The sequence below is a fragment of the Rhodococcus huquni genome (genome assembly GCF_055231055.1).
Genome location: NZ_JBUYWE010000001.1, coordinates 344,324 through 401,095 on the forward strand (window position 1 = coordinate 344,324; position 56,772 = coordinate 401,095).

The following is a 56,772-nucleotide window of genomic DNA, read 5'->3' on the forward strand; positions in this document are numbered from 1 at the left end:
GCGCACTGGTATGCGGCCAGGCCGAGCGCCGCTGTTCCCGCGTCGGCGAACAGAACGTCCTTCAGGTACAGCGCGGACCAGTTCGCGACGCCGAAATCGACCGCGTAGAACAGGGCCATCGCGGCCCCGAGCGCGAGGAGCAGTTGGACGGGGACGATCGGGCCGGTCTGTGCGGCGCGGGAAGTGGTGGGCGCCGCTGCGCCGGGTGGGGCCGAGCGAAGGAAGCTGTTCGCGGCGCCGACGAGTCCGGCAGCCACGATCAGTCCTGCGCACGCCTGTGTGAGTGTCACCGAGACGCCCAGTGCTGCGGTTGCGGCAACGAACAGTGCTCCGACGATGGCTCCGGCACTCCACGCGGCGTGAAACGACGAGAGGATGAACCGCCCGTAGAGGTGCTGCAACTCCACTGCCTGCATGTTCGCGGCGGCGTCGATGATCCCGAGTCCGGCGCCGTAGACGGCAAGAAGGGTCAGGAACACCCATGTCGACTGTGCGACACCGATTGCAGCGCCGGCGACCGAGATGACCGTGAGCCCGATGACCAGGGAGTATCGGCTAGACGTCCGTCGTGCGAGCAGTTCGGCGAGAACGCTGCCGACGCCGGCGATCGCCGACACGGTCACCACCGCAATCACCACGATGCTGTCCGGGAGACCGAAGCGATCCTTGTACTGGGGGAGTTGGGTGAGGATGGCGGCGAGCAAGAACCCCTGCATCGCGAATGCACACGCAACCGCGATGCGTGCCGAGCGGAGTGGGATCGCGTCGCTCATGTGCCCCTGCGTTTTCTCGTTGGTCTTCGGTTGTCGGTCCGAACAGCTCTCGCCGGCGGAAGTTTGTCAGGGACATCCCCGCTCGTCTATAGTTCAACGCTATGTCGCGCATTCTCGTAGTTCGCCGCCGTAGCGGGGTCTGATTCGGACCGACCCCTCGCTGCGGGTCGAGCTATGAGTTGGTCCTCCCTTCGTTCGGAAGACCAGATCGATGAACAGTACGACTCTCGCGCACAACACATCCCGTGAAGCATTTCCTCGTCACGATTTTCCCCGGATACCCGCGTGCCTTCGTAGCATTGCAGCCGGTATGTCGTGGACCGACTTCTGTGCGGCGTACGCACCACAGTCCGGTCCGATCAGGCTCGGGGCATTCACGTTCGAGCGGGTGGGCCTCGGCCGCTTCGACTTTCGGGCCACGCTGGCGATCGACAACACGATCTCGCAGTACGCGACCACGGCAACCGGGCCGGTGTCGGCGATGACCCACATGCTGGCTGACGCCGGCGTCAATCTCGAGATACGTGCCTTCCACCAGTTCCAAGAGGACGACCGCGCATACACCTTCGCGCTCGTCGAACGGCGCGGCCGGTCGTGGTGGGCGATGGGCATCGGTGCGGACGGCACGGAATCGGCGTGCCGGGCGATGATCGCCGGGGCCAATCGCTCTTTCGCCTGAACATTCCGGAGAACTACGACACCCAGACACGGCGAAGGCGCCCCGGTTCGAGCCGGGGCGCCTTCGCCGTACTGATGGTGATGCAGTTGGTGCGCGATACTGGGATTGAACCAGTGACCTCTTCCGTGTCAGGGAAGCGCTCTCCCGCTGAGCTAATCGCGCGAGAGGGAGACGAGTCTCCCGAAAAAATGGAGCGGACGACGGGATTCGAACCCGCGACCCCAACCTTGGCAAGGTTGTGCGCTACCAGCTGCGCCACGTCCGCATGCGAAGAACCCTGCTCCGGAACGAACCGGCCTCGGGAACTTCATTGTCTAGATGTCCAACTTGGTGCGCGATACTGGGATTGAACCAGTGACCTCTTCCGTGTCAGGGAAGCGCTCTCCCGCTGAGCTAATCGCGCGAGGTGGAGACGGGAATCGAACCCGTGTGCACGGCTTTGCAGGCCGTTGCCTCACCACTCGGCCACTCCACCGCGAAGGTTGAGTCCAACCTCTCGAGCGGACGACGGGATTCGAACCCGCGACCCCAACCTTGGCAAGGTTGTGCGCTACCAGCTGCGCCACGTCCGCATGCACCGTTCAACCGGAGTCAATTGCTCTCCGTGGTGCGGTTGAGAACACTAGCCGACCATCGTTGATAGTTACAAATCAGCTGGTCAGTGCCCACTGGAGTGAACAGCATGTGAACGCTCCTGCGTACGGACACGTGGTGTGGGCGGCCACCGTCGAATGCCACGGAGGTGATTCGTATTCGGTCCGGGCGTCGTGTTAGTGTTCCAAATCGTTCGAGCGAGTCTTCATGTTCATCGCTCGGTCGGTCCCGTGGCTCAGTGGAAGAGCGTCCCGTTCACACCGGGAAGGTCGCTGGTTCGATCCCAGCCGGGACCACGTAGATCCCCTCGTCCTCTCGGACGAGGGGATTTTTCGTCCGGCAGGGCTCCGGATCGGGCCGATGAATCGAGCGAAGGCCGAGGTATCGGTACTCTGAGGGCGGTAGCTGCCCACGCGCGACCGAAACAGGTGGATCCCCTGAGTACCGACGAGATTCGTTCCGAAGACTCCCGAGCGGGCAAATCCGACGATTCCGAGACGAGCCGGTTGGGTCAACTGGCCGATCGCTGGCGAGAGAAGCGCGAGAAGATCGCGCAGAACCGGACGTTGGATCTCACGTATCGCATCGCGGTAGGCGTCGTCGGAACACTCGTCCTCGCTGCCGGGATCGTGGCCATTCCCTACCCCGGGCCCGGCTGGTTGATCGTCTTCGCCGGCCTCGGCATTCTCGCCTCCGAATTCGAATGGGCGCACCGGGTCCTTCGTTGGGTGCGTAAACGCTACGACGCGTTCATGGACTGGTTCGGGAAGCAGAACCTGTTTGTTCGTGGCCTAGGGGTGGTCTTCACCTGCGCCGTCGTGATCGCCACACTGTGGCTCCTCGGCGCACTCGGTCTGGTGGCGTCCTGGGTGGGCCTCGACTGGGAGTGGCTCCAGAGTCCGCTCTGAGTACGCCCCGGCACTGCCGATAGCATGGTGAGGAACCATGTCTTGCGTCGTACGGAACACCTGTGCCCGCACGACAGTCTGTAGGTAGTACTTCGTCTCACCTAGGAGAACATCGCCGTGACCACGCCCGTACCCGAAGCCCCAGTCGCTCTCCTCAGGGTGCCAGCAGGGACGACGGCCGGAACTGCGGTCCGCGAGGCCGGCTACCCGTCGAAGGGTCCCGATGTAGTGGTGGTCGTGCGGGACGGCGAAGGTCACCTTCGTGACCTGTCCTGGACCCCCGAGACGGACGAGGACGTCGAACCGGTCGCTGCGAATACCGACGACGGGCGAAACGTGATCAGGCACTCGGCGGCCCACGTGCTCGCGCAAGCGGTACAGCAGGAGTTCCCGGACGCGAAGCTCGGCATCGGCCCGCCGATCAAGGACGGCTTCTACTACGACTTCTCGGTCGACCGTCCGTTCACTCCCGAGGATCTCGCGACCCTCGAAAAGCGTATGAAGAAGATCATCAAGGGTTCGCAGCGCTTTTCGCGTCGAGTCGTCGATTCGATCGAGGATGCGCGTACCGAACTGGCGAACGAGCCGTTCAAGCTCGAGCTGATCGACGACAAGTCCGGTATCGACGATCCCGAGGTCATGGAGGTGGGCGGCAAAGAGCTCACCATCTACGACAACCTGGATCCGCGAACCGGCGAGAAAGTGTGGGGGGACCTGTGCCGGGGACCGCACATTCCCACGACCAAGCACATTCCCGCGTTCAAGCTGACCCGCAGTTCCGCCGCCTACTGGCGCGGCGATCAGAACAACGCAGATCTCCAGCGTGTCTACGGAACCGCCTGGGAGTCGACCGAGGCGCAGGACGAGTACCTGGAGCTGCTCGCCGAGGCCGAGCGCCGCGACCACCGCAAGCTGGGTGCCGAGCTCGATCTGTTCAGCTTCCCCGACGAACTGGGCTCCGGTCTGCCGGTGTTCCATCCCAAGGGCGGCATCATCCGCACCGAGATGGAGAACTACTCGCGCTCGCGTCACGTCGAAGAGGGATACGAGTTCGTCAACACCCCGCACATCACCAAGGGGCATCTCTACGAGGTGTCGGGCCACCTCGACTGGTACCGCGACGGCATGTTCCCGGCCATGCACATCGACGAGGAACTGGACGAGGACGGCAACGTCCGCAAGCCCGGCCAGGACTACTACCTCAAGCCCATGAACTGCCCCATGCACAACCTGATCTTCAGGTCGCGTGGGCGGTCGTACCGGGAACTGCCGCTGCGTTTGTTCGAGTTCGGTTCCGTGTACCGGTACGAGAAGTCCGGTGTGGTCCACGGTCTCACCCGCGTGCGCGGAATGACTCAGGACGACGCCCACATCTACTGCACCCGCGATCAGATGCGCGACGAGCTCGCGACGACGCTCGAGTTCGTGCTTGCCCTGCTGAAGGACTACGGGCTCGACGACTTCTACCTCGAACTGTCGACGAAGAACCCGGACAAGTTCGTCGGCGACGACGATGTGTGGGAAGAAGCGACCAACACCCTGGCCGAGGTCGCTGCGGAGTCGGGTCTGAATCTGGTCCCCGACCCCGGCGGCGCCGCGTTCTACGGCCCCAAGATTTCGGTCCAGGTCCAGGATGCGCTCGGGCGGACCTGGCAGATGTCGACCATTCAGCTCGACTTCAACCTGCCGGAACGTTTCGATCTGCAGTACACGGCGTCCGATGGAACGAAGCAGCGCCCGGTGATGATTCACCGCGCGTTGTTCGGCTCGATCGAGCGCTTCTTCGGTGTCCTCACCGAGCACTACGCGGGCGCGTTTCCGGCGTGGCTGGCCCCGGTTCAGGTGGTCGGCATTCCGGTGGCCGAGGCGTTCGAGGACCATCTTTTCGACGTCGTGAAGAAGCTGAAGTCCGCAGGTGTGCGGGCGGAAGTGGACGCGAGCGACGACCGGATGCAGAAGAAGATTCGCAACCACACCACTCAGAAGGTGCCGTTCATGCTGCTCGCCGGTGAGCGTGATGTGGAAGCCGGAGCGGTCAGCTTCCGATTCCGCGACGGCACCCAGGTCAACGGCGTTCCGGTCGAGCGGGCAGTTCAGATCGTGACCGACTGGATCGCCCGTCGGGAAAACACGTCGCCGACCGCGGAGTCAGTCCAGGCGGGGGAGGCCTGAAGACAATGACCGACCGCGACAATGCGCCGGAGCCGCTCGTGGATCGCGGCCCCGGTGATCCGGACCATCTGCAGAGAATCTGGTCTCCGCACCGAATGTCCTACATCGCCGAGGCCCCGCGGACCGAGGGGGCGACGGGCGAGCCGTTCATCGACATCCCCAAGATGTCCGACGAGGACGGTCTCGTGGTGGCACGTGGCGAGCACGTATTCGCGGTGCTGAACCTGTATCCGTACAACCCCGGCCACCTGATGGTCGTGCCTTATCGAAAGGTCGCGGCGCTCGAGGATCTGACGGCGGGGGAGAGCGCCGAACTGATGGCCTTCACTCAACAGTCGTTGCGGGTCATCAAGGGCGTGTCGAATCCCGACGGATTCAACGTGGGGCTCAACCTCGGCGCGGCCGCCGGCGGATCACTGTCCGAGCATCTGCACCAGCATGTCGTCCCGAGATGGGGCGGCGACGCCAACTTCATCACCATCCTCGGTGGCGTGAAGGTGATGCCCCAACTGTTGCGTGAAACTCGAAGCTTGCTCGCGAAGGCGTGGCATGAGTGAGGCCGTGGTGGGGATGTCGTGGCACCATTCACTGGTGATCGCTGACATGAATCGGGTTTCCACGAGGCCGAAGGGGGACGGCCGGTGTTGAGCTTCTTCGGCAGGGATGCAGTGTCGAAAGTGACGCTGCCGATGGGAAAGGCCCTCGTGAAGACGGGTCTGACTCCGGACTCGGTGACGGTGATCGGCACCGTGGCGAGTATTGCCGGCGCGGTGACCTTGTTCCCGTCGGGCCATCTGCTCATCGGAGCGCTCGTCATCTGGCTCTTCGTGATGTTCGACATGCTCGACGGCGCAATGGCGCGGGCACGTGGTGGTGGAACGCGATTCGGAGCCGTACTCGACGCAACTTGTGATCGTCTGGCGGACGGCGCGATCTTCGCAGGCCTGGGCTGGTGGGCCGTGTACCACGAAGAGAGCAAGCCGCTCTTCGTTGCGACGATGATCTGTCTGGTTGCCTCGCAGGTCATCTCGTACGCAAAGGCGCGCGCCGAGGCGAGCGGATTGTCGGCGGACGGCGGCCTGATCGAGCGCCCGGATCGTCTGATCATCGTGCTCGCCGGCGCCGGTTTCACCGGTATGGGATTGCCCTGGGCGATTCATATCGCGATGTGGTTGCTGGCAGCCGGCAGCATCGTCACCGTCTTCCAGCGAGTCTTCGCAGTGCGGTCTTCGCCGGGCGCGCGGGATCTGCTCCCGCTCACCTCGCCGCGCGACGACGGTGAGGCGAACACGCAGTGAGCATTTCGGCCCGGGCCACCGATCTGGGGTATGCCGCCGGGTGGCGTGTGGTCAGAGCACTGCCGGACGGTGTGGCCAAGGTGCTGTTCGACCGCGGTGCCGATTTCGCCGCTCGTGACGGCGGACCGGATCAGTTGCGCCGCAACCTTGCCCGAGTGCTGGGCGTGCCTCCTGCCGAGGTGCCCGACGATCTGATGCGTCAGTCGATGCGTTCGTATGCCCGGTATTGGCGTGAGGCGTTCCGCTTGCCGTCCATGGACCTCGTCGAGACGGCACGAAGCCTCGACGATCTGATCGAGGGAAGAGAGCACGTCGAGAAGGCGTTGGGCGAGGGACGTGGAGCGGTTGTCGCGCTCCCGCACAGCGGGAACTGGGACATGGCAGGCGTGTGGTGTGCCCAGGAGTGGGGCGGCTTCGCCACCGTCGCCGAACGTTTGAAGCCGGAATCGCTGTACCAGCGCTTCGTCGAATACCGCGAAGGCCTCGGCTTCGAGATATTTCCGTTGAGCGGCGGTGAGCAGCCGCCGTTCGTCGAGCTGTCTCGGCGCCTACACGAGAACAAGGTGGTGTGCCTCCTCGGTGAGCGAGATCTCGCGAGCAAGGGGGTTCCGGTGACTTTCTTCGGCGAGCAGACCCGGATGCCTGCCGGTCCCGCGAAGCTGGCAATCGAAACCGGCGCAGCCCTGCTGCCGACCCACTGCTGGTTCACCGACGGCGGGTGGGGATTCCGCGTCGGCCCCGCACTCGACACCGAGGGTGGTGTGTCGGCGACGACCCAACGTCTGGCGGATCGGTTCCAAGCGAACATCGCGGAGCACCCCGCGGATTGGCACATGCTCCAACCGCTGTGGCGTTCCGATCTGTCCGAGGCGCGAATCTCCCGCATGGAGGGCTCGTGAACATCGGCATGGTCTGTCCGTACTCGTTCGATGTACCGGGCGGCGTGCAGGCCCATGTGGTGGACCTCGCAGAGGTGCTGATCGAGCGCGGACACAAGGTGAGCGTTCTCGCACCGGCGTCCGAGGGGATCGAACTCCCGGACTTCGTGGTGTCGGCGGGCAAGGCACTGGCCATCCCGTACAACGGGTCGGTCGCACGCTTGAGCTTCGGTCCGGCGGCCAGTGCCCGAGTGCGACGCTGGATCTCGGACAACGATTTCGACGTGCTCCACATTCACGAGCCCAATGCGCCGAGTCTGTCGATGCTGGCCTTGCGTGTGGCTCAGGGGCCGATCGTGGCAACGTTCCACACTTCGACGACGAAATCGTTGGTGCTCAGCACATTCCAGAGTGTTCTGCAGCCGTACCTCGAGAAGATTCGTGGACGAATCGCGGTCTCCGAGCTTGCTCGCAGGTGGCAGATGGAATCGTTGGGGTCGGACGCCGTGGAGATTCCGAACGGCGTCGACGTCGGTGCGTTCGCGCATGCGCAGCGGCTGGACGGCTATCCGCGTTCGGGCCCCACGATCCTTTTCCTCGGCAGGTACGACGAACCACGCAAAGGTATGGCGGTGCTCATGGGCGCATTGCCGAAGGTCGTGGAGAAGCACCCGGATCTCGAGGTCTTGGTGGTGGGCAGAGGCGACGAACAGCGGCTTCGACGCGAAGCGGGTCCGCTCGCTCGGCACTTCCGGTTCCTCGGGCAGGTCACCGACGGGCAGAAGGCGTCGGCGCTACGCAGCGCCGACGTGTATTGCGCCCCGAACCTGGGCGGCGAAAGCTTCGGAATCGTGCTCGTCGAGGCGATGGCGGCGGGCACCGCGGTGGTGGCCAGCGAGCTGGACGCATTCAGGCGGGTATTGCGCGACGGTGAGGCCGGAGTCCTGGTGCCGGTAGGAGACTCCGCGGCATACGGCGACGCCGTGCTGCGGGTGCTCGACGACGACGCGTACCGGCAGCGGCTCGTGACCGCGGGAACCGGCGTGGTGGCCGAGTACGACTGGCCGGTGGTCGCGGAGCAGATTCTGCGGGTGTACGAGACCGTGACGGTGGGCGCACCTGGTGTGACCGAGGTGGGCTCGTGACTTTCTCGGCACTCACGATCTTCGTCATGGCGCTCGTGGCGGCTTTCGTCTTCATTCTGGGTCTGTGGGCGTACAGCACCGCCAACCGGCTCGACCGATTGCACGTGCGTTCGGATCTTTCCTGGCACGCACTCGACGCCGCACTCGCGAGGCGGGCCGTCGTGGTTCGCGCGATCGCAGCAGGTCTCGGATCGCAGGGTTCACGTCGCCTGGTGAACCTGGCCGACCACGCCGAGCGTGCCGAGCGCGGTGAGCGCGAGGTCGCCGAGAACGCGGTGTCCGGAGCGCTGGCCACCATCGACGTCGAACTCGTCCGTCCACAGTTGGTGGCCGAACTCGCCGACGCGGAGGCACGTGTTCTGATCGCGCGGCGGTTCCACAACGACGCTGTCCGCGACACTCTGGCGTTGCGCACCAGACGACCGGTTCGCTGGCTCCATCTCGGTGGCACAGCGCCGCTGCCGACGTACTTCGAGATCACGGAACGGACCACTGCGGCGGCTCTGTCGGAGGGTCTCACTCTGGACACCACACGAACGTCTGCTCGCGTAGTGATGCTCGACGACGAAGGCAGGGTTCTGCTGCTTCGAGGTCACGACCCTGCGGACCCCGAGACGTTCTACTGGTTCACGGTCGGTGGGGGAGTCGAGAAGGGAGAGAACCTGCGCTCGGCAGCGGTCCGTGAGATCCGCGAGGAGACGGGTCTGTCCGTCGATACCACCCAATTGCGTGGGCCGATGTGGCGACGGGTTGCCACATTCTCGTGGGACAGCCGGATGATTCGTTCGGAAGAGTTGTTCTTCGCTGTCGGCACCGGTGCATTCGAACCGAACTACGATGGCTTCACCGAACTCGAACGGCGTACCGTGACCGGCCATCGCTGGTGCTCCAGCGGCGATATCGCAGATTTGGTCGAGTCGGGCGAGGCCGTCTATCCGCTGGATCTCCCAGGTCTGCTCACCGAAGCTCAATCGATTGCACAGCAGGCCGGCGCACCAGAGGTGCGGTCGATTCGGTGACAGCGGGCCAGCAAAACCGGACTGGATACGGCGCCGGTACTGCTGTCGTCATAGAATCGACCACTGCGGCGTTCGCCGGAAGGCTACGTTCGCGCATTCTAGAAGTCATATTTCAGCCACTACCCAGGAGTTCGCTGTGAGCACCCCCGAGACCACCCCTACCACCGGTACTGCACGCGTCAAGCGGGGCATGGCCGAGATGCTCAAGGGCGGGGTCATCATGGACGTCGTCACTCCGGACCAGGCGAAGATCGCCGAGGACGCGGGCGCGGTGGCGGTCATGGCACTCGAGCGCGTTCCCGCCGACATCCGCGCCCAGGGCGGCGTATCGCGTATGAGCGACCCGGACATGATCGACGGCATCATCTCCGCGGTCAGCATCCCGGTGATGGCCAAGGCGCGCATCGGTCATTTCGTCGAGGCGCAGATTCTCCAGAGTCTCGGTGTCGACTACATCGACGAGTCGGAGGTTCTCACTCCCGCCGATTACGCCAACCACATCGACAAGTGGAAGTTCACCGTTCCGTTCGTGTGCGGCGCCACCAACCTCGGTGAGGCGCTCCGTCGTATCACCGAAGGTGCGGCGATGATCCGTTCGAAGGGTGAGGCCGGTACCGGAGACGTCTCCAACGCCACCACCCACATGCGCACCATCGGCGGCGAGATCCGTCGGCTGACGTCGTTGAGCGAGGACGAGCTGTACGTCGCGGCCAAGGAACTGCAGGCGCCGTACGACCTCGTGGTCGAGGTGGCGAAGGCCGGCAAGCTTCCCGTCACGATGTTCACCGCGGGCGGCATCGCGACGCCCGCAGACGCGGCGATGATGATGCAGCTCGGCGCCGAGGGCGTGTTCGTCGGTTCCGGCATCTTCAAGTCCGGTAACCCGGCAGAGCGCGCAGCGGCCATCGTGAAGGCCACCACCTTCTTCGACGACCCGGACGTGCTCGCGAAGGTCTCGCGCGGACTGGGTGAAGCGATGGTCGGTATCAACGTCGACGACATCCCGGTGCCGCATCGCCTCGCAGAGCGCGGCTGGTAATCGCTGAACTACCAAGCGAAACAGGGCTCACGCTGCAGAAATCGGCAGCGTGAGCCCGCGCTCAGCGGTCGCGTGTGTCCGGGCCTGCGGAGTGGAAGGCATCGAGCACCGCCTTGGGTCGTGACAGGGCGATCTCCCGAAACCAGTTGCGTACGGTGAGGTAGACGCCGGCGTCCGAATCCGCTTCTGCGCCGACTGCGTCGATGCCCTCCGTGCGGCACAGCGCAACCGCGCGACGCAGATGGAAGTCCTGCGTTACCAGGACGGCTCCTTCGATCTCGAAGACAGATTTCGCCCGTGCGCAGGTCTGGTAGGTCGTCACTCCGAAGCGGTCGTCGGTGATCGCGCCGGCGTCGACTCCGCGTTCGACCAGGTAGTCGCGCATGGCCGATACCTCGTCGCCCTTCGTCGAGCCCGCGTGGCCCGACAGGAGCACGCGCTGGGCTCGGTTCTCTCGCAGGATCGTGAACGTCGTCTCGAGTCGTTCCTGCAGATATACCGATGGCTTGCCGTCGCGCACACGATCGCCGAGCACGATCACCCATTGCCGAGCTGCGTCCGGCGTGATGTGGGACCTGCTCTCCCAGTGCACCCAGCCACTGGAAAATGTAACGATGATGGCGATTGCAATCGCGCCGATCCGGATCAGGCGACGCGACAATGTCAACATCAGATGGAGCTTACTGGTGGTACCGAGGCTCTGAATTCGCCGAGAGGGGCGTGCTATGGCATCGATCGAGGAGATCCTCGAACTGGAGCGTCTCGAGAGGGACATCTACCGCGGGATCGCGTCCGAGACGACGCTGCCACGCACTTTCGGCGGTCAGGTCGCTGGGCAGGCGCTGGTCTCGGCCGTCCGCACGGTGGACCCGCAGTTCGCGGTCCACTCTCTCCACGGCTACTTCCTGCGTCCGGGTAATCCGGAGCAGCCGATCGTGTATCTCGTCGATCGTGTGCGCGACGGACGCTCGTTCGTGACGAGGCGGGTCAGCGCGGTTCAGGACGGCCGGTCGATCTTCACGATGTCGGCGTCGTTCCATGTCGGCGACCACGGCATCGAACACGAGGACACGATGCCGAGCGTGCCCGACCCGGAATCACTTCCGCACGCCAGGGATTCCGACGACGAGGAAACTGCGTGGTTGGCACGGGAATGGTCGGACTGGGATCTGCGGCTGGTCGACGATTCGAAGGTCGACCGCAGAGCGGGTGTCGCTGCGCAGCAGCAGGTGTGGTTTCGGTCGAGCAGGAAGCTGCCCGACGATCCGCTCTTTCACGTCTGTGCGCTTGCCTACATGAGCGACATGACCCTTTTGGGGTCGGCTCGAACAATTCATCGTGATGTACCGATGCAGAGTGCCTCGCTCGATCACGCTCTCTGGTTCCTGCGGCCGTTCCGGGCCGACGAGTGGTTGTTGTACGACCAGGCGTCGCCGTCAGCAGGCTTCGGCCGTGCATTCACGCAGGGCCGCATCTTCGATCGCCGCGGAAATCTCGTAGCGGCTGTGGTGCAAGAGGGGCTCGCGAGGCAGTTGCGGGACGACTGATGTCCAGATCGTGTCTTCGGCCTGGTGAATAGTGGCAATCCGACACCCGATAACCTGGGGTGACACTTAGGAGGCGCGGATGGCGCGTATCGAGGACATTCTCGAACTCGAACCGTTGGAGAGAGACATCTTCAGAGGTGCGGTTCACCCGACCATCCTGCAGCGGACGTTCGGTGGACAGGTTGCGGGTCAATCGCTGGTATCGGCGGTGCGCACCGTCGACGACGAGTTCCGGGTGCATTCGCTACACGGATACTTCCTGCGTCCGGGCAATCCGAAGGAGCCGACGGTGTTCCTGGTGGACCGAATCCGGGACGGCCGGTCCTTCTGTACCCGCAGGGTGACCGGGGTTCAGAACGGAGAGGCCATCTTCACGATGTCGGCCTCGTTCCATCACTCCGACGAGGGAATCGAGCACCAGGACGCGATGCCGAAGGTTCCGGCACCGGAGGATCTCCCGGACACGGCGGATTCGGCAGAGGTCGCGTCGATGAAGTTGTACCAGGAGTGGAAGGAGTGGGACGTCCGGATCGTGCCCGACGACGACACCCGGAAGATTCCGGGAATCGCGGCGCGGCAACAAGTGTGGTTCCGCTATCGCAACGCTCTGCCGGACGATCAGGTCTTCCACATCTGCACGCTCGCCTACATGAGCGACATGACTCTTCTCGGCGCATCGAAGGTGCCTCATCGTGATGTGGTCACGCAGACGGCCTCCTTGGATCACGCCATGTGGTTCCTCAGGCCGTTCCGGGCGGACGAATGGTTGCTCTACGACCAGACGTCACCTTCGGCGGGGTTCGGCCGTGCGCTGACGCAGGGTCGAATCTTCGACAGCGCAGGAAATCTGGTTGCCGCCGTGGTTCAGGAAGGACTGACGCGAATACCGCGCGAGTCGGCCAAGACCGGGATCGAGACAGGAACTTTCGCATGACACGTCCCCTCGTCGGAGTTCTCGCACTGCAGGGTGATGTGCGTGAACATATTGCGGCACTGAGTGATGCCGGTGCGGATGCGATCGGTGTTCGCCGGCCGGAAGAGCTCGACAAGGTGGATGGAATCGTCCTCCCCGGCGGTGAGTCGACCACGATGAGCAAGTTGCTCGAGATCTTCGAGCTGCTCGACCCCCTCCGGGAGAGACTGAGAGAGGGACTCCCCGCATACGGGTCGTGTGCGGGCATGATTCTGTTGGCGAGCGAAGTGCTCGACACCAGGCCCGACGCGAAGCATCTGAACGCGATCGACATGACCGTGCGCCGCAATGCATTCGGGCGACAGGTGGATTCATTCGAATCCGATCTGGATTTCTCCGGCATCGACGGTGACCCTGTGCGAGCGGTGTTCATCAGGGCGCCCTGGGTGGAGCGGGTGGGCGACGACGTGGAGGTGCTCGCACGTGTGCCGAGCACCGCTGGCGATGCGGCCGATCGTATCGTCGCGGTACGCCAGGGTTCGGTGGTCGCGACTTCCTTCCACCCCGAGGTGACCGGTGATCGCCGCGTCCACGATCTGTTCGTCGACGTCGTGCGTGGACGAGTCTGATCGCCTGGATCAGGCAGCGGCGACCAGCGAGTTCAACAGCGCCGCACCGTCCTCGGCGTCGTCGACCGTGACTGCGAACGGTCGCCCGTTCTTCTTCGTCAGGACGATTCCTTCGCCGCCGCGAACCACGACTGCGGTGCCACGCGGAGTGAAGCGATATCCCCAGCCGCCCCACTGAAGCGGAACGATGGTCGTTGCTGTTGCAGCTTCGATGGTGTCGAGGGGCACGCGCTTCCAACGCAGTCCCCACGAGGACAGGCTGACTCCGCGTCGATCGACGTGCACGGTGACCGACGAGAAGGCCCCGGCCACGATCACGAGCACCGCGAAGAGGAGCGCTATCCACCACTGGCCCATCAGTAGTGAGGCGAGGGCCCCGATGGTCATGCCGATCGCGAGAGCCACTGCCCATCGGCCTCGCACGCGCTGGGTCCAGGACGCACGTTCGGTGGGGGAGAGCGGTGTGTCGAGGGTCGGGTTGCTCCCGGACGGAATGGTCGGAGCAGCAGGTGCGAGTGCGAACGCGAGCAGCGCCCACGCGACTCCCAGCAGAGGGACCGCGATCCAGAATCCGATTCGTGAGTCCTGTGGGCTGTCCGCATCGAGGGTGAGGGACACGCTCATGATCCAGACGGATGCGGCGGTCCAGGACATCAGTGCGGTCGCGGGCAACCACAGGCGGTCGTCGGCGCTCCTGCGCAGTGCCACGACTGCCGCAGCGACCGTGGACGCCAGTGCGACTGCGAGCGCGAACCAGAGATAGGTGGTCGTATCGCCGAAACGGTCCGGAGTGGTCCCCGACCAGTGCACCGCGATCACCGGCGGGAGTTCGCCCGCCCACACCGCGACGGCGCCGAGCAGTACGAACAGGGGTAGCGCGGTCAGCGCGGCCGACGCAGTACGTCTCTGCGTGGATGTATTCCGGGGTGTGGACGTCATGATCTTGCGGCCTCCTCGACCAGGCGAATCATCTGTTCTGTGCCGAGGCCCCACGACCTGGCCTCCCGTACGAACTTCTTCGCTGCCTGCTCGAGCGCGGTTCGTGACGGCGTGGTGTCCGTGCGGACGATGGCCCCGCGTCCGCGGCGCAGTTCGATCAGCCCCTCGTCGCGGAGGGTGGCGTAGGCCCGGAGCACCGTATGGAGGTTCACGTCGATCGAGTCCGCCAAAGCGCGGGCGGAGGGCAGACGATCGCCCGGCTGCACGTCGCCGCGTAGGAATGCTCCTCGTACGTTGGCGGCGATCTGCTCGCCGAGGGGAGTGCTCGACCCGTGATCCACACGCATCAACATGTTTGTATTGTATGCAAACAATCAAACAAATGGCCAATAGTCCGCCTACAGAAATGGTGGCGGTAGCGTCGGGTGACCACGACGTGCAGGTAACATCGGCAAAGCTGTCAATGCGCATACCGGCGTGTCGAATGCAGCGTGAAAGGGGTTCGAAACGCATGAGCGGCCACTCCAAATGGGCCACCACCAAGCACAAGAAGGCAGCGATCGACGCCAAGCGTGGCAAGGCGTTCGCGAAGCTGGTCAAGAACATCGAGGTGGCGGCTCGTACCGGCGGTGGCGACCCGGCGGGCAATCCCACTTTGTACGACGCCATTCAGAAGGCGAAGAAGACGTCGGTTCCCAACGACAACATCGAGCGTGCCCGCAAGCGCGGTGCAGGCGAGGAAGCCGGCGGCGCCGACTGGCAGACCATCATGTACGAGGGCTACGGCCCCAGCGGGGTGGCGGTTCTGATCGAGTGCCTGACGGACAATCGCAACCGCGCGGCCGGCGAAGTCCGCACCGCGATGACTCGCAACGGCGGCAACATGGCCGATCCCGGCTCGGTGGCGTACCTGTTCACCCGCAAGGGTGTCGTCACCCTGGAGAAGGGTGAGCAGTCCGAGGACGATGTGCTCAGTGCGGTCCTCGACGCCGGCGCCGAAGAGGTCACCGACCTCGGTGAGGCTTTCGAGATCGTCAGTGAGCCCGGCGACCTCGTCGCAGTGCGTACTGCCCTGCAGGAGTCCGGTATCGACTACGACTCCGCCGACGCGGATTTCCGTGCATCTGTCGAGGTTCCGCTCGATGCCGACGGTGCTCGCAAGGTGTTCAAGCTCGTGGATGCCCTCGAGGATTCGGACGACGTGCAGAACGTGTACACGAACATCGACCTGTCGGACGACGTGCTCGCCGAGTTGGACGAAGACTGACGTACCGCGAAGATTCCTGAGGCGCCGAAGCGTCCGAAGCGAGAGGGTGGACCGGTTGCCGGTTCACCCTCTCGCTCGCATCTGTGCCGTTGGATTCCGTGTCGTGTCGGTTCGTCTCATCTTCACGGCACACCGCTAGGCTGTCGAACAGCTGTTCGGTATCGAGAGGGGTTCGTGTGCGGGTGTTGGGAGTTGATCCCGGACTCACGAGGTGCGGTCTGGGTGTGGTCGACGGCGGCACCGGCCGCGCGGTCAAGCCGGTGGCCGTCGACGTCGTTCGGACGCCGCCCGATCTCGATCTCGCGCTGAGGCTGTTGAAGGTGTCGGAAGCGGCAGAGTCCTGGCTCGATCGCTACCGTCCGGAAGTCGTGGCGGTCGAGCGGGTGTTCTCGCAACACAACGTCCGAACCGCGATGGGGACCGCGCAGGCGGGTGGCGTGGTGGCGCTTGCGGCGGCCCGGCGCGGAATTCCCGTTCGATTTCACACCCCCAGCGAGGTCAAGGCCGCCGTCACCGGAAGCGGAACAGCAGACAAGTCGCAGGTCACCGCGATGGTGACCCGCATCCTCGCCTTGGCTGAAGCTCCCAAGCCTGCCGATGCCGCCGACGCGCTCGCGCTTGCGATCTGTCATTGTTGGCGCGCACCGATGATCGAGCGGATGGAACGCGCAGAAGCGGCGGCCGCCGAACAGAAGCGTCGGTATCAGGCCCGACTGGCCCAGGCCAGCACTCGAGTGAAGAAGGCAGGTACCCGATGATCGCGTCCGTCCGAGGCGAAGTTCTCGACATCGCGCTCGATCACGTGGTCATCGAGGCGTCGGGGGTCGGGTACCGAATCAACGCCACGCCGACCACTCTCGGGTCGCTGAAGCGGGGCACCGATGCCCGACTCGTGACGGCGATGATCGTGCGCGAGGATTCGATGACGCTCTACGGCTTCGGGGACGCCGAATCCAAGGAGCTGTTCGGCCTTCTGCAGACGGTCTCCGGGGTCGGCCCTCGCCTCGCGATGGCTACTCTGGCCGTTCTCGATCCCGATGCGCTGCGCGGTGCACTCGCCGAGGGGAACGTATCGGCGCTCACCCGTGTGCCGGGGATCGGCAAGCGGGGAGCGGAGCGAATGGTCGTGGAGCTCAGAGACAAAGTCGACGCGGTGGCGACCACGGCGGGGCCCACCCCCACACCGGGCGCCGCACCCGGATCGGTCCGCGAACAGATCATCGAAGCCCTGGTCGGTCTCGGGTTCACCCTGAAACAGGCCGAACCGGCAACCGACGCCGTGCTCGCTGCCGAGCCCGAGGCCGATACCTCGGGTGCCCTGCGGTCGGCACTCTCGTACCTCGGGCGTTCGCGATGACGCCGGATCACGAAGAATCGTTCGACGACGAATCGCAAGTCTCGGCCGAGCTGGTCACCGGCGACGGCGACGTGGAGGGGAGTCTTCGACCCAAGTCGCTCGGTGACTTCATCGGACAGCCCCGAGTGCGGGAACAGCTGCAGCTCGTGCTGTCGGGCGCCAAGCAGCGCGGTGGCACCCCCGACCACATCTTGTTGTCCGGCCCGCCCGGCCTCGGCAAGACCAGCATGGCAATGATCATCGCGGCCGAACTCGGTACGTCCCTTCGGCTGACGTCGGGGCCTGCGTTGGAGCGAGCGGGTGACCTGGCGGCCATGCTCAGCAACCTCGTAGAGGGGGACGTGCTCTTCATCGACGAGATTCACCGGATCGCGCGCCCTGCAGAGGAGATGCTGTATCTCGCGATGGAGGACTTCAGAGTCGACGTAGTGGTCGGGAAAGGGCCGGGTGCCACGTCGATCCCCCTGGAGGTCGCTCCGTTCACTCTGGTCGGCGCAACCACCCGTTCCGGGGCGCTCACGGGTCCATTGCGTGACAGATTCGGCTTCACGGCGCACATGGACTTCTACGAGCCGGCGGAACTCCAACAGATCCTGCTGCGCTCCGCCGGCATTCTCGGGATCGAACTGGGCGACGAGGCCGGTTCGGAGATCGCCGGCCGCTCACGTGGCACACCGCGTATCGCGAACCGATTGCTCCGCCGCGTCCGTGACTACGCGGAGGTTCGTGAGGACGGTGTGGTGACCCGCGACATCGCGCGCGCCGCCCTGAGCGTGTACGACGTCGACGATCTCGGGCTCGATCGTTTGGACCGGGCGGTGCTCAGCGCTCTGGTTCGTAGTTTCGGTGGCGGTCCGGTCGGTGTGTCGACATTGGCCGTGGCCGTCGGCGAGGAACCAGCGACCGTCGAGGAAGTGTGTGAGCCCTTCCTGGTTCGCGCCGGATTGGTGGCGCGGACGCCGCGAGGTCGAGTGGCGACGGCAGCAGCGTGGTCACAGCTGGGTCTGACACCGCCTCCGGATGCCACTGCCAGCGGAATCGAGGTCCGTGTGAACGAGCCGCAGTCACCGTTGTTCTGAGGGATGGCACACTGGTGTACTGCGTCGGTCCATCCGGGATCAGCGCCGAGCCGAACCCTGCAACTCTCCCGAGGTTGACTTTCAGATGGATTTTCTCTTTCCGCTCCTGATCCTTGCACTGCTGGTGCCCATGTTCCTGGGTATGCGCCGACAGAAGAAGGCCATGGCCGCGGCCACTGCACTGCAGGACTCGCTGCAGGTCGGAGACCGGATTCTGACCACCGCAGGTCTGCACGGAACGGTGGCGGGCCTCACCGACACCACCATGGATCTCGAGATCGCGCCGGGCGTCGTGACCACTTGGTCACGGGCCGTTGTGCGTGAGCAGATCGTCGACGAGGACAACGCCGACGAGGATCGAGCCGGCGACACTGCGAGCGGCGAGCGCGCCGACTACACGGAAACGTCGATCGTCGAGGAGACCGGGTCGTCGGTTGTGGAGCACGGTGCGGAAGGCTCGCGCTCGACCAAGGAATGATCCACGTACGTTCGGACACGCGTTCGGCGTGATCGACCGCGCCTAGCGGCAACACGCTGCCTGCCGGTGGACGTACCAGCAATTACCTTCGAATCGTCAGTACCGAGGAGACATAGAGATCGTGGCACCTTCCACCGGATCGGTGCATCCCGCCCGGTACCTCACCGTTTTCGCGGTGCTGGTCGCGGCGTTGTATGCCCTGGTGTTCTTCACTGGAGACAAGTCCCCGACGCCGAAACTCGGCATCGACCTGCAAGGTGGAACGCGAGTCACACTGACCGCGCGCACACCGGACGGCAGTGCGCCCTCACAGGACAGTCTTCGTCAGGCTCAGGAAATTATCGAGACGCGTGTGAACGGTCTCGGTGTGTCGGGTTCCGAGGTCGTCATCGACGGCGACAACCTCGTGATCACGGTGCCCGGCGACGACAGTGCGCAGGCACGGTCGCTCGGTCAGACCGCCCGGCTGTACGTCCGGCCCGTGGTGACCACCCAACCGGTCGGCGGCGGCGCACCGGCACCCGGACAGGCCCCGGCCGGCGGATCGCCCGCGCCGGCAGCTCCGGCGGAGCAGCCCGCTCCCGAACCCCAGAACAGTCCGTTCCCGGCACAGGATCCCAGTTCGCCCGAGAACCCCGCTCCGGCGCAGGAGGAACAACCCGCCGAAGCCTTCGACGAGAATCCGGATGCGTCGGACGAGATCGAGCAAGCCCGCGCGCTGCGACAGAGCACCGATCCAGCGGTCCAGCAGCAGGCACTGGCCTCTATGGACTGTTCGGTCCCCGATCCGCTGCGCGGTAACGACGATCCGGCATTGCCGCTCGTCGCATGTGACACCGAGGGGCAGGCTGTGTATCTGCTTGCTCCCTCGATCATCGACGGCCAGCAGATCGCGGACGCATCGTCCGGATACAACAGTCAGTCGTCCCGGCACGAGGTGAGCCTCGAATTCGATTCCGCGGGTGGCGACACTTGGGCGAAGTTCACCAGTGAGAACATCGGTAAGCAGGCCGCTTTCACACTCGACTCGAAGGTCGTCAGCGCACCTCAGGTGCAGGGAGCGACCCCTGCCGGTAGCGCAACGTCCATCACCGGGTCCTTCAACGCGGACTCGGCGAAGGAGCTCGCCAACACGCTGAAGTACGGCTCGCTGCCGCTGTCGTTCGCCTCCTCCGAGGCGGAGACCGTGTCGGCCACCCTGGGTCTCGCGTCGCTCGAGGCGGGCCTCATCGCCGGCGCCGTCGGACTGATCCTCGTATTGATCTACTGCCTCGTCTACTACCGGATGCTCGGAGTGCTGACGGCGTTGTCGCTCGTGCTCTCCGGTATCGCGGTGTACGCGATCATGGTTCTGCTCGGTCGCTACATCAGCTTCACTCTCGACCTTGCCGGTATCGCGGGTCTGATCATCGGTATCGGTATGACAGCGGACTCGTTCGTCGTGTTCTTCGAGAGAATCAAGGACGAGATGCGTGAGGGCCGAAGTTTCCGTTCGGCCGTTCCTCGAGGTTGGGCACGCGCCCGCCGCACCATCCTGTCCGGTAACGCGGTGAGCTTCATCGCTGCCGCAGTTCTCTACGTACTGGCAGTCGGTCAGGTTCGCGGATTCGCGTTCACCCTGGGTCTCACGACCATTCTCGACGTCGTCGTCGTGTTCCTGGTGACCTGGCCGCTGGTGCACCTCGCTTCCCGGTCGGCTTTCTGGTCCAAGCCAGGAGTCAACGGGTTGGGGGCAGTGCAACAGATTGCCAAGGAACGCAAGGTTGCCGCTGCGTCGGCGAAGGAGTCACGAGCATGAGTGAACCGACCAACAGCACTTCCGAGTACGAGGTGAAGTCGAGCGTCTCGGACTCCGGCGTCGACCAGAAATCCATGCCCAAGCACGGTCTGCTTTCCCGCCTGTACACAGGAACGGGTGCATTCCAGGTCGTGGGGCGCCGACGTTTCTATTACACCCTCACCGGGGTCATCGTTCTGATCGCGATCCTCAGCATCGCCATTCGTGGCTTCACCCTCGGTATCGATTTCGAGGGTGGTTCACGTGTGCAGTTCCCGGCCGCCGGAGACGTGGATACCGCCCAGGTCGAATCCACCTACTCGGACGCGCTCGGGATGGAATCCGAGGCGGTCCAGGTGGTCGGTAGCGGATCGTCGGCGACCGTGCAGATCCGCTCAGAGACCCTCGACGCCAACCAGATCGTCGCGCTGCAGGATGCGCTTTTCGATCAGTTCCAGCCGAAGGACAGCAACGGCAACCCCAGCAAGAACGCCATCAGTGTCGCGGATGTGAGTGAGACGTGGGGCGGTCAGATCACCAACAAGGCACTGATCGCGTTGCTGGTCTTCCTCGTGATCGTCAGTGTGTACATCGCTGTCCGATTCGAACGGGACATGGCGATCGCTGCGATCGTCGCCCTGTTCTTCGACATGATCGTCACCGCAGGCGTGTATTCGCTGGTCGGCTTCGAGGTCACGCCGGCAACAGTCATCGGCTTCCTGACAATTCTGGGATTCTCGCTCTACGACTCGGTCGTGGTGTTCGACAAGGTCGAGGAGAACACGCGCGGAATCCTTCACCTGAACCGGCGTACGTACGCGGAGCAGGCCAACCTTGCGGTGAATCAGACCTTGATGCGGTCGATCAACACCACGGTGATCTCGGTCCTTCCAGTCATCGCGCTGATGGTCGTGGCGGTCTGGATGCTCGGGGTAGGAACACTCAAGGACCTCGCGCTCGTCCAGTTGGTGGGCATCATCGTCGGCGCCTACTCGTCGATCTTCTTCGCGACGCCGTTGCTCGTGTCCCTCAAGGAACGCTGGGGCCCGGTTGCGGCGCACACCCGCAAGGTTCTTGCGAAACGCGAGGCGGCAACATCGCGCGGAGCAGAGCGCACCCCGGTAGCGTCGAGTGGCCCGCGGATCGGATCCGATTCGGGTTCGGCACCGGCGCGGTCCGCTTCGGGCGCGCCGACCCCAGGTTCGCGTCCCACCGGAAAGCGTCACAAGAGAAGGCACTGACATATGCCCGAATCGCAGGTCCGCTCGTCTTCAGATATCGGCCGTGTCGCTCGTCGCCGGAGTGGAGGATTGGTCACGGCGGCGGGTCTCGCGGTCACTGCGCTGGTCGCAGGACTGATGACATCGTGTTCTTCCGAAGGTGAGCAGATTCCCTCCATCGGGTACGCGATCGACAACACCGTGACGACGTACAACGCAGGGACGGTCGACGGTGCGGCTTCGGGCGCCCGACAGGCCTTCGGTCGGGTGCTGCCCGGATTCACGTTCACCGGACCCGAAGGTGGGCCGGTTGCCGATTCCGACATCGGTAGTGCCGATCCTGTCCCCGGTGACTCCCTGACGGTCGCGTACACGATCAACCAGTCGGCCGTGTACTCCGACGGTGTTCCTGTGACCTGCGACGACCTGGTGCTGGCATGGGCAGCGAACAGTGGCCGATTCACCGGAGACGGCGGCCCCCTCTTCGATTCTGCGAGCACGGCGGGATACTCCGATATCCAGAGCATCGATTGCCGACCGGGAGCAAAGGATGCCCGAGTGGTGTTCGAACCGGGTCGGACGTTCTCGGACTGGCGGTCGTTGTTCGGTGCGACGGCGCTCATGCCTTCGCACGTGATTCAGACGGCCACCGGTGCGAACGTCGTCGACGCCGTACAGAACTCGGATACCGACGCGATGCAACGTATTGCCGAGTTCTGGAACACGGGGTGGAACCTGACGCCCGGTGAGGTCGATACCGCGCTGTTCCCGGCCTCCGGTCCGTACAAGATCGAGTCCTACACCGAAGACGACGGTCTGGTGCTCGTGGCGAACGATCAGTGGTGGGGAAACAAGCCGGCGACCTCGAGAATCGTGGTGTGGCCCAAGTCGGACGACTTGACTTCTCGGGTCGGCGACGGCGACGTCCAGGTTGTGGATGTCGCTGCGGGTTCGGTCGACGATCTGAATCTCGAAGGCTTCGAGGAAGTCGAGTTGGCGTCGCGAAATCTCGAGCAGTTCGTGCTCTCGACCAAGGGCGAATTCGAGTCGGAGGCAGCGAGGCGGGCTTTCGCTGCGTGCCTTCCGCGTGAGCAGCTGGCCTTCGATTTCGGATCACCGAGCGATCCCGAGGCGCAGCCGGTCGGTGTCGAGGGTCCCGTCGACACGCGCTTCACGGCGCCCGACACGTTGATCTATCCGCAGGTGGCTGCCACAGCGGGCGGACGATTCCGCCAGCCGAATTCGGAGGCCGTCGGTGCAGCGCTGTCGGAGGCAGGGACGGAGAACCTGACGGTGCGCGTCGGTTACCTCGGGCCGGATGCCCGAAGGTCGGCGATCGTGTCGGCCGCTGCGGCTGCGTGTGGCCCGATGGGAATCACCGTCGAGGATGCCGGTTCACCGGACTTTCGTCCTGCCGCCCTGCGTGACGGTCAGGTCGATGCCGTCCTGGGTGGGACTGCATCGGTGCAGGGGGCTGGTGGAACTGCTACCTCCACCACCGCGGCGTATGCGCTGCGGGCCGGGATCGGGTCCAATTTCGGAGGGTACGACAACGGCCGCATCAATCAGATCATCGACCAGTTGGCTGTCGACCCGGGAACCGGGACCCAGCTGACGCTCTCGACCGAAGCCGAGAACATTCTGTGGAACCAGGTGCCGACCGTGCCGCTGTTCGAACAGGTGCGAATCAACGCCTTCGACACGGGTATGAGTGTGGTTCAGGCCAACGGAACTCGTTCGGGTGCCGGTTGGAACATGGACAGATGGGTGTTGCGCGGATGACCGAACGCGTCGACGAGTCCGCAATCGACTCCGTTCGGCGGCTCACCCGGTGGGCCGAGGACTTCCCCGAACCTGGTGTCAGCTTCGCCGATCTCACACCGGTATTCGCGGATGCCGACGCATTTCGAGTCGTAGTGGACGAACTGTCCGCGGTAGCGCCAGACGCCGACACGATCGCAGCAGTGGACGCCCGTGGGTTTCTCCTCGGTGGGGGAGTCGGGCTGACTCTCGGCGCCGGGGTCGTCGCGGTTCGGAAGTCCGGGAAACTGCCACCGCCTGTGCTGTCCGAGTCTTATCAGCTCGAATACGGCGCGTCGACGCTGGAAATACCGGCCGATGCCATCGACCTGACCGGACGGCGAGTGCTCGTCGTCGACGACGTGCTGGCAACCGGGGGAACGTTGGAAGCAACTGCGCGTCTCGTGGAGGCGGCGGGCGCCGAAGTGGTGGCGGTGTGCGTAGTGCTCGAAATCGAGGCGCTCGGCGGACGCCGGAGGCTCGAAAAGTATCCGCTGTCGTCCGTGCTCAGGGTGTGAGTATTACTGTTGAACCCGGAATCATCGGTTGTTCGAGGAGGTGACGGTATGACGCAGAATCCGGTCTCTCGGAATCCGGGGTCCCAGAGTTCGGTGTCGGAGAACCCTGCTCCACAGGAGACGCCGGCGCCATCCGAAGGTTCGTCGCCGAGCAAGCCCACCGCTGGTGTGCCCACTTCCGCCTCGCGGCGGGTCCGTGCGAGGCTCGCCCGTCGTATCACCGGTCAACGGAACACGACGATTCGTCCGGTGCTCGAACCACTGGTCAGCCTGCACCGGGAGCTGTACCCCAAGGCGGATCTCGCGCTTCTGCAGCGCGCCTACGACGTCGCCGAGGAACGTCATGCCAGTCAGCGCCGCAAGTCGGGCGACCCGTACATCACCCACCCGCTTGCGGTGGCGAGCATTCTCGCCGAGTTGGGCATGGACACCACCACACTGGTGGCGGCGCTTCTGCACGACACGGTCGAGGACACCGGGTATTCCCTCGAACAACTGACGAGTGAGTTCGGTGACGAGGTCGCGCACCTCGTGGACGGGGTGACGAAGCTCGACAAGGTCGTGCTCGGCAACGCCGCCGAGGGCGAAACCATCCGCAAGATGATCATCGCGATGGCGCGTGATCCTCGCGTACTCGTGATCAAGGTCGCCGACCGGCTCCACAACATGCGGACCATGCGCTTCCTGCCACCGGAAAAGCAGGCGCGGAAGGCCCGCGAGACTCTCGAAGTGATTGCCCCGCTTGCACATCGGCTGGGAATGGCCACGGTGAAGTGGGAACTGGAAGACCTCTCGTTCGCGATTCTCCACCCGAAGAAGTACGACGAGATCGTGCGTCTGGTCGCCGATCGGGCTCCGTCGCGAGACACGTACCTGGCGAAGGTGCGCGCCGAAATCAACGCAACGCTGAACGCCTCGCGGATCGATGCACTTGTCGAGGGTCGCCCGAAGCACTACTGGTCGATCTATCAGAAGATGATCGTGAAGGGCCGAGACTTCGACGACATCCACGATCTGGTCGGCGTAAGGATTCTCTGCGACGAAGTGCGGGACTGTTATGCCGCGGTGGGCGTCGTGCACTCCTTGTGGCAGCCGATGGCGGGTCGCTTCAAGGACTACATCGCCCAGCCTCGATACGGCGTGTACCAGTCGCTGCACACCACGGTCGTCGGTCCGGAAGGGAAGCCGCTCGAGGTGCAGATCCGCACCCACGAGATGCATCGCACCGCCGAGTTCGGCATCGCGGCGCACTGGCGGTACAAGGAGACCAAGGGTCGGCATTCCAGTGATGTCGCCGAGGTCGACGACATGGCGTGGATGCGGCAACTGCTCGATTGGCAGCGTGAGGCGGCAGATCCCGGGGAGTTCCTCGAATCACTGCGCTACGACCTCGCGGTCAAGGAGATCTTCGTATTCACCCCCAAGGGTGACGTCGTCACTCTGCCTGCCGGATCGACTCCCGTGGACTTCGCGTACGCGGTCCACACGGAAGTCGGCCACCGGTGCATCGGTGCGCGGGTCAACGGGCGGCTCGTCGCGTTGGAACGCAAACTCGACAACGGCGAGGTCGTCGAGGTCTTCACCTCCAAAGCGGTCAACGCGGGTCCCAGTCGTGACTGGCAGACGTTCGTCGTGTCACCGCGCGCGAAGACCAAGATCCGTCAGTGGTTCGCCAAGGAACGTCGTGAAGAGGCCCTGGAGAACGGAAAAGACGCGATAGCAAAGGAAGTCCGTCGAGTCGGGCTGCCGTTGCAACGTCTCATGAGTGCTGAATCGGTCGCGGCGATCTCGCACGAACTGCGGTACGCGGATGTGTCGGCTCTCTACGCCGCGGTAGGGGAAAGTCACGTTTCCGCTCAGCACGTCGTGCAGCGACTCGTTGCGCACCTCGGCGGTGTGGGTGACGTCGAGGAGGAGTTGGCCGAGCGGTCCACCCCCTCGACCATTCCGATGCGGCCGCGCACCACGGGAGACGCCGGGGTGCTCGTCCCGGGAGCAGCGGGCACGGTCGCGAAACTCGCGAAGTGTTGCACGCCGGTTCCGGGCGACGAGATCATGGGCTTCGTGACGCGGGGCGGTGCGGTGAGCGTGCACCGCACCGACTGTACGAATGCAGAGTCGCTGCAGGAACAGTCGGAGCGCATCATCGACGTCGAGTGGGCGCCGTCTCCGTCTTCGGTGTTCCTCGTCGCGATCCAGATCGAGGCACTCGATCGTCATCGGTTGTTGTCCGACGTGACGAAGGTGCTCGCCGACGAGAAGGTGAACATTCTGTCCGCGTCGGTGACGACCTCGGGTGATCGGGTCGCCGTCAGCAAGTTCACATTCGAGATGGGTGATCCCAAGCATCTCGGTCACGTTCTCAACGTGGTGCGCAATGTCGAGGGAGTCTACGACGTGTATCGAGTCACCTCGGCTGCGTGACCCGAAGCGCACCGAGCATACGAAAACAGCTGCCCCCGACCGAAGTCGGGGGCAGCTGTTCTACGTCGAGAGTCAGGCGACGGTCGCGGTCTCGATCTGGACCGCAGTGTTGGGCTTTCCGCCACCGGCCGGCATCGAGCCGTCGTCACCGTCTGCGGCGACCTTCTCGATGGTCGCGAGGCCGTCCTCGGAGATGGTGCCGAAGACCGTGTACGTGGGCGGCAGGACGGAATCCTCGTACACCAGGAAGAACTGGCTGCCGTTGCTGCCGGGCTGGCCGGTGTTGGCCATCGCGATGGTGCCGCGCGGGTACACCATCGGCTCCTGCAAGGCGGGATCACCTGGCGCAAAGGCAGTCTCGGGGTACTCGGTGGCGTACTGGTAGCCCGGTCCGCCCGAACCACTTCCGGTCGGATCGCCGCACTGCAGAACCTGTAGACCCTGGCTGGTCACCAGTCGGTGGCACGGCGTGTCGTCGAAATAGCCCTGCTCTGCGAGACCGGCGACGCTGTTGACGGTGCAGGGAGCCTGATCGCGGGACAACTCCATGCCGATCGGCCCGGCGCTGGTGCTCAGGTCGACGTTCACCGTGCCCTGGCCGGGAACGTTCTCGGCCGACGGCGGGGTGACGTCCTTTGCTGCGGGCTGGCCCGGCTGGTACGCGCAGGAGACCGACTCGGCTCCGGCGGGGACCGCGGGGAGGGCGGCGAACTGCGAAGTGTCGATCGGCGCCTCCTCTGCGGCGGAGGAGGCAGCGCTCGATGCCGGGCTCGAGGACGTGGCCTCGGAGCTCCCGGAATCGTCCGAACAGGCGGTGAGCGCGAGTGCCAAGCTGATGCCGGCGACCAGCAGTGGGGTGCGTTTCATCAGTCCATCCTCACAGAGGTGATGTCGATCGGAAGATTGGGCTTGCCGCCGCCGGCCTGGATGGATCCGTCGTCGCCCCCGGCAGCGACCTTCTCGAGGGTCGCGAGCCCGGTGTCGTCGATGGTGCCGAACGAGGTGTACTGCGGCGGGAGCTGCGAATCTCCGTACACCAGGAAGAACTGGCTGCCGTTGCTGCCGGGCTGGCCGCTGTTGGCCATGGCGATCGTGCCGCGCGGGTACGTGACGGGCTGCTGTCCCGCCGGATCCTCGGGGGAGTACTGATCGGTGGGGAACTCGTTGTCGAAGCCGTAACCGGGTCCGCCCGTTCCACTGCCCGTCGGATCGCCGCACTGCAGCACCTTCAGGCCTTCGGTGACCAGTCGGTGGCACGGCGTGTTGTCGAAGTACCCCTGGCCGGTCAGGCTCAGGAAGCTGTTGACCGTGCACGGTGAGTCGGCGTTGTCGAGGGTGAGACCGATGTTGCCCTGGGTGGTCTCCATGCTGACGCTGACGTCTTCGACGGTGGTGTCGATGCCCTCGGTGCGTGGCGGATCGACCTGCTTGGCTGCGGGTTCCTGAGCGGCCGGGTAGGAGCAGTTCACCTTGTCGGGCAGTGGCTCGGACCGGCCGGCGGGCATGACCCCTGCCTCGGGAGCGGCTGTCGTGGCGGTGTCGGAGTCGTCGCCCTGGGTGACGCTGAATGCGATCGCGCCGATGGCAACGACGACAACGACGCCCACCACGGCTCCTGCGATGGCCAACTGCTTTCGCTTGCGCGCCCGCTGTGCGCGGTTTTCGAGTTGGCGCTCGAGTTTCCGTTTGGCAGCTTCCCTGCGTTGCTCGTTGCTCGGCACAGCGTGGTCCTCCCGTGATGGTTCGATGTACTTGTGCGGGCCGCGCCCACCCCCGGCGCATTCGGCATTCGAGTCTGCCACCCCAACCTGAGAAGATGCTGCGGGGGCGGCAGCATAGGCTGTATCGACCGTAGAGAAACCACCAACTAGGAGCGACACTGGTGCTCGTCACAGGATTTCCGGCCGGGATGTTTCAGACGAACTGTTACATCCTCGCATTACCGAACACCACCGAATGCGTGGTTGTCGACCCCGGCCAGGATGCGACGGAACCGCTGGTGGAATTCCTGACGCAATCGAATCTGACGCCTGTTGCCGTTCTCCTCACGCATGGCCATCTCGACCATGTGTGGTCGGTGAAGCCGGTATGCGACAAGTACGGAGTGCCGGCATACATCCACCCGGAGGATCGATACATGCTGTCCGATCCTGGGCGGGGGATCGGTCCGCAGATGAAGCAGCTCATCGACGGAATCGAGTTCTCCGAGCCGGACACGGTGGTGGAGCTGTCCGACGGGGACGTACTCGAGCATGCGGGCATGACGTTCACCGTGATTCATACCCCCGGCCATACCGGTGGCTCGGTGGTGTTCCAGACGGTCGCCGAGACCGAAGACGGACCGCTGGACGTCGCCTTGACCGGCGACACGCTCTTTCAGGGCTCGGTCGGGCGCTCGGACCTCCCCGGCGGCAACCATCAGCAATTGCTCGACTCGATCGCCGAGAAATTGCTTCCGTTGCCCGACGCGACGGCCGTCCTGCCCGGTCACGGTGGGTCGACCTCCATCGGCGCCGAGCGCCAGTCGAATCCGTTTCTGCTCGACATGCAGAGCGCGAACAAGGGAAACTAGACGATCGTGAGTAAAGCCAGCGCCTTTTCCGCCCCCAAGGGCGTACCCGATTACCTGCCGCCGCAGTCGGTCGAATTCGTTGCGGTCCGTGACGGATTGACCCGGGCTGCACGGCTGGCCGGCTACGGACATATCGAGCTGCCGATCTTCGAGGACACCGGACTGTTCGCCCGCGGTGTCGGTGAGTCGACGGACGTCGTCAGCAAAGAGATGTACACCTTCGCGGATCGGGGCGACAGGTCCGTCACGCTGCGTCCCGAGGGCACTGCGGGTGTGATGCGAGCGGTGATCGAACACGGTCTCGATCGGGGGCAACTCCCGGTCAAGCTCAGCTACAACGGACCGTTCTTCCGTTACGAGCGTCCGCAGGCCGGTCGCTACCGCCAGCTTCAGCAGGTGGGCGTCGAGGCGATCGGTGTCGACGATCCGGCGCTCGATGCCGAGGTGATCGCCATTGCCGACGCGGGCTTCCGTGGTCTGGGCCTCGACGGCTTCCGCCTGGAGATCACCTCGCTGGGTGACGACACGTGCCGTCCGCAGTACCGCGAGAAGCTTCAGAAGTTCCTGTTCGCCCTTCCGCTGGACGAGGACACGCGGCGACGTGCAGAGATCAATCCGCTGCGCGTCCTGGACGACAAGCGCCCGGCCGTACGTGAGATGACGGCAGATGCACCGTTGATGCTCGATCATCTCTCCGACTCGGCGAAGGCTCACTTCGACGAGGTACTTGCACATCTCGACGCTCTCGGTGTTCCCTACGTGGTGAATCCGCGGATGGTGCGGGGGCTCGACTACTACACCAAAACGACGTTCGAGTTCGTCCACGACGGTCTCGGTGCACAGTCCGGTATCGGTGGTGGCGGACGATACGACGGTCTGATGGCTCAACTCGGCGGGCAGGAGCTGTCGGGTATCGGGTTCGGCCTGGGCGTCGACCGGACCATTCTCGCGCTGGCTGCCGAAGGTAAGTCGGCTTCGACGCCTGCGCGGTGCGAGGTGTACGGCGTGCCGCTGGGATCCGAGGCCAAGGCGAAGCTCGTGGTGATCGCCAAGCAACTGCGGGACGCCGGTATTCGGGTGGACCTTGCATACGGCGACCGCAGCGCGAAGGCGGGAATGAAGCTCGCCGACCGTTCGGGGGCGCAGGTGGCGTTGATGCTGGGGGAGCGCGAACTCGCCGAGGGATCGATCGTCCTGAAGAACCTCGGAAACGGTGAGCAGGAAACGCGGGCGCTCGCCGATGTGGTCGCCGACGTGAAGGCCATCGTCGGTGTCTGACGGAGAACCTCGGGTCTCTCTCGACCTGGTACCGATCTCGCTGATCGCTCCGCGTCTGAAGAAGGTGGCGGCGGGCGCGGTCGCACTGGGGCTGGTCGTCGGAGTCGTCGTCGCGCTGTTCACCAGCGTAGGGATCGGCGTCGCTGTATTCGTTGTGGTGGCTGTTCCGACCGCCACCACGGCCCTGGTCGCACTGCGGCGAGGAATTTCGCTGGACGGCAACGTGATCCGATCGACCGGAGGATTGCGGGAGCGGCACGTGGACGTGAGCTCTGCCGTGGGCGCCGAGATTCTCGTTCGCTCCGGTCGAGTCAGTGAAGTGAGCGTGCGCGTGACGACGCCTGCGGCAGCGGTCGCCGTGCCTGTTGCGCTGTACACCGAGGACGGCGGACGAGAGCTCGAGATCCTCGGACTGCGTGGCCTGGCAGATGCATTGTCGCGCAGTGAATCCGTTGCGGCCGTGGCGATCGCGTCGGTGCTCATCGACCAGTTGCGCGCCGAAGCTCGTGGCGCAGGACTGCCGGAGCGCCCGCTCTATCGGGCTGTTGCACTGGTCAAGTCGACCGGCCGTTCACCCCGAACCACGCTCACCGATCACGAGGTGTCAGAGCTCTCGACATGACGAACGCGGTGCGCCCATAGGTCGCACCGCGTTCGTCACGGCTTTGTTCAGTTGGGTGCGGAGAACGGATCCTCGTCGAGGTCTTCGCCACCGATGACCGAGGGTGCAACCATCGGCAGGTCGCTGACGAACGCATTCTTGTCGACGGCGTTGACGAGGTAACTCGGTGTACTGCGGCCCGATTCGTCGTCGCCGCCACCGCGGGCGCCGGCACCCATTGCGCCCATGCCACCCATTCCGCCCATAGGTGCGCCGCCGGGCGTGGATGCTGAAGCCCCACCACTGCCGCCACCGGGCGCAGCCGGAGCGGCTGAACCGGGTGTGGGTGCAGGGGGAGCGGCGATTCCGGGGGTGCGCGCAGCGGCACCGCCGCCTGCAGCTGCCGCGCCGCCGCCGGCCATCATGCCGCCGACGCCACCAGCCATAGCGGCACCGCCGCCGCCACCGCCGCCGCCGCCGGAGCCGAGATGGGCAGTCGACGAGGGAGAAGTTCTTGCGGCCGAATCGGAGCCGCCCGGAAGGTCGCCGGAGATGCCGGCCGCCTGAGTGCTTGCGGTCGCCATTTCACCGATGCCCTCGGTCACGGTGGACATCATCGGCTGGCCGACGTTCTCGATGACGCTACTGGCGATGGAGAACGGGGAAGTGCCTGCAGCTGCGCCGCCGCCGGCCGGTGCGGGCGGGACGGGTACCTCGGAGGCAAGTCCGTTCATCGTCAGCGTCTGTTCGTTGAGCTCGGTCCGCGTGTTGGTCACGACGCCGATCGCGGCCTTCATGTGTTCGGCCGCCGATGCGAGAAGCATGGCCTGCCCGGGTGGCGTGAGAATCATCGGTGCGGCCGCGGTCGCGGTGGCGGCGAACGACTCCGAAATGGTGGCCAGATTGGCGTTGCCACGAGCGACCGATGCGGCTGCCGTCTGGGTCGTGGTCGAAATGTTCTGGCCGCGTTCGCTGAGTTCGGCGCCGGATGTCTGTGCCTGTTGGCCCTGCGCCTGCGCCTGCTGGGCGGCGTCGCTCTGCCACACCTGGTCGAGAACCTTCAGACCGCTCATGCTCATCGACATGGCCTGATCGATCATTCCGGAGGAAGCGCTCAGGATCGACGTCGGATCGAACCCGCCGAGTGAACCGGTTCCGAACGATCCCGCGAGATCGGCGAGGGGCTTGAACAACTCGTCGATTCCGGGCAGACCGGGAAGTGGCTGACCCTGCAGGATCGCGTCGATCGGGTTGGGCGGCAGCGGCGGCAACGAGGGCAGCGGCGGCAGTTCCGGCAATTGCGGGAACTCTCCACCAGCAGGCGCGGCGCCGTCCACCGGCGTGTTCAAAAGCGGGCCGAGTGGCGAACTCTGAAGTGCTTCCATGGGAGTGGCCGGCAACGGCGCGTTGAGCACCTCGGCGGCCGGGCCGCCCTGAAGGAGATCCATGACCGTTTGCGGGGGAGTGGAATTCGGGTCGCTCATACCTCTCCTCCCAGTCCCTGACCGACCGTTCCGAGCGCGGAGCCCGTGCTCGAATCGGTGGAGTCGTAGGACTCGGCAGCGGTGTGCGCGGCGACCGCAGTCTGTGCGTAGTGATTCGCCAGTTCGGCAACGGACTTGGCATGAGTGGTTTGCGCGTTCGCGAAGGACGCGAGGAAGTCGGCGCCGATCGGGCCGAGAACCGGTGCGAGTGCTGCAAGGTTGGCAGCGAGATCGATCGCCCCCGCGCTGCCGACCTGCTCCGCAGCCTGCGCCGCTGTGTTGCCGTAGTTCCGAATGCCGTCGGTGACGACGAATAGTTCGCTCAAGTTGACCCCCCAAGGTGGTAAGCGTTCGGAAGGACTTTATCGCACCGCTTCTCAATCGGTACGCGAGTACCGCACGGCGTGCCGCGGTGGTCGAAAGGGGCGACAGCGATGGTGTGTTCGGGCTACTGATGCCTCATGGGTGCCAGCCCGACACAGTCGAACGCGATTCGTTCGGACCCACTGTCGACGGCTGGTCGCGAATGGGTCGTCTCCGAGTAGCGAACCCCTCCTCCTGCTCGAACTCGGATCAACACACCTGTCGACACGATGCGCCCGTAGGTTTCCTGCGCAAGGCTCGGGTAGACGTCGCGCATGTGTCGATCCCACTCGAGACAGCCCGTCACTGAAAGCTTTCCTTCGTGAAACCAACTCGGAGGATCCGATACGAGTGCATTGACCAGACCGGACTCGAGGTGAAGTGAATACTGCGAGTGGCCCGTCGGTACGGCCGTTGCCGACAGATCCCGTGACGTGATCTCGTCTGGCAACCAGTCGTCGAAGACCCATTCCGTGGTCGCCCGAACCAGTGCCCCGACCCGTAAGTCCTCGTATCCGGGTTCACGATCCACAAGCATGTAGATCATTGCGCGAGTCAGCTCTGCGTACTCGGCCTCACTGCTCAACGCCAGTCCCGGCACGGAGGTTCTTGAATCGTTGCGGGTGTATCCAGTGGCAAAGCTGACCGGTTCGTTCTCGAAACCGAACCAATTGACACGAATGTGTTGGGGACTTGAATCGAAGATGCGTCCAGGATGGCCTGAATGAAGGATGTGGTCGGACTTCGGGGCATAGTCGACTGGAGTGGCGGGCCCCTCGTACAGGACGGGCTGACCTGCCACGATTAATTTGGCGGGGAGTGGCTTTCGACTGGCACGCACATCTCTATTGTTCCTGGAAATTTCCAGACGGTGAGGTATTAGCGCCGCGCAGTTCGTGGGGTCCAACATTTCGTTGTGGCGCTGGAGGGGATGTCGAGGACCGCGTGACCCCGGCCGATCAGTAATGGGTCAGATGGCGACATCGAGTCCGGGGCGTATTCGAGGGCCAAGAACCGGTCGAATCGCTGTCGCGAGACCGCGAACCCATACAAGTCGGAAGCGGGTCTCGCGGTTGACAGCCGTTAGAACACATGTTCGCATTGGGGTATGCGATGGAACGGGCAGACGTTAGGCGTCGACGACGGTGCGCTGCCCGGATACGACCGCTCGAAGTTCGTCGAGACGATCCGCACTCCGGACTTCGACGGCGTCACCTTTCACGAAGTCCTCTGCAAGAGCGCTCTCAATGAAGTCCCGGACGGGGCGGCGCTGCCGTTCCGATACACGGTCAACACGTTTCGCGGCTGCTCGCACGCTTGCAAGTACTGCTTCGCTCGGCCTACCCACGAATACCTCGATCTCGATGCGGGAGCAGATTTCGACAAGGAAATCGTCGTCAAGACCAATGTGGCTGCCGTATTGAGGAAGGAGCTCGGGCGCAGGTCGTGGCGACGCGAACACGTCGCGCTCGGCACCAACACCGACCCGTATCAACGGGCCGAGGGTCGATACCGACTGATGCCCGGCGTGATTCGGGCACTGGTCGACACCCGTACGCCCTTTTCCATCCTCACCAAGGGGACTCTTCTGCGGCGCGACCTGCCGTTGCTCGCTCTGGCGGCGCAGCATGTTCCCGTGAGCATCGGGATCTCGCTCGCGGTGCACGACGAAGACCTACGGAAGTCGGTCGAGCCGGGCGTACCGTCCACGCGGGCGCGGCTCGATCTGATCCGGGCGGTGGTGGATGCCGGCCTGCCGTGCAACGTGATGGTCGCACCGGTCATCCCGTTCCTCACAGATTCCGAACGCCACCTGGACGGACTCCTCGGTGCCATTGCGGATGCCGACGGCGGCTCGGTGACGGCCTTTCCGATGCATCTGCGGGGGAGTACCAAGGGGTGGTTTCTCAGCTGGCTGGCAGAAGAGCATCCGGCCCTGATCCGGCAGTACCGCCAGCTCTACGGCCGGGGCGCCTACGTGAGTCCCGAATACAAGGCGTGGCTGAAGCGACGAGTCGATCCGTTGATCGAGCGGCATGGTCTCGGCCATGAGTCGCATCGACCGGAGCCGGAGCCCGCGAACGAGCCAGAACAGATGAGCTCGCCGCGTGGGGACCTTCTCACGCTCTTCTGAGGTCTGCCGGTCTCAGCGCAGTGCAGGCGGATTGTCCAGGTCGCGAGCCGAATACGTGTTGCATGCGTCGACCTGACCCGTCCGGTATCCGGTGAGGAACCAACTCTGGCGCTGTTCCGAGGAGCCGTGCGTCCACCCCTCGGGATTCACGGAGCCACCCGCGGACTGCTGGATGCGGTCGTCTCCCACCGCCGATGCCGCCGAGAGGGCGTCACGGATGTCCTGCTCGGTGAGTGGCTGCAGGATCGGTTCGCCTCCGCCCGGCCCGGGGGTCTTGTCCGCATAGTGCGCCCAGATGCCCGCGTAACAGTCGGCTTGCAGTTCGGTACGCACCGCGTCCGACTCAGCGCCTTGCGGGTCGGCCTGCGCACGGCCGATGTCGCCGAGTTGGTTCTGGATGTGGTGGCCGACCTCGTGGGCGACGACGTACTCCTGGGCCAATGGTCCGCCACTCGACCCGTACTGGTCGACGAGAAGCTGGAAGAAGCTGGTGTCGAAGTAGCCGGTGGAATCGGCGGGACAGTAGAACGGCCCCACTTCGCTCGTGGCATTGCCGCACCCCGTGGCGACAGATCCGGAGAACAAGGTGATGCCCGGCTCGACGTAGTCGGTGCCGGTCTGGGTGGGCAACTCCTGCCCCCACACCGCATCGAGACTCTCCGCGGTGAATGCCACCCGACAATTGACGTCACGGTTGGCGTCGGCACCGGTCTGGCATCCCTCCAAGCTGGAGCCACCGGACTGACCGGAGTACTCCGTGTTGCCGCTGACACCACCGAGCAGGCTGCCCGGATCTCCGCCGAAAAGCAGTGCAAGCACGAGCACGACCAAGCCGCCGGCGCCGCCGCCCATCGCGAGCCTGCCGCCTCCTCCGCCGCGTCCACCCCCGACCGAAACCCGGCCTGGATCCATCTGGGCACCCTCGTTGAAGGTCATGGCAGGTCGCTTTCTCCTCGGTGAACCGAACGCTGGTTGCTCGAGCTTTCCACAAGAACCGGGTGCGCGTTTCCACTCTGACCATGTGTCTCCGTAGGATCGCAGCCAACAAAGTTGCTTGCTTTATGTTTCGAAAGGAATCTCGTGCTGCGCACACATCTCGCCGGTTCTCTGAGGCCCGAGCATGCCGAGCAATCCGTCACCCTGACCGGGTGGGTTGCCAGGCGCCGCGATCACGGCGGAGTGGTGTTCATCGACCTCCGTGATGCCTCCGGGGTCTCGCAGGTCGTGTTCCGCGAGGGTGCGGCAGCCGAGCAAGCTCACCGTCTCCGCGCCGAGTACTGCGTGAAGGTGACGGGACTCGTCGAGGTTCGCCCGCAGGGCAACCGCAACTTCGAGATCCCAACCGGTGCGATCGAGGTCAACGCCACCGAGCTCGAGGTCCTGAACGAGAGCGCGCCGCTTCCGTTCCAGCTCGACGATCAGGCCGGCGAAGAGGCACGCCTCAAGTACCGCTACCTGGACCTGCGCCGCGAGGGCCCCGGCCAGACGATCCGGTTGCGCTCCAAGGTGAACGCGGCCGCACGCGGAGTGTTGGCTCAGCACGAGTTCATCGAGGTCGAAACTCCGACGCTCACCCGTTCCACCCCTGAGGGCGCACGCGACTTCCTGGTGCCTGCCCGCCTGCAGCCAGGCAGTTTCTACGCGCTCCCGCAGAGCCCTCAGCTGTTCAAGCAGCTGCTGATGGTCGGCGGCATCGAGCGGTACTACCAGATCGCGCGCTGCTACCGCGACGAAGACTTCCGTGCAGACCGTCAGCCCGAGTTCACCCAGCTCGACATCGAGATGAGCTTCGTCAGCCAGGACGACGTGATCCTGCTGGCCGAGGAGATCCTCGCCTCGCTGTGGCGCCTCGTCGGCCACGAGATCACCGAACCGATTCCGCGCATGACCTACGCCGAGGCGATGCGTCGCTACGGCTCGGACAAGCCCGACCTTCGCTTCGACATCGAACTCGTCGAGTGCACCGAGTACTTCGCAGAGACCCCGTTCCGTGTGTTCCGTGCGCCGTACGTCGGTGCCGTCGTCATGCCCGGCGGTGGGAGCCAGCCTCGCCGTCAGCTCGACGCCTGGCAGGAATGGGCGAAGCAGCGCGGGGCGAAGGGACTTGCCTACGTCCTCGTCGGGGACGACGGCGAGCTGGCCGGCCCGGTCGCCAAGAACCTGTCCGACGACGAGCGTGCGGGGCTCGCCGCCCACGTCGGTGCGAAGCCCGGCGACTGCATCTTCTTCGCCGCCGGTCCGACGAAGGCGATGCGTGCTCTCCTGGGTGCTGCCCGCGGTGAGATCGCCCGTAAGCAAGGGCTGATCGACGAGAACGCGTGGGCCTTCCTCTGGGTCGTCGACGCGCCGATGTTCGAGCCCACCGCGGATGCCACCGCCAGCGGCGACGTCGCCCTCGGCTACAGCGCCTGGACGGCCGTGCACCACGCCTTCACCTCGCCGAAGCCCGAGTCGATGGACACCTTCGACAGCGATCCGGGTTCGGCGCTCGCCTACGCCTACGACATCGTCTGCAACGGAAACGAGATCGGCGGCGGAAGTATCCGTATCCACCGCAAGGACGTGCAGGAGCGCGTGTTCTCCGTCATGGGCATCTCCGAGGACGAAGCTCAGGAGAAGTTCGGCTTCCTCCTCGATGCGTTCGCATTCGGTGCGCCGCCGCACGGCGGCATCGCATTCGGGTGGGACCGGATCACCGCCCTGCTCGCCGGGGTGGATTCGATCCGTGAGGTGATCGCCTTCCCGAAGTCCGGTGGTGGCGTGGACCCACTGACCGACGCGCCGGCTCCGATCACGAAGCAGCAACGCAAGGAATCCGGAATCGATGCCAAGCCGGTACGAAAGGACGACTCGGCGGCCGCGCCTTCGGGGGATGCTGGAACGACCGAGGTCGGAGAGGTAGCCGAGCCGAACGATGTGGGGGACTCCACATCCCGTTGATGCCGTGAGACGACCCGGAGTCCGCAACGCGGCGAGGGAAGGTCGATGACGTGCGTCACGAACGGGTAGGTTGGTAGCCGATGATCGCAATTCTGGCAGACCCTGTGTCCGAGGTCGTTGCGGCAGCCGAGAAGCTGCTTACTCGCCGCACCGGCGCACCGGTGACCTTGGCGGATCCGGTGGATCTCGGGGGTAGTGGGCGGACGATCGTGCTGCGGGTGCGGGTTGCGGAAAATCCGTTCTCGCTGCCTCGCACTCTCATCGTCAAGCAGGTTCGTGAAGACGCGCACGATGCGGACTCACCCCTGTTCGACGCGGACCCACTCGCCGGGGATTCGAACAGTGCCTTCCTCCGCGAGGCGGTGTCGTACCAGTTCGCCACGGCTCTGCACACCGATGTGCGCCCGGGCGCGGAGCTGATCGCCTCCGATCTGGAGGCGCGGCTCCTGGTGCTGAGCGACCTGGGTGATTCCACGTCGATCAGTCACCTCCTGGAGCGCTCCGATTCGGACACCGCCACCAACACGCTGATGGCGACTGCGCAGGCTCTGGGGCGGATGCACGCGGCGACGGTGGGCCGCGAAGAAGACTTCACGGCCCTGTTGCGGCGCGCCGACGTCGCACAGTGCGACGACTACATTTCGCAGCAGGTCGACAAAGCTGTTCCTCAGGTTCCAGCCCTGTTGGCAGAGCACCTCGGCGTCGAGGTGTCCGAGGAGGTCGAGGTGCAGATCGCACAGGCCGCCAAACTGTTCGAGAGCGGACGGTTCCGTGCGTTCAGTCCCTCCGATCTCTGCCCGGACAACATCATCGTCAACGACGAAGGCGTCCGCTTCCTCGATTACGAATGGGGCGGATTCCGCGATGCAATGCTCGACGTGGCGTACGCGCTGGTGTCGTTCCCCGGCTGCCTGTGCAGCATCGACCTCTCCGAAGAACGCACACAGGCCATGATCGAGGCCTGGCGTGCCGAAGTGGTCGGTATGTGGCCGACGCTGGCGGACGACTCCGTTCTTGCGGCGCGGGTGGTCGAAGCTCAGTTGATCTGGGTGTGGATCAGCACGTACCTGTTCATGCCCGAGAACCACACCCGTATCGCGGCCGTCCGGGAGCATGCACTTTCGGTCCCGCGCACCGTCGCGCTGCACCGTCGGTGGGAGCAGTTGGCCCGATCGGCAGCGAGCGCAGGCAACACGGTGATCGCCGATCACGCCCGCGCCGTCGCGGACCAGCTTGCACTTACCGCAGGCTGAAGGCCTGCATTCTGGCTTTGCCGTCCCAGCCGCCGTTCGGCGCACGTAAGCCGAACAGAGCTGCGACCGTCGGCGCGACGTCGATCGTGCGTGCCCCCTCCGAAACTGTCTTTCCGGCGGCGACCTGGGGATGGCCACCGGACACGAAGAACGGAATCGGTAGCGTCGAACGATGCCCATGGTTGCCCGGAATGGGATTCGACAGTGGCGTGGGATCGCTGAAACGCCAGCCGGGATGGCAGAACGCGACGACGTCACCTGCTCGTGATCCCAGATCGAAGTCCGCGGGCAGAGCTGTCGACTCGACTCCGTCGAGACCCTCCACGATCTGACGGATACGGGCCACGGCGGCGTCGTGTTCGGCGGGTTCCCCGGTCCAGTAGATGAGGTCGGCTCCGCCGTTCTGGCAGATCTCCACCTTCCCCTCCAGCAGCGGGTCGGCGTTGAGCGGGCGGGTCAGTCCGATCAACTTCGCAGGCTCCGACCAGTCCATCGAGTGATCTGCCAACACGATGACCACGGATCGCGACCACGCGCCCGTGTCGCGTAGGTGCGCGACGAACTTCTCGACCTGCCTGTCCGTGTTGCGAAGAGCCTCGGTCCGGGCGATACGCAGCGACACCCCGGACAGATCGAGATGGCCGACGCGGTCGACGTCGCCGAGGTTGGTGAACGTCAGACGGGGAGCGTGCCGCTCGATCGTGTCGATGAGGGCGCGCATCGTGTAGATGTCGGGGGCATGTTCGGTGCCGGGCATCAACGGCGCCGGATCCCACACCACCGAGGCGCGGTCACCGAACAGGCCGTGAAGGTATCTCTTGGACAGGACACTGGCAGTGACCAACCCGAGTTCGTCGCGCACCCGATCGAGAACGGTGGATGTCTGCAGATCGGTCGGGCGATCGAGATCGCGGGTGTCACCCTCTTCGGGATCGAAGATCGCATTGGACGGCACCCCACTGCGCGACGGCAGCACGCCCGTCATCATTGCGGCGTGGTTGGGAAGAGTCTCCGCGACCATGATGGCCGAGGCATCCGAGTAGGTGGTGCCCTCGGCTGCGAGGCGGGTGAGCGTCGGAGTCAGGTCGGAGGTGAGCTCGTCCGGGCGCATACCGTCGATCACGAGTACGTGAACGTCGATATCGGGCAACGCGGGTGCGGCGAACGCGCGCGGTGGACCGGCGAGTACACCCGCCGTCAGCGCGACACCACTTCCGATGAGGACTTGGCGGCGGTTCGGCTGGCGAGACGTCATGGGCATCCGATCGGTGAGGGGTGAGGTGCTGGTCAGGGTGTGTCAGGTGAGCGGCGGAGCGACTTCGACCCGGCTGCCGTCGGCACCGACGCGGTAGCCGACGGCGCGGCGCACACCGGTCGCAGGATTCGTGCGGTCGTCGAGGTAGTACCAGTCCATCTGCGCCGCTTGTCTGTTCACCTCGAGCACGGCGTAACCGTGCGAATCGAGTTCCACGTACTTGATGTGGTGATTCGCTGCTTTGAAAGCTTCCTCGGCCGCGACGGCGACCGTCCGCGGCGGGACCCCCACGATGTCGTCGACGTTGTCCGACGTGACCGACGGAACCACCAGCTCGGCGCCGACCGTGGGCGATGCCGGATAGTTGGCGGGATCGACGGGGAGGTCGCAGGCCCACGAAGAATGAATGTCGCCGGTGATGAACACGGCATTGCGCACATCGCTGGCGAGAAGCGCGTCGAACAAGGTCCTGCGGTCGGCTGTGTAGCCGTCCCACTGGTCGGCGTTGTACGGGATACCACCGGCCGGTACTCCGAGCATTTCGGTGACAGCCGCGGTGGTCCGCGGCTCGAGCGGCGGGAACAGGCACGGCGTGATCATCACCGGGTTGCCGATCACCTTCCACTTGGCGTCCGCGGACACCAGACCCTTTCGGAGCCACTCCATCTGCTCCGGTCCGGTGATGGACCGCTCGGTTGCATCGGCCTCGTGCGAGACCGGCGACACCTGCTTGCTGCGATACGAGCGGAGATCGAGCATCGAGAGTTCCATCAGGTTGCCGAACTGCAGGCGTCGGTAGAGGTGAGGCTTAGACGTGGTCCCGCCGGCCCGCACCGGCATCCATTCCAGGTATGCCTGCATGGCAGCGGCGCGCCGGTCCTGCCACGCGCCCTGCGTTGCCGGGTCGTGATTCTCCGCGCCGCCGTCGTATGCGTCGTTGGCGGTCTCGTGGTCGTCCCACGTGACGATCCATGGAAGCTTCGCGTGCAATGCCGCGAGGTCGGGATCGGTCTTGTACTGCGCGTGCCGCTGCCGGTAGTCCGCAAGGGTGACGATGTCGTGAGCCGGCTCGTGCGTACGGATCACCTTCGACCCGGCCGCGAACTCGCCGGTCCCGTACTCGTAGATGTAGTCGCCCAGATGAATGATCGCGTCCAGATCGCCGCGAGCTGCGAGGTGACGATAGGCCCCGAAGTAGCCTGCTTCCCAGTTCGAGCACGAGACCACACCGAATCGAAGCCGATCGAGGTCGGCGTCCAGTGCGGGCGCCGTACGGGTGATCCCGGTCGGCGACGTCTGCCCCTCGGACACGAATCGGTAGTGGTAGCCGGTACTCGGTGACAGCCCGGTCACGTCGACCTTCGCAGTGTGGTCGGACGCCGGAGATGCGTCGACGGAACCCGAGCGCACGACGTTCGCGAACTCCGCATCCGTGGCGACTTCCCACGTCACTGCGAGGTTCGGGCCGACACCGGAACCCGGTGTCGCGTCGGGGGTAGGGGAGATGCGAGTCCACAGGATCACCGCGTCCGGCAGCGGATCTCCGGAAGCGACGCCGTGCGCGAATCGTGGGGTACCGCCAGCCGGTTGTGCTCCGGCAGTGGCCCCGCGGAGGGTCGTGGCTCCGGCCGCGATGCCGACTCCGGCGACCGTGGCGCCCGCCCGAAGCACTGTCCGACGGCGGACAGAAAATTCTTCGGGCCTCCGGATGATGGGCTGTCGCTCTGTGGTCACCCGTAGATCAGAACTCGAGTCGGTCATCCGTTCAACTCCGACTCGGTCCATCGAGGCAAGTTCACCGAATGTTCAATCGTCGGGCTGCAAGTCAGGAGAATCTCCTGTCGGAGCCACCGGGTGCGCGACACGGTAGCGTCGAACGGGTGAGCGATCTCTTCGGTTCGGAACTGAGCGACGACGCGGCCGACGTCGAACCCGCACCTCTACACGAGGCCGCCGCGGCTCGTACTCGAGTACACGACGCACCGCTCGCCGTGCGCATGCGCCCACGCACGCTCGGCGAGGTTGTGGGTCAGCAACATCTACTCGGACAGGGTGCTCCGCTGCGTCGACTGGTCGAGGGTTCGGGTGCCGCGTCGGTACTTCTCTACGGTCCCCCCGGCACCGGCAAGACCACACTCGCGTCGTTGATCTCGGGCGCCACCGGCCGAAAGTTCGAAGCCTTGTCGGCGCTCTCCGCCGGAGTGAAGGAAGTCCGCGGAGTCATCGAACTCGCCAGGCGGCGACTGCTGGCGGGCGAGCAGACGGTCCTGTTCATCGACGAGGTGCACCGCTTCTCGAAGACACAGCAGGATGCCCTGCTTTCGGCCGTGGAGAACCGCGTCGTCCTTCTGGTCGCCGCGACCACCGAGAACCCCTCGTTCTCCGTGGTGTCGCCGCTGTTGTCTCGCTCACTCGTACTGCAGTTGACGTCTCTGACTTCCGAGGACATCAGAGAGGTCATCGAGCGGGCGCGAACCGAGGAGCGGGGACTGAACGGCGCGGTCACAATCACGGACGAAGCGCTCGAGCATCTCGTTCGGCTGGCGTCGGGGGACGCGCGACGAGGATTGACGGCGCTCGAAGCGGCTGCGGGAAGCGCCCTGGATCGTGGCGGAGCCGAGCCGGCCGTCGTGGACCTCGAGACGGTCGAGGAAAGTGTGGACAAGGCTGCCGTCCGGTACGACCGCGACGGCGATCAGCACTACGACGTGATCAGTGCCTTCATCAAGTCCATCCGCGGATCCGATGTGGATGCTGCGCTGCACTACCTGGCACGGATGATCACGGCCGGTGAGGATCCACGATTCATCGCCAGGCGTCTCGTCGTTCATGCGAGCGAAGACATCGGCATGGCGGACCCCACCGCACTCCAGACCGCGACTGCGGCCGCGCAGGCCGTGCAGCTGATCGGCATGCCGGAGGCGCGCCTCGCCCTGGCGCAGGCAACGATTCACCTGGCCACGGCACCCAAATCCGGTGCCGTCATCGCTGCGCTGGGGGCAGCGATGGCCGACGTGTCGGCCGGAAAATCGGGCCTGGTCCCGCCCCACCTGCGCGACGGCCACTACAAAGGCGCAGAAGCGCTGGGCAACGCCGTGGGATACCGCTATCCACACAGTCACCAGGACGGAGTACTCCCTCAGCAGTACCCGCCGGACGAGCTGGTCGGCGTCGACTATTACGAGCCGACCAACCACGGCGGGGAGCGCGAGCTTTCCCAGCGCGTTCCGAAGCTGCGTCGCATCGTCCGGGGCTGAACAACCGAGTTGTGACGGGCCTATAAGCTGAAGGACGGTCGGCGCACCTGCACCTGCGGTGTCGTCGATTGCCCCATCCGTCCATATGTGAAGGACCAGACGTGCAGACTCACGAGATTCGTCGGCGATTTCTCGACCATTTCGTCAAGGCCGGCCACACCGAGGTGCCCAGCGCCTCGCTGCTTCTCGACGACCCGAATCTGCTTTTCGTGAATGCCGGCATGGTGCAGTTCGTCCCCTTCTTCCTCGGCCAGCAGACGCCGCCCTACGCGACTGCCACGAGCGTGCAGAAGTGCGTCCGCACCCTCGACATCGAAAACGTCGGGATCACCACGCGCCACAACACGTTCTTCCAGATGGCGGGCAACTTCTCGTTCGGTGACTACTTCAAGCGTGCAGCGATCAAGAACGCATGGTCGTTGCTGACCGATTCGGTCGACGACGGTGGCTACGGTTTCGATCCGGAACGAGTCTGGGTGACCGTCTACCTCGACGACGACGAGGCGCGCGACATCTGGCGCGACGAGGTCGGTGTCCCCGAAACTCGAATTCAGCGCCGTGGCATGGCCGACAACTACTGGTCGATGGGAATCCCCGGCCCCTGTGGTCCGTGCTCCGAGATCTACTACGACCGTGGACCCGAATACGGTGCGCCGGGTGGACCCGAGGCCGACGAGGATCGCTACATCGAGATCTGGAATCTCGTGTTCATGCAGAACGAGCGCGGCCTCGGAACCAGCAAGGACGACTACGAGATCCTGGGTCCGCTGCCGAGGAAGAACATCGACACGGGCATGGGCGTCGAGCGTGTCGCTTTCCTGTTGCAAGGTGTCGACAACGTCTACGAAACCGACCTGGTTCGCCCGGTCATCCAGAAGGCGGAGGAGCTCTCCGGCCGCAAGTACGGCGACGACAACGAATCGGACATTCGTTTCCGCGTGATCGCCGACCATGCGCGCACCGCGGCGATGCTGATCTCGGACGGCGTGAACCCGGGCAACGACGGCCGCGGCTACGTCCTGCGTCGTCTGCTGCGCCGCATCGTGCGCTCGGCCAAACTGCTCGGCGCCGACAAACCGAGCATGCGCGAGTTCATGGTCGTCGTCCGCGACACGATGGCACAGTCCTACCCCGTTCTCGCAACGGACTTCGAGCGCATCGAGAACGTGGCGGTCGGTGAGGAGTCGGCGTTCCTCAAGACGCTCAGCTCCGGATCGAAGTTGTTCGAAGGCGCGGCCGAGACCGTGAAGGCGTCGGGCAAGAGCGTGATCGGCGGCGATCAGGCGTTCGCGTTGCACGACACCTACGGGTTCCCGATCGATCTCACCCTGGAGATGGCCTCCGAGGCCGGACTGTCCGTCGACGAGGACGGATTCCGGGCACTGATGGCGGAGCAGCGGAAGCGCGCAAAGGACGACGCGCAAGCGCGCAAGCACGCCCACGCCGACCTCACCGTCTACAAGGAGTTGCTCGACCGCGGCCCCACCGAGTTCACCGGGTTCGACGAGCTGGTGTCCGAGGCGCATGTGATCGCTGTGCTGGCAGATGGGCAACGAGTGCCCGCCGCGACGGCAGGACAGAACGTGGAGATCGTTCTCGACCGCACACCGCTGTATGCCGAGGCAGGCGGACAGATCGCCGATCTGGGTTCGCTCTCGGCCACCGGAATGCGCGCGAAGGTGAACGACGTCCAGAAGATCGCGAAGCAGCTGTGGGTGCACAAGGTGACGGTCGGCGAAGGCCAGATCACCGAGGGTGATGTCGTGCTGGCTCAAGTCGATTCGGAGTGGCGCAAGGGCGCCACCCAAGGGCATTCCGGCACGCACATGGTCCACGCGGCACTGCGCGAGGTGCTCGGATCCAACGCCGTCCAGGCCGGCTCGTTGAACAAGCCGGGTTACCTGCGCTTCGACTTCTCGTGGCAGGGCGCCCTGACCGACGCGCAGAAGCAGGACATCGAGGCAGTCGCGAACGAGGCGGTAGCCGAGAACTACGCCGTCAACACTTTCGTCACCGACCTCGAGAAGGCGAAGTCGATGGGCGCGATGGCGCTCTTCGGCGAGAACTACGGGGACGAGGTGCGCGTCGTGGAGATCGGCGGACCGTTCTCGATGGAGCTGTGTGGCGGTACGCACGTGGCGAGTTCCGCGCAGATCGGCAACATCACGTTGCTCGGCGAGCAGTCGGTGGGCTCGGGAGTGCGACGTGTCGAGGCGTACGTCGGCCTCGACTCCTACCGGTACCTGGCGAAGGAACGTGCCCTGCTCGCCGGTCTCTCGTCGAGCCTCAAGGTTCCTTCGGAAGAGGTACCGGCCCGAGTCGAAGCACTTGTGGATCGCTTGAAGGTGGCGGAGAAGGAGCTCGAGCAGACCAAGGCGCAGGCAGTGCTTGCCTCGGCCGGGTCGTTCGTGGAGAAGGCCCATCGGATCGGTTCGGTCCGACTGGTTGCGGAGCCCGCTCCTGCCGGTGTCGGTGGCAACGACCTGCGCTCCCTCGTCCAGGACGTGCGCGGCCGACTAGGGAGCGAGCCCGCTGTCGTCGTGCTGTTCGGTGACGTGGACGGCAAGGTGCCCTTCGTCGTGGCAGCCAACAAGGCTGCGCAAGATGCGGGCGTCAAGGCCGGCGAACTCGTCGCCAGCTTCGGACCGGCGATCGGCGGCCGGGGCGGCGGCAAGGCGGACATGGCGCAAGGCTCCGGCTCCGACGCGAGCGGAATCGCAGTGGCCCTGGACGGGGTGCGTGGCCGGGTCGCGGAACTGGTGGGGAACAAGTAGCGGTGCCGATACCCGAAGCCGGGCCGGATCGACCGTCCGAGGACGATCCGGGCCGTGGTCGCCGCATAGGTGTCGACGTCGGAAGCGTCCGTATCGGCGTTGCATCCTGCGATCCGGACGGCATTCTGGCAACGCCCGTCGAAACCGTCCCGAGGTCCAAGGAACGCGGACCCGACGCGCCCGACATCAGGCGTATTGCCGCCATTGTCGCGGAATACGAGGCGGTTGAGGTTATCGTCGGTCTGCCGCAAACGCTGCGAGGTGAACGTGGAAAGGCTGCCTCGATCGCTGCGGCGTTCGCGAAACGATTGGGTCGGCAGGTGGATCCGATACCGGTACGGCTGGCAGACGAGCGTCTGACGACCGTGACCGCGGCACGGGCGCTTCGCGAAAGTGGTGTCAGTGCGAGAGGGCAACGCCCGGTCATCGACCAGGCTGCGGCGGTGGCGATCTTGCAGGGATGGTTGGACGAGCGGAGCAGATCGGGTGTGGCTACGAATGCAGGCGGGGATGCAGATCAGCAGCCGGAGGTCGGCGAGTGAGTGACGACAGACGCCCCTTCGGCGAAGACGGATTCGTGGAGAGCCGGTTCGCGGAGTCTCGCTTCACGCAACCAGCGGAGCGCGAAGAGCCGGGGCACGGCGGGTACGGAGACGGCTATGGACAGGATCCGTATGCCGGCGGCGGCTACGGCCAGGACTCGTATGCCGGGGGCGGGGCGTACGACGAGCAGAACCAATCGCATCATTACGCGGACGACGGGTATCAGACCCCGCAATACCGGGACCCGCAATACCAGGACCCGCAGTACGGCGACGGGTATGCTGCGCCGGATTATCACGATGCGGAGTACTACGAGCGTCCCCGCTACGAAGACGCAGGCTACGGGGACCCCGGGTACGAGGATGCACGCGCTGACGACGACCTGACCGGCTCGGACTTCGATCGTCCGGAGCCCGAGGCGATTCCAGCGACGGGAACCAGGGCGCAGTCTCGGCGCCGCAGTGCGAAGGGTCGCCGCGCCCGACGGGGCAAGTGGTTCGGTCTCGCGGCCGCCGCCGTAGTTCTCGTCGTACTCGCAGGTCTTGTCGTGGTGGGAGGTAAGGCGTTCTTCGGCGGACCGGACCTTCCGGACGACTACGCCGGCCCCGGCGGGCCCGACGTCGTAGTCGAGGTCAAGTCCGGCGATACGGCAGAAGAGATAGCCGAGTCGATGGTCGACAAGGGCGTCGTCGCGAGCTCGGCGGCTTTCTACAACGCCGCTGTGCAGGACACGGGCATGAATTCGATGCAGCCGGGCTTCTACAGCATCTCGTCCGAGATTTCCGGTGTGGATGCGGTCTCGCAGTTGGTCGACCCGACCTCCCGCGTGGGTCAGATGGTGATCTCCGAAGGTCGCCAGCTGCACGACAACAGCGATGTGCAGACGGGTGCTGTGAAGAAGGGCATCTACACGCTGATCTCGGAAGCAAGCTGCACAGGTGCAGGCGAGACGAAGTCCTGCATTTCGTACGACGACTTGGACAAGGCGGGCGCGAGTACCGACCTGGACTCGCTCGGGGTGCCGGATTGGGCCAAGACCGAGGTCGCCAACGTCCCCGATCACGATCGACAGCTCGAGGGTCTGATCGCCGCCGGAAGCTGGAACTTCGACCCGAGTGCGAGTCCCGCCGAGATTCTGAAGCACCTCGTGACCCAGAGCGCCGCCAGCTACGAGGAGACGGGTATCCGTACCGCCGGCGACGCGGTCGGACTCACGCCGTACAAGATGTTGGTTGCTGCGTCGTTGATCGAGCGCGAAGCCATGCCGGACGACTTCGCGAAGGTGGCCCGGGTCATCGTCAACCGGTTGGCCGTCGATCAGCCGCTGCAGTTCGACTCGACGGTGAACTACGCACTCGACACCACGGAGCTCGCCACTACCGATGCGGACCGGGCGAAGGTCACCCCGTGGAACACCTACGCGAGTCCAGGTCTGCCGGCGACACCGATCGCTGCACCGAGCATCGGTGCGCTCGAGGCGACGGAATCTCCCGAACCCGGCGACTGGATCTACTTCGTGACGATCGATGCGGAGGGCACGACTCTTTTCACCAAGAGTTACGACGAACATCTGTCGAACATCGACCAGGCCCTCAACAGCGGAATTCTGACCAGTGGTCGCTGACAGTGGGCGTAAAGCTGCGGTCCTCGGGAGTCCGATCGAGCACTCTCGTTCGCCGCAGCTTCACCTGGCCGCGTATCGGACGCTGGGCCTGACCGACTGGACGTACGAGCGAGTCGAGTGCGACGCCGAGCAGCTGCCCGGGCTCGTGTCGAGTCTCGGTCCGGAATGGGTGGGCCTGTCGGTCACGATGCCGGGGAAGTTGGCGGCTCTCGATTTCGCCGACGAACGCACCGATCGCGCAGTTGCGGTCGGATCGGCGAACACCTTGCTGCGCACGGAGCGCGGGTGGCGCGCCGATTGCACCGACGTCGACGGTGTGGAAGGCGCACTGATCGCGGGCGGTGTGGGTGACCTCACGGGGGCATCGGCCGTGGTTGTCGGCGCTGGAGGCACAGCCCGTCCGGCATTGATCGCGTTGGCTGGAATGGGTGCCCGTCAGGTAGCCCTCGTCGCGCGTAGTCGAGAACGTGCGGACGGCGCCATGCGATGTGGCTCGAGCGCGGGCCTCGACATGAGGTTCGTCGCAATGGACGATCCGGAGCTCGGTGCGGTCACGGCTGACTGTGCGGCACTGGTGAGCACGGTGCCTGCTGCAGGTGCCCAGCCGTACGCCGATGCGCTCGGACGGGCGCCTTTCGTGTTGGACGCGATCTACGATCCCTGGCCGACGCCACTTGCGGAAGCGGTCCACGCTGCGGGCGGCACTGTGATCGGCGGACTCGAAATGTTGTTGAACCAGGCGTTCGGCCAGGTGACGCAGTTTACCGGGATGGCGGCTCCGAGAGAGGCGATGCGCGCGGCGCTGGACTGACTTGTCCACAGGCCGCGAGGTCGTCTACAGGCGTGTTTTCGCCCTGGTTTTCTGTGGTCGTGACGTGTGGATGGCCATGCATGCTCGCTGCCATGGGGTGGATTCAGTTGTGCGGGCTCGTCTGGGGCTTCGGTGTCGGCATCGGAATCGGTCGTGCGGCGCGGTGCGGCGCGCATCGGTTCACGGCGCCGCAGACGATCGCGGCCGGGTGGTGCGAGTGGATCGGTGGCGTCCTGTGTGCCGGTATCGGCTGGTGGGGTGCCGGCAATCAGGTGACTGCCGAGGCATTCGGATCGATGGTGGCTCTCACAGTCCTGATCGGGTGGTCGATTGCCGTCGGGGCGACGGACGTCGCTGTGCGTCGGCTGCCGAACGTCCTGACAGCAGTCGGCTTCTCGGCGGCGCTCGTCCACGGCATCGTCATCGGCAGTGTCATGACGCCGCTCGCGGGGGCAGTGCTGCTGGCGGCCCCGTATCTGACGGCGTTCGCCTGTGCACCGGGTTCGGTCGGCGCCGGTGATGTGAAGTTGGCGTTCGGTATGGGCGGCGTCGCCGCGTTCGGGGGCGCAGAGTGCTGGCTCGCCGCGGCGGTCGCGGCTCCGGTGATCACCGCATTCGTGGGAATCGGCCTCGCAATGTTCCGCTCGAGGCCGGTGTCGTCGTCTCTTCCGCACGGCGCGTCGATGTGTGTGGCAACCGTGTCTGCCGTCCTCGCAGCTGCCGTGTGAACCTATCGGGTGGGTCCGCGCGGGCAGGGGACGTGCACCACTGTCCGACTGTCGGCGGGCGGCATGGAAGGATATTGGTGTGCTGCGCTGGATAACTGCCGGAGAATCTCATGGTCCCGCCCTCGTTGCGATGCTCGAGGGGATGGTCGCGGGCGTCGAGGTGACGTCCGAGGACATCTCTACTCAACTTGCGCGCCGTCGCCTCGGATACGGGCGTGGGGCGCGGATGAAGTTCGAGGCCGACAAGGTCACCATCGTGGGCGGCGTCCGTCACGGGCGCACGCTCGGCGGTCCCGTCGCCATCGAGGTGGGCAACACCGAGTGGCCCAAGTGGGAAACCATCATGTCAGCGGACCCGGTCGATCCGGCCGAGCTGGCCGACCAGGCGCGCAACGCGCCTCTCACGCGCCCGCGTCCCGGTCATGCCGACTACTCGGGGATGCTCAAGTACGGGTTCGACGACGCCAGGCCGGTGCTCGAGCGTGCGAGTGCTCGGGAGACTGCGGCCAGGGTCGCGGCTGCCACGGTCGCACGCGGATTCCTGCGCCAGGTATTCGGTGTCGAGGTGTTGTCCCACGTGGTCTCCATCGGTGCATCCGAGCCGTACGTCGGCCCCGAGCCGGTGGCCGGTGACCTCGACGCGATCGATGCGAGCCCGGTCCGCGCCTTCGACAAGGCGGCCGAAGAATCGATGATCAGCGAGATCGAGTCCGCGAAGAAGGACGGCGACACCCTCGGCGGTGTGGTCGAGGTGGTCGTGCACGGGTTGCCGGTGGGAATCGGGTCGTTCGTGTCGGGTGCGGAGCGGTTGGACTCGCGACTTGCCGCGGCGCTCATGGGAATTCAGGCCATCAAGGGCGTCGAGGTGGGAGACGGTTTCGAGACCGCCAGACGTCGCGGCAGCCAGGCACACGACGAGATTCTTCCCGGGCCGGACGGCATCGAGCGTTCCACCAACCGGGCTGGTGGCATCGAAGGCGGAATGACCAACGGCGAGGCACTGCGTGTCCGTGCCGCGATGAAGCCGATCTCCACGGTGCCGAGGGCGCTGGCAACGGTGGACATGTCCACCGGTGAGGAAGCCGTCGCCATTCACCAGCGATCCGATGTCTGTGCGGTGCCCGCAGCGGGCGTCGTGGCCGAGGCGATGGTCGCACTCGTCGTCGCCCAGACGGCTCTCGAGAAGTTCGGTGGCGATTCGATCGCCGAGACCACGGACAACTACCGGCGTTACCGCGACGGCATCGCTGCCCGTCCGCCGCGGTGACAGATGGCACCCGTCGCCGTGCTCGTCGGTCCGCCGGGCGCAGGTAAGTCGACCATCGGTCGACGGCTCGCGCAGGCACTGGATCTATCGCTGTTCGATACCGATGCGGCGATCGAGAAGGAATCCGGGCGAGTCATCAAGGACATCTTCGCGCAGGACGGCGAACCCGCTTTTCGTGCGATGGAAGAAGAGATGGTCGCCAGGGCCGTCGAGAGCGAGACGGGCATCGTCTCACTCGGTGGTGGTGCGATCCTGTCCGACCGGACGCGGTCGCTACTTCGGGGGCATACGGTGATCTATCTGGAGATCAGTGTCGCCGAGGGACTCAAACGTACTGGGAACAACACGGCAAGGCCGTTGTTGGTCGGCGACGACCCCAAGAAGAAGTACGAAGAACTGATGCGGCGGCGTCGACCGCTGTATCGAAGGGTTTCCACGATTCGCATCAGAACGGACGGACGCAGTCCGTCGCGTGTCGTGCAACAGTTGGTGGCGAAACTCGGCAGGTGACGTGCCGAGATCTATGAGCAGTCGGGTGACGACGGAGCGGAGCAGAACGAAGTGACCGAACCGGTACGCGTTGAAGTACGTACGGCCGATCCCTACCCGGTCGTGATCGGGCGAGGCCTGCTGGGCGACCTCGTCGACGAGCTCGCCGGTACACGTACGGTGGCGATCTTTCACCAGCCGCCACTTGCCGCCACTGCCGAAGCCGTGCGGGAGGCGTTGGCAGAAAAAGGGATCGACGCTCACCGTATCGAGATCCCGGATGCCGAGGACGGCAAGGACCTCGCTGTGGCGGGGTTCTGCTGGGAGGTGCTCGGGCGGATCGGTCTGACCCGAAGCGATGCAATCGTCAGTCTCGGTGGCGGAGCCGCAACGGACCTCACCGGCTTCGTGGCAGCCACCTGGATGCGTGGCGTTCGAGTGGTTCACGTCCCCACCACGTTGTTGGCGATGGTGGATGCCGCGGTTGGTGGGAAGACCGGAATCAACACCGAGGCGGGCAAGAACCTGGTCGGGTCCTTCCACGAACCTTCTGCGGTGTTCGTGGACCTCGCGACGTTGGAGACGGTCCCGCGCAACGAGATCGTGGCGGGCATGGCGGAGGTCATCAAGACCGGATTCATCGCTGACCCGGTCATCCTCGATCTGATCGAGCAGGATCCCGAGGCAGCCCTCGATCCGGCGGGCACGGTGCTACCCGAACTGATTCAGCGGTCGGTGGAGGTGAAGGCGAAAGTGGTCGCTGCCGACCTGCGCGAGTCCGATCTGCGGGAGATCCTCAACTACGGCCACACCATGGGTCACGCAATCGAGCGGCGAGAGCGGTACCGGTGGCGTCACGGTGCAGCCGTCTCCGTCGGACTCGTGTTCGCGGCGGAACTCGGTCGACTTGCGGGCCGTCTCGACGACGAGACGGCTACGCGGCACAGAAGCATTCTCGAGGCGGTGGGCCTTCCGACCACCTACGACGGCGATGCGTTCTCGCAGCTGCTCGAGGGCATGCAGACCGACAAGAAGAACCGAGCAGGCTTGCTGCGTTTCGTTGTTCTGGATGGGCTCGGAAAGCCCGGCCGGCTCGAAGGGCCGGACCCGTCGCTGTTGGTGGCCGCGTATTCGGCGATCGCACGGGACGAGCCGACACCCGGCGGTGCCGTCCTGCTCTGAGGCGGATGCCCGCGCGGTGAAATACTGAACGAACAGAAAGGCGGGGCGCGGTTTCGAAGGAAACCGCGCCCCGCCTTTCTGTTGCGAGTCAGTCCTGCTTACGAAGGTCGTCCGGGTCGGTGAACTGGGACGTGCTCGCATTCTGGTCCAGGTCGAGGTCCGACGTGTCCTCGCGGTAGCTGGCGGGCACGGCATCGAACACCGTCGTATCGGCATCAGCATCGCCGTTCCCGTACTCCTCACCGGCCGGGTAGTCGCTGCCGGTGTAATCGGAGCCGGTGTACTCCTCGGCCGCTGAGCCGTCGTGCTGCTGATCCAGGCTGAGAACCTCACTGCCGAGCCCCGAGTCCGAGGCCGGACGACTGGCCACCGCCGCCGGGGCCGCGGCGGCAGCAGTCTTTGCCTTCGCACTGTTCTTACCGTCGTCGTCCGAGTCTTCGGAGTCGTTGCGGTTCTGCAGCAAGCGGGTCACGCCGATCGCCAGCATCGTGGGAACGAAGATCAGCAACACGGTGAACGCAGCACCGGAGGTCAGTTCGAAGAACAGAGGATTCTGGGTGACATTGAAGTCGGGGACGAGATTGACCAGCCAGCTACCGAGCCCGGCCACCAGGCCACCGAGAACCGCCGCCTTCAACCACCTCATCGTGAGGTCTGCGCCGTGGTCGGGGTCAGGGTTCTTTCGACGATCCCGCACCGCGTCGAACCAGCCCCACAGCAGCGCGGCGAGCACGACGAGCACCAGTGCGACCATCCTCAGGGCACTTCCGTGCAGCGGCCACTGAGTGATCGCGATCCCGAGAATCGTACGGAGGACAATATGTATCAGGGCCATCCCGAGGCCGCGCACCACCCACGCATTCATGGGCACAGCGTAGCCAGACGGCTCGGGCGGTATGTGCTCTACCCCACAGGTAGCCCCCTCCGGGTGGCCCGGCGAGGTCGGCTCGTACCGACGCGGGCGCTGTCGCCGGGGCGGTAGGTTGGACGCCATGCCAGTCGACCATGCTGCTCGTCGCGCAGCGCTGCGCGCCTCGTTGACCTCGGAGGGAATATCGACCCTCCTGGTCACCGACCTCCTGAACATTCGATATCTGACCGGCTTCACCGGCTCGAACGCAGCCCTTCTGGTGGATGCTCGTGACGGTGCCGACAGTGAGGGGGCCACCGTCATCTGTACCGACGGGCGCTATCTGACCCAGGTGGGGGAGCAGGTGCCGGATCTGCGCGCCGAGATCGATCGGGCGAGTGCACGACGTCTGGTCGAATCTGCCGACGCGCCGGACCTCGGGTTCGAGAGTCACGTCGTGACGGTCGCGCAACATGCTGCGTGGACCGACGCTGCGCCGGCACTTCGACTGGTCGCCACCTCGGGACTCGTCGAGCAGTTGCGGATAGTGAAGGACGAACACGAGATCGGGCTGTTGCGCTCTGCATGCGCTGCCGCAGATGCAGCGCTCGCCGCCCTCGTCGAGGAAGGTGGCCTGCGCCCCGGACTCACCGAACGCGAGGTGGGTCGTCGACTCGAGGCCCTCATGCTCGACCACGGGGCGGACGGCATCTCGTTCGAGACGATCGTGGCCTGCGGCGCCAATTCGGCTGTTCCGCACCATCGGCCGACCGATGCGGTGCTCGCGACGGGTGACTTCGTCAAAATGGATTTCGGTGCCGAGGTCGGTGGCTATCACTCGGACATGACGCGCACGTTCGTCCTGGACAGGGCTGCCGACTGGCAACGCGAGGTGTACGACCTGGTAGCCCGCTCTCAGGCAGCGGGCCGGGCGGCGTTGACGCCCGGCGTGGAAGTGGCTTCGGTGGACGCCGCTGCCCGTCGTGTCATCGAGGATGCGGGCTACGGCGAGTTGTTTCTGCACGGTCTCGGGCACGGGGTAGGACTCGAAATCCACGAAGCACCCGGAATCGGCCAGCTGGGCACCGGTACACTTCTGTGCGGTGCGGCGGTGACCGTCGAGCCGGGCGTGTACTTCTCCGGTCGCGGAGGTGTGCGGATCGAGGACACGCTCGTGGTTCGTGAGCAGGGTCCGGAGTTGCTCACTCTCACCACCAAAGACCTGACTGTCGTCTAGACGGTTTCGAACCGAACGTATCTGAGGAGACGCGAAGCAAGTGGCTTCAACCAGCGATTTCAAGAACGGCCTTGTCCTGAAGATCGAAGGACAGCTGTGGGCGATCATCGAGTTCCAGCACGTCAAGCCGGGCAAGGGCCCTGCTTTCGTGCGGACGAAGCTCAAGAACGTCGTGTCCGGCAAGACCGTGGACAAGACGTTCAACGCCGGCGTCAAGGTGGAGACCGCGACAGTCGATCGCCGTGACATGACGTACCTGTACCACGACGGTTCGGACTTCGTGTTCATGGACGGCGAGACCTTCGATCAGATTCCGGTGTCCTCGGCGGTCGTCGGTGACGGAGCGAAGTTCATGCTCGAGAACATGGGCGTCCAGGTCGCCGTTCACGAGGAGATCCCGCTGTTCGTCGAGCTCCCCGTGACGGTCGAACTCGTCGTCAAGCAGACCGATCCGGGCCTGCAGGGTGACCGCTCGACCGGTGGAACCAAGCCCGCGATTCTCGAGACGGATGCCGAGATCCAGGTGCCGCTGTTCATCAACACCGGTGACAAGTTGAAGGTCGATTCGCGTGACGGCAACTACCTCGGGCGTGTGAATTCCTGAGTGTCCGGTACGCATAAGAAGCTCGGTGCCCGCCACAAGGCGCGCAAGCGGGCGGTCGACTTTCTCTTCGAGGCCGAGGCGCGTGACCTCGATCCGGTGAACCTTGCGTCGGAGCGGGCCGAGCTCGCCGGCAAGGACGACACCGTCGCACCCGTGCCGTCGTACACGGTGACCGTGGTAAGCGGCGTGGCCGAGAATCTCGACCGGTTGGACCAGGTCATCGCGTCACACCTGCAGGACTGGACGCTCGAACGTCTTCCCGCCGTCGATCGCGCGATTCTGCGAATCGCGGTGTGGGAACTCTTCCATGCTGTCGACGTGCCACCCGTGGTGGCCGTCGACGAGGCGGTCGAGTTGGCGAAGCAACTGTCCACCGACGATTCGCCCGGCTTCGTGAACGGTGTTCTCGGCCAGGTCGTGCTGGTGGCGCCCCAGGTACGTTCCGCCGCAGCGGCCACCTCGTCGCGTCCGTCGGACGAGTCCACGGAGAGTTCCGAGTCGGCCGAATAGCGCCCTCACACATCCGGCATCGCACCGAACACCGCACCGGTGTTCGGTGCGTTCTCGTATCCGGGGTCGGTACGCCGTTCCGATGTGCGCACGGTCACGGGCAAGGTGTTCGGCTCGCCTGTGAACCGCTGATAAAGTGTGGTCGTCAGACATCCTTTAACGATCCGTCCCGTGAGGCGGAGAAGGAGGTCGTTGAATGAGCGAACCCGAAGGGTCTCGCCCCGTCGACGAATCATCGTCCGCGCAACAGCCTGCCCGTGAGCTGCTGTCTGCTGCCGACGTCAGTCGCACCATCGCCCGTATCGCGCATCAGATCATCGAGAAGACTGCGCTCGATTCGGTGGACGGAGAGAGTGCGCGCGTCGTTCTCATCGGCATTCCCACCCGTGGCACCACCCTTGCGCACAGATTGTGCGACCGGATCGAGGAATTCTCCGGTGTGCGGCCGGCAACCGGATCACTCGACATCACGCTCTACCGCGACGACTTGCGGAACAAGCCGCACCGCCCGCTCGAGCGCACCTCGGTGCCCGAAGGCGGTGTGGACAACGCACTGGTCGTGC

At 65.0% G+C, this 56,772-nt stretch carries 54 protein-coding genes and 6 tRNA genes (2 of these 60 only partly in view); 42 read left to right on the plus strand and 18 right to left on the minus strand.

Annotated elements, in window-relative coordinates; genetic code table 11:
- On the minus strand, window positions 1-773 hold the 5' portion of the coding sequence (locus tag ACZI8R_RS01635) for an MFS transporter (protein WP_463377808.1). The gene continues 535 nt to the left of window position 1, outside the view; 773 of the gene's 1,308 nt are visible here — the first part of the coding sequence; it begins with the start codon at window positions 771-773; its stop codon lies beyond the left edge, outside the window.
- Between the two features lie 310 nt (window positions 774-1,083).
- On the opposite strand from ACZI8R_RS01635, the gene ACZI8R_RS01640 reads away from it, so the two are divergent.
- Window positions 1,084-1,452 (plus strand): 2-isopropylmalate synthase, encoded by a 369-nt coding sequence (locus tag ACZI8R_RS01640; protein ID WP_463377809.1) that lies wholly within the window; start codon window positions 1,084-1,086, stop codon window positions 1,450-1,452.
- 87 nt (window positions 1,453-1,539) lie between these two features.
- On the opposite strand, the gene ACZI8R_RS01645 is transcribed toward ACZI8R_RS01640, so the two are convergent.
- The 5 genes from ACZI8R_RS01645 to ACZI8R_RS01665 form a co-directional block, all read right to left on the minus strand.
- Window positions 1,540-1,614, minus strand: a tRNA-Val gene (locus ACZI8R_RS01645).
- Window positions 1,615-1,641: 27 nt separating this feature from the next.
- Window positions 1,642-1,717: transfer RNA gene (locus ACZI8R_RS01650), tRNA-Gly, on the minus strand.
- Between the two features lie 63 nt (window positions 1,718-1,780).
- A tRNA-Val gene (locus ACZI8R_RS01655) sits at window positions 1,781-1,855 on the minus strand.
- A 1-nt stretch (window position 1,856) separates the two neighbouring features.
- Window positions 1,857-1,927, minus strand: a tRNA-Cys gene (locus tag ACZI8R_RS01660).
- A 24-nt stretch (window positions 1,928-1,951) separates the two neighbouring features.
- Window positions 1,952-2,024 (minus strand) — tRNA-Gly (locus ACZI8R_RS01665).
- A 246-nt stretch (window positions 2,025-2,270) separates the two neighbouring features.
- Here ACZI8R_RS01665 and ACZI8R_RS01670 point away from each other — a divergent pair.
- The 9 genes from ACZI8R_RS01670 to pdxS all read left to right on the plus strand — a co-directional run bounded on the left by ACZI8R_RS01670 (window position 2,271) and on the right by pdxS (window position 10,505).
- Window positions 2,271-2,342: transfer RNA gene (locus tag ACZI8R_RS01670), tRNA-Val, on the plus strand.
- Window positions 2,343-2,483: 141 nt separating this feature from the next.
- Entirely contained in the window at window positions 2,484-2,954 is a 471-nt protein-coding gene (locus ACZI8R_RS01675; protein ID WP_463378195.1) for a TIGR02611 family protein, read from the plus strand.
- Between the two features lie 117 nt (window positions 2,955-3,071).
- The gene (thrS, locus tag ACZI8R_RS01680) at window positions 3,072-5,126 is read left to right on the plus strand and encodes a threonine--tRNA ligase (RefSeq protein ID WP_463377810.1); all 2,055 of its coding nucleotides are present in this window, start codon (window positions 3,072-3,074) and stop codon (window positions 5,124-5,126) included.
- 5 nt (window positions 5,127-5,131) lie between these two features.
- Entirely contained in the window at window positions 5,132-5,683 is a 552-nt protein-coding gene (locus ACZI8R_RS01685) for an ATP adenylyltransferase (protein ID WP_463377811.1), read from the plus strand.
- An 84-nt stretch (window positions 5,684-5,767) separates the two neighbouring features.
- Complete coding sequence (gene pgsA / locus ACZI8R_RS01690) at window positions 5,768-6,424, plus strand: phosphatidylinositol phosphate synthase (protein WP_463377812.1); 657 nt, start codon at window positions 5,768-5,770, stop codon at window positions 6,422-6,424.
- Window positions 6,421-7,323 carry a phosphatidylinositol mannoside acyltransferase gene (locus ACZI8R_RS01695; RefSeq protein ID WP_463377813.1) on the plus strand — a complete coding sequence of 301 codons (903 nt, stop codon included), beginning with the start codon at window positions 6,421-6,423 and terminating at the stop codon, window positions 7,321-7,323. Before pgsA ends, ACZI8R_RS01695 begins: the two co-directional genes overlap by 4 nt.
- Window positions 7,320-8,447, plus strand: a complete 1,128-nt coding sequence (locus ACZI8R_RS01700) for a glycosyltransferase family 4 protein (protein WP_463377814.1) — start codon at window positions 7,320-7,322, stop codon at window positions 8,445-8,447. Before ACZI8R_RS01695 ends, ACZI8R_RS01700 begins: the two co-directional genes overlap by 4 nt.
- Window positions 8,444-9,466 carry an NUDIX hydrolase gene (locus ACZI8R_RS01705; protein ID WP_463377815.1) on the plus strand — a complete coding sequence of 341 codons (1,023 nt, stop codon included), beginning with the start codon at window positions 8,444-8,446 and terminating at the stop codon, window positions 9,464-9,466. Before ACZI8R_RS01700 ends, ACZI8R_RS01705 begins: the two co-directional genes overlap by 4 nt.
- A gap of 136 nt (window positions 9,467-9,602) precedes the next feature.
- Complete coding sequence (gene pdxS / locus ACZI8R_RS01710) at window positions 9,603-10,505, plus strand: pyridoxal 5'-phosphate synthase lyase subunit PdxS (protein WP_463377816.1); 903 nt, start codon at window positions 9,603-9,605, stop codon at window positions 10,503-10,505.
- A 61-nt stretch (window positions 10,506-10,566) separates the two neighbouring features.
- Here pdxS and ACZI8R_RS01715 read toward each other — a convergent pair whose 3' ends face one another.
- Complete coding sequence (locus ACZI8R_RS01715) at window positions 10,567-11,175, minus strand: SanA/YdcF family protein (RefSeq protein ID WP_463377817.1); 609 nt, start codon at window positions 11,173-11,175, stop codon at window positions 10,567-10,569.
- Window positions 11,176-11,230: 55 nt separating this feature from the next.
- Between ACZI8R_RS01715 and ACZI8R_RS01720 the strand changes: the two genes are divergently transcribed.
- From ACZI8R_RS01720 to pdxT, 3 genes are all read left to right on the plus strand, one after another.
- Window positions 11,231-12,052 (plus strand): acyl-CoA thioesterase, encoded by an 822-nt coding sequence (locus ACZI8R_RS01720; RefSeq protein WP_463377818.1) that lies wholly within the window; start codon window positions 11,231-11,233, stop codon window positions 12,050-12,052.
- Window positions 12,053-12,131: 79 nt separating this feature from the next.
- Window positions 12,132-12,986 (plus strand): acyl-CoA thioesterase, encoded by an 855-nt coding sequence (locus ACZI8R_RS01725; protein WP_463377819.1) that lies wholly within the window; start codon window positions 12,132-12,134, stop codon window positions 12,984-12,986.
- Window positions 12,983-13,594 (plus strand): pyridoxal 5'-phosphate synthase glutaminase subunit PdxT, encoded by a 612-nt coding sequence (pdxT, locus tag ACZI8R_RS01730; protein WP_463377820.1) that lies wholly within the window; start codon window positions 12,983-12,985, stop codon window positions 13,592-13,594. Before ACZI8R_RS01725 ends, pdxT begins: the two co-directional genes overlap by 4 nt.
- A gap of 9 nt (window positions 13,595-13,603) precedes the next feature.
- Here the strand turns inward: pdxT and ACZI8R_RS01735 are convergent, their stop codons facing one another.
- Together ACZI8R_RS01735 and ACZI8R_RS01740 are read right to left on the minus strand one after the other, a co-directional pair.
- A complete protein-coding gene (locus ACZI8R_RS01735; RefSeq protein ID WP_463377821.1) occupies window positions 13,604-14,533 on the minus strand; it encodes a hypothetical protein in 930 nt (309 codons plus the stop codon).
- Window positions 14,530-14,886: a GntR family transcriptional regulator gene (locus ACZI8R_RS01740; protein ID WP_463377822.1), complete on the minus strand. Its 357-nt coding sequence runs from the start codon at window positions 14,884-14,886 to the stop codon at window positions 14,530-14,532. Before ACZI8R_RS01740 ends, ACZI8R_RS01735 begins: the two co-directional genes overlap by 4 nt.
- A gap of 158 nt (window positions 14,887-15,044) precedes the next feature.
- Between ACZI8R_RS01740 and ACZI8R_RS01745 the strand changes: the two genes are divergently transcribed.
- From ACZI8R_RS01745 to ACZI8R_RS01790, 10 genes are all read left to right on the plus strand, one after another.
- Window positions 15,045-15,800, plus strand: coding sequence for a YebC/PmpR family DNA-binding transcriptional regulator (locus ACZI8R_RS01745; protein ID WP_463377823.1), 756 nt, complete (start codon window positions 15,045-15,047; stop codon window positions 15,798-15,800).
- Window positions 15,801-15,976: 176 nt separating this feature from the next.
- Window positions 15,977-16,558, plus strand: coding sequence for a crossover junction endodeoxyribonuclease RuvC (ruvC, locus tag ACZI8R_RS01750; RefSeq protein WP_463377824.1), 582 nt, complete (start codon window positions 15,977-15,979; stop codon window positions 16,556-16,558).
- On the plus strand, window positions 16,555-17,157 hold the full coding sequence (ruvA, locus tag ACZI8R_RS01755) for a Holliday junction branch migration protein RuvA (protein ID WP_463377825.1): 603 nt from the start codon (window positions 16,555-16,557) through the stop codon (window positions 17,155-17,157). Before ruvC ends, ruvA begins: the two co-directional genes overlap by 4 nt.
- Window positions 17,154-18,236, plus strand: coding sequence for a Holliday junction branch migration DNA helicase RuvB (gene ruvB, locus ACZI8R_RS01760; RefSeq protein WP_463377826.1), 1,083 nt, complete (start codon window positions 17,154-17,156; stop codon window positions 18,234-18,236). Before ruvA ends, ruvB begins: the two co-directional genes overlap by 4 nt.
- Window positions 18,237-18,321: 85 nt before the next feature.
- Window positions 18,322-18,714 carry a preprotein translocase subunit YajC gene (yajC, locus tag ACZI8R_RS01765; protein WP_463377827.1) on the plus strand — a complete coding sequence of 131 codons (393 nt, stop codon included), beginning with the start codon at window positions 18,322-18,324 and terminating at the stop codon, window positions 18,712-18,714.
- A 121-nt stretch (window positions 18,715-18,835) separates the two neighbouring features.
- On the plus strand, window positions 18,836-20,512 hold the full coding sequence (gene secD / locus ACZI8R_RS01770) for a protein translocase subunit SecD (protein WP_463377828.1): 1,677 nt from the start codon (window positions 18,836-18,838) through the stop codon (window positions 20,510-20,512).
- Window positions 20,509-21,732, plus strand: a complete 1,224-nt coding sequence (gene secF / locus ACZI8R_RS01775; protein ID WP_463377829.1) for a protein translocase subunit SecF — start codon at window positions 20,509-20,511, stop codon at window positions 21,730-21,732. The genes secD and secF overlap by 4 nt, the downstream gene beginning before the upstream one ends.
- A 3-nt stretch (window positions 21,733-21,735) precedes the next feature.
- Window positions 21,736-23,493 (plus strand): ABC transporter substrate-binding protein, encoded by a 1,758-nt coding sequence (locus ACZI8R_RS01780; protein ID WP_463377830.1) that lies wholly within the window; start codon window positions 21,736-21,738, stop codon window positions 23,491-23,493.
- Window positions 23,490-24,029 (plus strand): adenine phosphoribosyltransferase, encoded by a 540-nt coding sequence (locus ACZI8R_RS01785; RefSeq protein ID WP_463377831.1) that lies wholly within the window; start codon window positions 23,490-23,492, stop codon window positions 24,027-24,029. Before ACZI8R_RS01780 ends, ACZI8R_RS01785 begins: the two co-directional genes overlap by 4 nt.
- Before the next feature lie 48 nt (window positions 24,030-24,077).
- On the plus strand, window positions 24,078-26,453 hold the full coding sequence (locus tag ACZI8R_RS01790) for a RelA/SpoT family protein (protein ID WP_463377832.1): 2,376 nt from the start codon (window positions 24,078-24,080) through the stop codon (window positions 26,451-26,453).
- A 72-nt stretch (window positions 26,454-26,525) separates the two neighbouring features.
- Here ACZI8R_RS01790 and ACZI8R_RS01795 read toward each other — a convergent pair whose 3' ends face one another.
- Both ACZI8R_RS01795 and ACZI8R_RS01800 read right to left on the minus strand, forming a co-directional pair.
- Window positions 26,526-27,320 (minus strand): peptidylprolyl isomerase, encoded by a 795-nt coding sequence (locus ACZI8R_RS01795; RefSeq protein ID WP_463377833.1) that lies wholly within the window; start codon window positions 27,318-27,320, stop codon window positions 26,526-26,528.
- Window positions 27,320-28,174, minus strand: coding sequence for a peptidylprolyl isomerase (locus ACZI8R_RS01800; protein ID WP_463377834.1), 855 nt, complete (start codon window positions 28,172-28,174; stop codon window positions 27,320-27,322). Before ACZI8R_RS01800 ends, ACZI8R_RS01795 begins: the two co-directional genes overlap by 1 nt.
- A 161-nt stretch (window positions 28,175-28,335) precedes the next feature.
- On the opposite strand from ACZI8R_RS01800, the gene ACZI8R_RS01805 reads away from it, so the two are divergent.
- From ACZI8R_RS01805 to ACZI8R_RS01815, 3 genes are read left to right on the plus strand one after another with little or no spacing between them, the layout of a single operon-like run.
- On the plus strand, window positions 28,336-29,025 hold the full coding sequence (locus tag ACZI8R_RS01805) for an MBL fold metallo-hydrolase (RefSeq protein ID WP_463377835.1): 690 nt from the start codon (window positions 28,336-28,338) through the stop codon (window positions 29,023-29,025).
- A gap of 6 nt (window positions 29,026-29,031) precedes the next feature.
- Window positions 29,032-30,303 (plus strand): histidine--tRNA ligase, encoded by a 1,272-nt coding sequence (gene hisS / locus ACZI8R_RS01810; RefSeq protein WP_463377836.1) that lies wholly within the window; start codon window positions 29,032-29,034, stop codon window positions 30,301-30,303.
- Window positions 30,296-30,925, plus strand: a complete 630-nt coding sequence (locus tag ACZI8R_RS01815; RefSeq protein WP_463377837.1) for a hypothetical protein — start codon at window positions 30,296-30,298, stop codon at window positions 30,923-30,925. The genes hisS and ACZI8R_RS01815 overlap by 8 nt, the downstream gene beginning before the upstream one ends.
- 47 nt (window positions 30,926-30,972) lie before the next feature.
- Here ACZI8R_RS01815 and ACZI8R_RS01820 read toward each other — a convergent pair whose 3' ends face one another.
- The 3 genes from ACZI8R_RS01820 to ACZI8R_RS01830 form a co-directional block, all read right to left on the minus strand.
- Window positions 30,973-32,388, minus strand: coding sequence for a hypothetical protein (locus ACZI8R_RS01820; protein WP_463377838.1), 1,416 nt, complete (start codon window positions 32,386-32,388; stop codon window positions 30,973-30,975).
- Window positions 32,385-32,714 (minus strand): type VII secretion target, encoded by a 330-nt coding sequence (locus tag ACZI8R_RS01825; protein ID WP_463377839.1) that lies wholly within the window; start codon window positions 32,712-32,714, stop codon window positions 32,385-32,387. Before ACZI8R_RS01825 ends, ACZI8R_RS01820 begins: the two co-directional genes overlap by 4 nt.
- Window positions 32,715-32,836: 122 nt before the next feature.
- Window positions 32,837-33,352, minus strand: coding sequence for a hypothetical protein (locus ACZI8R_RS01830; RefSeq protein WP_463377840.1), 516 nt, complete (start codon window positions 33,350-33,352; stop codon window positions 32,837-32,839).
- Window positions 33,353-33,859: 507 nt separating this feature from the next.
- Between ACZI8R_RS01830 and ACZI8R_RS01835 the strand changes: the two genes are divergently transcribed.
- A complete protein-coding gene (locus ACZI8R_RS01835; RefSeq protein WP_463377841.1) occupies window positions 33,860-34,885 on the plus strand; it encodes an Rv2578c family radical SAM protein in 1,026 nt (341 codons plus the stop codon).
- Window positions 34,886-34,897: 12 nt separating this feature from the next.
- Here ACZI8R_RS01835 and ypfJ read toward each other — a convergent pair whose 3' ends face one another.
- The gene (gene ypfJ, locus ACZI8R_RS01840) at window positions 34,898-35,821 is read right to left on the minus strand and encodes a KPN_02809 family neutral zinc metallopeptidase (RefSeq protein ID WP_463377842.1); all 924 of its coding nucleotides are present in this window, start codon (window positions 35,819-35,821) and stop codon (window positions 34,898-34,900) included.
- Window positions 35,822-35,965: 144 nt separating this feature from the next.
- Between ypfJ and aspS the strand changes: the two genes are divergently transcribed.
- Together aspS and ACZI8R_RS01850 are read left to right on the plus strand one after the other, a co-directional pair.
- Window positions 35,966-37,825 (plus strand): aspartate--tRNA ligase, encoded by a 1,860-nt coding sequence (aspS, locus tag ACZI8R_RS01845; RefSeq protein ID WP_463377843.1) that lies wholly within the window; start codon window positions 35,966-35,968, stop codon window positions 37,823-37,825.
- Window positions 37,826-37,905: 80 nt separating this feature from the next.
- A complete protein-coding gene (locus ACZI8R_RS01850; protein ID WP_463377844.1) occupies window positions 37,906-39,078 on the plus strand; it encodes a phosphotransferase family protein in 1,173 nt (390 codons plus the stop codon).
- Here the strand turns inward: ACZI8R_RS01850 and ACZI8R_RS01855 are convergent.
- Together ACZI8R_RS01855 and ACZI8R_RS01860 are read right to left on the minus strand one after the other, a co-directional pair.
- Complete coding sequence (locus ACZI8R_RS01855; protein ID WP_463377845.1) at window positions 39,065-40,339, minus strand: alkaline phosphatase family protein; 1,275 nt, start codon at window positions 40,337-40,339, stop codon at window positions 39,065-39,067. The genes ACZI8R_RS01850 and ACZI8R_RS01855 overlap by 14 nt on opposite strands.
- A gap of 36 nt (window positions 40,340-40,375) precedes the next feature.
- Entirely contained in the window at window positions 40,376-42,067 is a 1,692-nt protein-coding gene (locus ACZI8R_RS01860) for an alkaline phosphatase D family protein (protein WP_463377846.1), read from the minus strand.
- A 146-nt stretch (window positions 42,068-42,213) separates the two neighbouring features.
- Here ACZI8R_RS01860 and ACZI8R_RS01865 point away from each other — a divergent pair, with 146 nt between their 5' ends.
- From ACZI8R_RS01865 to aroB, 9 genes are all read left to right on the plus strand, one after another.
- On the plus strand, window positions 42,214-43,590 hold the full coding sequence (locus ACZI8R_RS01865; RefSeq protein WP_463377847.1) for a replication-associated recombination protein A: 1,377 nt from the start codon (window positions 42,214-42,216) through the stop codon (window positions 43,588-43,590).
- 101 nt (window positions 43,591-43,691) lie between these two features.
- Window positions 43,692-46,364 carry an alanine--tRNA ligase gene (alaS, locus tag ACZI8R_RS01870; protein WP_463377848.1) on the plus strand — a complete coding sequence of 891 codons (2,673 nt, stop codon included), beginning with the start codon at window positions 43,692-43,694 and terminating at the stop codon, window positions 46,362-46,364.
- A 2-nt stretch (window positions 46,365-46,366) separates the two neighbouring features.
- On the plus strand, window positions 46,367-46,906 hold the full coding sequence (ruvX, locus tag ACZI8R_RS01875) for a Holliday junction resolvase RuvX (protein ID WP_463377849.1): 540 nt from the start codon (window positions 46,367-46,369) through the stop codon (window positions 46,904-46,906).
- Window positions 46,903-48,531 (plus strand): endolytic transglycosylase MltG, encoded by a 1,629-nt coding sequence (locus tag ACZI8R_RS01880; protein ID WP_463377850.1) that lies wholly within the window; start codon window positions 46,903-46,905, stop codon window positions 48,529-48,531. The genes ruvX and ACZI8R_RS01880 overlap by 4 nt, the downstream gene beginning before the upstream one ends.
- Window positions 48,521-49,342: a shikimate dehydrogenase gene (locus ACZI8R_RS01885; protein WP_463377851.1), complete on the plus strand. Its 822-nt coding sequence runs from the start codon at window positions 48,521-48,523 to the stop codon at window positions 49,340-49,342. Before ACZI8R_RS01880 ends, ACZI8R_RS01885 begins: the two co-directional genes overlap by 11 nt.
- A gap of 92 nt (window positions 49,343-49,434) precedes the next feature.
- Complete coding sequence (locus ACZI8R_RS01890; protein ID WP_463377852.1) at window positions 49,435-50,070, plus strand: prepilin peptidase; 636 nt, start codon at window positions 49,435-49,437, stop codon at window positions 50,068-50,070.
- 79 nt (window positions 50,071-50,149) lie between these two features.
- A complete protein-coding gene (gene aroC, locus ACZI8R_RS01895) occupies window positions 50,150-51,337 on the plus strand; it encodes a chorismate synthase (RefSeq protein ID WP_463377853.1) in 1,188 nt (395 codons plus the stop codon).
- A 3-nt stretch (window positions 51,338-51,340) separates the two neighbouring features.
- Window positions 51,341-51,847 (plus strand): shikimate kinase, encoded by a 507-nt coding sequence (locus ACZI8R_RS01900; protein WP_463377854.1) that lies wholly within the window; start codon window positions 51,341-51,343, stop codon window positions 51,845-51,847.
- A 51-nt stretch (window positions 51,848-51,898) separates the two neighbouring features.
- Complete coding sequence (aroB, locus tag ACZI8R_RS01905) at window positions 51,899-53,008, plus strand: 3-dehydroquinate synthase (RefSeq protein WP_463377855.1); 1,110 nt, start codon at window positions 51,899-51,901, stop codon at window positions 53,006-53,008.
- A gap of 88 nt (window positions 53,009-53,096) precedes the next feature.
- On the opposite strand, the gene ACZI8R_RS01910 is transcribed toward aroB, so the two are convergent.
- Complete coding sequence (locus tag ACZI8R_RS01910; protein ID WP_463377856.1) at window positions 53,097-53,873, minus strand: B-4DMT family transporter; 777 nt, start codon at window positions 53,871-53,873, stop codon at window positions 53,097-53,099.
- A 127-nt stretch (window positions 53,874-54,000) separates the two neighbouring features.
- On the opposite strand from ACZI8R_RS01910, the gene ACZI8R_RS01915 reads away from it, so the two are divergent.
- From ACZI8R_RS01915 to pyrR, 4 genes are all read left to right on the plus strand, one after another.
- Window positions 54,001-55,095 carry an aminopeptidase P family protein gene (locus ACZI8R_RS01915; RefSeq protein WP_463377857.1) on the plus strand — a complete coding sequence of 365 codons (1,095 nt, stop codon included), beginning with the start codon at window positions 54,001-54,003 and terminating at the stop codon, window positions 55,093-55,095.
- A gap of 40 nt (window positions 55,096-55,135) precedes the next feature.
- Complete coding sequence (efp, locus tag ACZI8R_RS01920) at window positions 55,136-55,699, plus strand: elongation factor P (RefSeq protein ID WP_463377858.1); 564 nt, start codon at window positions 55,136-55,138, stop codon at window positions 55,697-55,699.
- The gene (gene nusB, locus ACZI8R_RS01925) at window positions 55,700-56,209 is read left to right on the plus strand and encodes a transcription antitermination factor NusB (RefSeq protein WP_463377859.1); all 510 of its coding nucleotides are present in this window, start codon (window positions 55,700-55,702) and stop codon (window positions 56,207-56,209) included.
- Between the two features lie 196 nt (window positions 56,210-56,405).
- Window positions 56,406-56,772, plus strand: the 5' portion of a protein-coding gene (gene pyrR, locus ACZI8R_RS01930) for a bifunctional pyr operon transcriptional regulator/uracil phosphoribosyltransferase PyrR (RefSeq protein WP_463377860.1). 245 nt of this gene lie beyond the right edge of the window; 367 of the gene's 612 nt are visible here — the first part of the coding sequence; its start codon is at window positions 56,406-56,408; the stop codon falls past the right edge of the window.

What these genes read in the sequence shown, in the direction of transcription:
- ACZI8R_RS01640 (WP_463377809.1), top strand. Translation starts at nt 1,084, where the DNA reads ATGTCGTGGACCGACTTCTGTGCGGCGTACGCACCACAGTCCGGTCCG.
- ACZI8R_RS01685 (WP_463377811.1), top strand. Translation starts at nt 5,132, where the DNA reads ATGACCGACCGCGACAATGCGCCGGAGCCGCTCGTGGATCGCGGCCCC.
- ACZI8R_RS01715 (WP_463377817.1), bottom strand. Translation starts at nt 11,175, where the DNA reads ATGTTGACATTGTCGCGTCGCCTGATCCGGATCGGCGCGATTGCAATC.
- ACZI8R_RS01720 (WP_463377818.1), top strand. Translation starts at nt 11,231, where the DNA reads ATGGCATCGATCGAGGAGATCCTCGAACTGGAGCGTCTCGAGAGGGAC.
- ACZI8R_RS01725 (WP_463377819.1), top strand. Translation starts at nt 12,132, where the DNA reads ATGGCGCGTATCGAGGACATTCTCGAACTCGAACCGTTGGAGAGAGAC.
- pdxT (WP_463377820.1), top strand. Translation starts at nt 12,983, where the DNA reads ATGACACGTCCCCTCGTCGGAGTTCTCGCACTGCAGGGTGATGTGCGT.
- ACZI8R_RS01735 (WP_463377821.1), bottom strand. Translation starts at nt 14,533, where the DNA reads ATGACGTCCACACCCCGGAATACATCCACGCAGAGACGTACTGCGTCG.
- ACZI8R_RS01740 (WP_463377822.1), bottom strand. Translation starts at nt 14,886, where the DNA reads ATGTTGATGCGTGTGGATCACGGGTCGAGCACTCCCCTCGGCGAGCAG.
- ACZI8R_RS01745 (WP_463377823.1), top strand. Translation starts at nt 15,045, where the DNA reads ATGAGCGGCCACTCCAAATGGGCCACCACCAAGCACAAGAAGGCAGCG.
- ruvA (WP_463377825.1), top strand. Translation starts at nt 16,555, where the DNA reads ATGATCGCGTCCGTCCGAGGCGAAGTTCTCGACATCGCGCTCGATCAC.
- ruvB (WP_463377826.1), top strand. Translation starts at nt 17,154, where the DNA reads ATGACGCCGGATCACGAAGAATCGTTCGACGACGAATCGCAAGTCTCG.
- yajC (WP_463377827.1), top strand. Translation starts at nt 18,322, where the DNA reads ATGGATTTTCTCTTTCCGCTCCTGATCCTTGCACTGCTGGTGCCCATG.
- secF (WP_463377829.1), top strand. Translation starts at nt 20,509, where the DNA reads ATGAGTGAACCGACCAACAGCACTTCCGAGTACGAGGTGAAGTCGAGC.
- ACZI8R_RS01780 (WP_463377830.1), top strand. Translation starts at nt 21,736, where the DNA reads ATGCCCGAATCGCAGGTCCGCTCGTCTTCAGATATCGGCCGTGTCGCT.
- ACZI8R_RS01785 (WP_463377831.1), top strand. Translation starts at nt 23,490, where the DNA reads ATGACCGAACGCGTCGACGAGTCCGCAATCGACTCCGTTCGGCGGCTC.
- ACZI8R_RS01790 (WP_463377832.1), top strand. Translation starts at nt 24,078, where the DNA reads ATGACGCAGAATCCGGTCTCTCGGAATCCGGGGTCCCAGAGTTCGGTG.
- ACZI8R_RS01795 (WP_463377833.1), bottom strand. Translation starts at nt 27,320, where the DNA reads ATGAAACGCACCCCACTGCTGGTCGCCGGCATCAGCTTGGCACTCGCG.
- ACZI8R_RS01820 (WP_463377838.1), bottom strand. Translation starts at nt 32,388, where the DNA reads ATGAGCGACCCGAATTCCACTCCCCCGCAAACGGTCATGGATCTCCTT.
- ACZI8R_RS01835 (WP_463377841.1), top strand. Translation starts at nt 33,860, where the DNA reads ATGCGATGGAACGGGCAGACGTTAGGCGTCGACGACGGTGCGCTGCCC.
- ypfJ (WP_463377842.1), bottom strand. Translation starts at nt 35,821, where the DNA reads ATGACCTTCAACGAGGGTGCCCAGATGGATCCAGGCCGGGTTTCGGTC.
- ACZI8R_RS01850 (WP_463377844.1), top strand. Translation starts at nt 37,906, where the DNA reads ATGATCGCAATTCTGGCAGACCCTGTGTCCGAGGTCGTTGCGGCAGCC.
- ACZI8R_RS01855 (WP_463377845.1), bottom strand. Translation starts at nt 40,339, where the DNA reads ATGCCCATGACGTCTCGCCAGCCGAACCGCCGCCAAGTCCTCATCGGA.
- ACZI8R_RS01890 (WP_463377852.1), top strand. Translation starts at nt 49,435, where the DNA reads ATGGGGTGGATTCAGTTGTGCGGGCTCGTCTGGGGCTTCGGTGTCGGC.
- ACZI8R_RS01900 (WP_463377854.1), top strand. Translation starts at nt 51,341, where the DNA reads ATGGCACCCGTCGCCGTGCTCGTCGGTCCGCCGGGCGCAGGTAAGTCG.
- ACZI8R_RS01910 (WP_463377856.1), bottom strand. Translation starts at nt 53,873, where the DNA reads ATGAATGCGTGGGTGGTGCGCGGCCTCGGGATGGCCCTGATACATATT.
- ACZI8R_RS01915 (WP_463377857.1), top strand. Translation starts at nt 54,001, where the DNA reads ATGCCAGTCGACCATGCTGCTCGTCGCGCAGCGCTGCGCGCCTCGTTG.